52 protein-coding genes (1 of these 52 only partly in view) are annotated in these 57,549 nt (G+C 59.6%); 31 read left to right on the top strand and 21 right to left on the bottom strand.

Annotated elements, in window-relative coordinates; translation table 11 throughout:
• Positions 1–876, bottom strand: partial view of an LTA synthase family protein gene (locus A3714_RS06105; RefSeq protein WP_063508009.1) — the 5' portion only. Its footprint begins 1,167 nt before the window's first position; only the first 876 of its 2,043 coding nucleotides appear in the window; the start codon lies at positions 874–876; the stop codon falls past the left edge of the window.
• 207 nt (positions 877–1,083) lie between these two features.
• Between A3714_RS06105 and A3714_RS06100 the strand changes: the two genes are divergently transcribed.
• Together A3714_RS06100 and A3714_RS06095 are read left to right on the top strand one after the other, a co-directional pair.
• On the top strand, positions 1,084–1,869 hold the full coding sequence (locus A3714_RS06100; protein ID WP_063508008.1) for a thioesterase family protein: 786 nt from the start codon (positions 1,084–1,086) through the stop codon (positions 1,867–1,869).
• Positions 1,866–2,507, top strand: a complete 642-nt coding sequence (locus A3714_RS06095; RefSeq protein ID WP_063508007.1) for a 1-acyl-sn-glycerol-3-phosphate acyltransferase — start codon at positions 1,866–1,868, stop codon at positions 2,505–2,507. The genes A3714_RS06100 and A3714_RS06095 overlap by 4 nt, the downstream gene beginning before the upstream one ends.
• Here A3714_RS06095 and A3714_RS06090 read toward each other — a convergent pair.
• On the bottom strand, positions 2,498–3,724 hold the full coding sequence (locus A3714_RS06090; RefSeq protein WP_063508006.1) for a GAF domain-containing protein: 1,227 nt from the start codon (positions 3,722–3,724) through the stop codon (positions 2,498–2,500). The two genes, A3714_RS06095 and A3714_RS06090, sit on opposite strands and share 10 nt — an antisense overlap.
• A gap of 247 nt (positions 3,725–3,971) precedes the next feature.
• Here A3714_RS06090 and A3714_RS06085 point away from each other — a divergent pair, with 247 nt between their 5' ends.
• Positions 3,972–4,238 carry an acyl-CoA-binding protein gene (locus tag A3714_RS06085; RefSeq protein WP_062817734.1) on the top strand — a complete coding sequence of 89 codons (267 nt, stop codon included), beginning with the start codon at positions 3,972–3,974 and terminating at the stop codon, positions 4,236–4,238.
• Positions 4,239–4,242: 4 nt separating this feature from the next.
• On the opposite strand, the gene A3714_RS06080 is transcribed toward A3714_RS06085, so the two are convergent.
• The 3 genes from A3714_RS06080 to A3714_RS06070 form a co-directional block, all read right to left on the bottom strand.
• Positions 4,243–5,406, bottom strand: a complete 1,164-nt coding sequence (locus A3714_RS06080; RefSeq protein ID WP_197463375.1) for an OmpH family outer membrane protein — start codon at positions 5,404–5,406, stop codon at positions 4,243–4,245.
• A gap of 235 nt (positions 5,407–5,641) precedes the next feature.
• Positions 5,642–6,268 carry a hypothetical protein gene (locus tag A3714_RS06075; RefSeq protein WP_063508004.1) on the bottom strand — a complete coding sequence of 209 codons (627 nt, stop codon included), beginning with the start codon at positions 6,266–6,268 and terminating at the stop codon, positions 5,642–5,644.
• Between the two features lie 33 nt (positions 6,269–6,301).
• Entirely contained in the window at positions 6,302–7,261 is a 960-nt protein-coding gene (locus A3714_RS06070) for a DMT family transporter (RefSeq protein WP_063508003.1), read from the bottom strand.
• A 276-nt stretch (positions 7,262–7,537) separates the two neighbouring features.
• Here A3714_RS06070 and A3714_RS06065 point away from each other — a divergent pair, with 276 nt between their 5' ends.
• Together A3714_RS06065 and A3714_RS06060 are read left to right on the top strand one after the other, a co-directional pair.
• On the top strand, positions 7,538–8,290 hold the full coding sequence (locus A3714_RS06065; RefSeq protein WP_063508002.1) for a zinc-dependent peptidase: 753 nt from the start codon (positions 7,538–7,540) through the stop codon (positions 8,288–8,290).
• Positions 8,287–8,595: an antibiotic biosynthesis monooxygenase gene (locus tag A3714_RS06060; protein ID WP_062817739.1), complete on the top strand. Its 309-nt coding sequence runs from the start codon at positions 8,287–8,289 to the stop codon at positions 8,593–8,595. Before A3714_RS06065 ends, A3714_RS06060 begins: the two co-directional genes overlap by 4 nt.
• A 280-nt stretch (positions 8,596–8,875) precedes the next feature.
• Here the strand turns inward: A3714_RS06060 and minE are convergent, their stop codons facing one another.
• The 4 genes from minE to A3714_RS06040 form a co-directional block, all read right to left on the bottom strand.
• On the bottom strand, positions 8,876–9,142 hold the full coding sequence (minE, locus tag A3714_RS06055; protein ID WP_062817740.1) for a cell division topological specificity factor MinE: 267 nt from the start codon (positions 9,140–9,142) through the stop codon (positions 8,876–8,878).
• 3 nt (positions 9,143–9,145) lie between these two features.
• Complete coding sequence (gene minD / locus A3714_RS06050; RefSeq protein WP_062817741.1) at positions 9,146–9,961, bottom strand: septum site-determining protein MinD; 816 nt, start codon at positions 9,959–9,961, stop codon at positions 9,146–9,148.
• Between the two features lie 41 nt (positions 9,962–10,002).
• Positions 10,003–10,728: a septum site-determining protein MinC gene (gene minC, locus A3714_RS06045; RefSeq protein ID WP_062817742.1), complete on the bottom strand. Its 726-nt coding sequence runs from the start codon at positions 10,726–10,728 to the stop codon at positions 10,003–10,005.
• A 532-nt stretch (positions 10,729–11,260) separates the two neighbouring features.
• On the bottom strand, positions 11,261–13,717 hold the full coding sequence (locus tag A3714_RS06040; RefSeq protein WP_197463374.1) for an acyl-CoA dehydrogenase: 2,457 nt from the start codon (positions 13,715–13,717) through the stop codon (positions 11,261–11,263).
• A 219-nt stretch (positions 13,718–13,936) separates the two neighbouring features.
• On the opposite strand from A3714_RS06040, the gene A3714_RS06035 reads away from it, so the two are divergent.
• The 4 genes from A3714_RS06035 to A3714_RS06020 all read left to right on the top strand — a co-directional run bounded on the left by A3714_RS06035 (position 13,937) and on the right by A3714_RS06020 (position 17,376).
• Positions 13,937–14,806 carry a tetratricopeptide repeat protein gene (locus tag A3714_RS06035; protein ID WP_063508001.1) on the top strand — a complete coding sequence of 290 codons (870 nt, stop codon included), beginning with the start codon at positions 13,937–13,939 and terminating at the stop codon, positions 14,804–14,806.
• Positions 14,807–15,159: 353 nt separating this feature from the next.
• A complete protein-coding gene (locus A3714_RS06030; protein WP_063508012.1) occupies positions 15,160–15,498 on the top strand; it encodes a P-II family nitrogen regulator in 339 nt (112 codons plus the stop codon).
• A gap of 10 nt (positions 15,499–15,508) precedes the next feature.
• Positions 15,509–16,795 (top strand): ammonium transporter, encoded by a 1,287-nt coding sequence (locus tag A3714_RS06025; RefSeq protein WP_063508000.1) that lies wholly within the window; start codon positions 15,509–15,511, stop codon positions 16,793–16,795.
• A gap of 194 nt (positions 16,796–16,989) precedes the next feature.
• Positions 16,990–17,376, top strand: coding sequence for an SCP2 sterol-binding domain-containing protein (locus A3714_RS06020; RefSeq protein ID WP_063507999.1), 387 nt, complete (start codon positions 16,990–16,992; stop codon positions 17,374–17,376).
• A 184-nt stretch (positions 17,377–17,560) separates the two neighbouring features.
• On the opposite strand, the gene A3714_RS06015 is transcribed toward A3714_RS06020, so the two are convergent.
• Positions 17,561–18,103, bottom strand: coding sequence for a molybdenum cofactor guanylyltransferase (locus A3714_RS06015; RefSeq protein ID WP_063507998.1), 543 nt, complete (start codon positions 18,101–18,103; stop codon positions 17,561–17,563).
• Between the two features lie 78 nt (positions 18,104–18,181).
• On the opposite strand from A3714_RS06015, the gene A3714_RS06010 reads away from it, so the two are divergent.
• The 5 genes from A3714_RS06010 to A3714_RS05990 all read left to right on the top strand — a co-directional run bounded on the left by A3714_RS06010 (position 18,182) and on the right by A3714_RS05990 (position 22,886).
• The gene (locus A3714_RS06010; RefSeq protein WP_062817747.1) at positions 18,182–20,137 is read left to right on the top strand and encodes an ATP-dependent DNA helicase; all 1,956 of its coding nucleotides are present in this window, start codon (positions 18,182–18,184) and stop codon (positions 20,135–20,137) included.
• On the top strand, positions 20,134–20,808 hold the full coding sequence (gene tsaB, locus A3714_RS06005) for a tRNA (adenosine(37)-N6)-threonylcarbamoyltransferase complex dimerization subunit type 1 TsaB (RefSeq protein WP_063525654.1): 675 nt from the start codon (positions 20,134–20,136) through the stop codon (positions 20,806–20,808). Before A3714_RS06010 ends, tsaB begins: the two co-directional genes overlap by 4 nt.
• The gene (locus A3714_RS06000; RefSeq protein WP_062817749.1) at positions 20,805–21,239 is read left to right on the top strand and encodes a thioesterase family protein; all 435 of its coding nucleotides are present in this window, start codon (positions 20,805–20,807) and stop codon (positions 21,237–21,239) included. Before tsaB ends, A3714_RS06000 begins: the two co-directional genes overlap by 4 nt.
• 123 nt (positions 21,240–21,362) lie before the next feature.
• A complete protein-coding gene (locus A3714_RS05995; protein ID WP_063509739.1) occupies positions 21,363–22,160 on the top strand; it encodes an undecaprenyl-diphosphate phosphatase in 798 nt (265 codons plus the stop codon).
• A 3-nt stretch (positions 22,161–22,163) separates the two neighbouring features.
• Positions 22,164–22,886 carry a class I SAM-dependent methyltransferase gene (locus tag A3714_RS05990; protein ID WP_063509738.1) on the top strand — a complete coding sequence of 241 codons (723 nt, stop codon included), beginning with the start codon at positions 22,164–22,166 and terminating at the stop codon, positions 22,884–22,886.
• A 209-nt stretch (positions 22,887–23,095) separates the two neighbouring features.
• On the opposite strand, the gene plsB is transcribed toward A3714_RS05990, so the two are convergent.
• Entirely contained in the window at positions 23,096–25,597 is a 2,502-nt protein-coding gene (plsB, locus tag A3714_RS05985) for a glycerol-3-phosphate 1-O-acyltransferase PlsB (protein ID WP_063525655.1), read from the bottom strand.
• 189 nt (positions 25,598–25,786) lie between these two features.
• Here plsB and A3714_RS05980 point away from each other — a divergent pair, with 189 nt between their 5' ends.
• Entirely contained in the window at positions 25,787–26,656 is an 870-nt protein-coding gene (locus tag A3714_RS05980; protein ID WP_062817753.1) for a Dyp-type peroxidase, read from the top strand.
• A 155-nt stretch (positions 26,657–26,811) separates the two neighbouring features.
• Here A3714_RS05980 and A3714_RS05975 read toward each other — a convergent pair whose 3' ends face one another.
• The 10 genes from A3714_RS05975 to map all read right to left on the bottom strand — a co-directional run bounded on the left by A3714_RS05975 (position 26,812) and on the right by map (position 39,651).
• A complete protein-coding gene (locus tag A3714_RS05975) occupies positions 26,812–28,410 on the bottom strand; it encodes an aldehyde dehydrogenase family protein (RefSeq protein ID WP_063508979.1) in 1,599 nt (532 codons plus the stop codon).
• Positions 28,411–28,544: 134 nt separating this feature from the next.
• Positions 28,545–30,641: an FUSC family protein gene (locus tag A3714_RS05970; protein WP_063508980.1), complete on the bottom strand. Its 2,097-nt coding sequence runs from the start codon at positions 30,639–30,641 to the stop codon at positions 28,545–28,547.
• Positions 30,638–31,516, bottom strand: coding sequence for an HlyD family secretion protein (locus A3714_RS05965; RefSeq protein WP_062817756.1), 879 nt, complete (start codon positions 31,514–31,516; stop codon positions 30,638–30,640). The genes A3714_RS05970 and A3714_RS05965 overlap by 4 nt, the downstream gene beginning before the upstream one ends.
• A 9-nt stretch (positions 31,517–31,525) precedes the next feature.
• Positions 31,526–31,726, bottom strand: coding sequence for a DUF1656 domain-containing protein (locus A3714_RS05960; RefSeq protein WP_062817757.1), 201 nt, complete (start codon positions 31,724–31,726; stop codon positions 31,526–31,528).
• 265 nt (positions 31,727–31,991) lie between these two features.
• Positions 31,992–33,119, bottom strand: coding sequence for a succinyl-diaminopimelate desuccinylase (gene dapE, locus A3714_RS05955; RefSeq protein ID WP_063508981.1), 1,128 nt, complete (start codon positions 33,117–33,119; stop codon positions 31,992–31,994).
• Positions 33,120–33,320: 201 nt separating this feature from the next.
• Entirely contained in the window at positions 33,321–34,355 is a 1,035-nt protein-coding gene (gene dapD / locus A3714_RS05950; protein ID WP_063508982.1) for a 2,3,4,5-tetrahydropyridine-2,6-dicarboxylate N-succinyltransferase, read from the bottom strand.
• Positions 34,356–34,397: 42 nt separating this feature from the next.
• Positions 34,398–34,745 (bottom strand): ArsC family reductase, encoded by a 348-nt coding sequence (locus A3714_RS05945; protein ID WP_063508983.1) that lies wholly within the window; start codon positions 34,743–34,745, stop codon positions 34,398–34,400.
• A 178-nt stretch (positions 34,746–34,923) separates the two neighbouring features.
• Positions 34,924–36,105, bottom strand: coding sequence for a succinyldiaminopimelate transaminase (gene dapC, locus A3714_RS05940; protein ID WP_063509880.1), 1,182 nt, complete (start codon positions 36,103–36,105; stop codon positions 34,924–34,926).
• A 4-nt stretch (positions 36,106–36,109) separates the two neighbouring features.
• Entirely contained in the window at positions 36,110–38,782 is a 2,673-nt protein-coding gene (locus tag A3714_RS05935) for a [protein-PII] uridylyltransferase (RefSeq protein ID WP_062817761.1), read from the bottom strand.
• Positions 38,783–38,856: 74 nt separating this feature from the next.
• Positions 38,857–39,651, bottom strand: a complete 795-nt coding sequence (gene map, locus A3714_RS05930; RefSeq protein WP_062817762.1) for a type I methionyl aminopeptidase — start codon at positions 39,649–39,651, stop codon at positions 38,857–38,859.
• Positions 39,652–39,947: 296 nt separating this feature from the next.
• Here map and rpsB point away from each other — a divergent pair, with 296 nt between their 5' ends.
• The 16 genes from rpsB to dnaE all read left to right on the top strand — a co-directional run.
• The gene (gene rpsB, locus A3714_RS05925) at positions 39,948–40,706 is read left to right on the top strand and encodes a 30S ribosomal protein S2 (protein WP_062817763.1); all 759 of its coding nucleotides are present in this window, start codon (positions 39,948–39,950) and stop codon (positions 40,704–40,706) included.
• 64 nt (positions 40,707–40,770) lie between these two features.
• Positions 40,771–41,649, top strand: coding sequence for a translation elongation factor Ts (gene tsf / locus A3714_RS05920; RefSeq protein ID WP_062817764.1), 879 nt, complete (start codon positions 40,771–40,773; stop codon positions 41,647–41,649).
• A 256-nt stretch (positions 41,650–41,905) separates the two neighbouring features.
• Positions 41,906–42,640, top strand: a complete 735-nt coding sequence (pyrH, locus tag A3714_RS05915; RefSeq protein WP_062817765.1) for a UMP kinase — start codon at positions 41,906–41,908, stop codon at positions 42,638–42,640.
• 118 nt (positions 42,641–42,758) lie between these two features.
• Positions 42,759–43,316, top strand: coding sequence for a ribosome recycling factor (gene frr / locus A3714_RS05910; protein ID WP_062817766.1), 558 nt, complete (start codon positions 42,759–42,761; stop codon positions 43,314–43,316).
• Positions 43,317–43,383: 67 nt separating this feature from the next.
• Complete coding sequence (gene uppS / locus A3714_RS05905) at positions 43,384–44,163, top strand: polyprenyl diphosphate synthase (protein ID WP_062817767.1); 780 nt, start codon at positions 43,384–43,386, stop codon at positions 44,161–44,163.
• 2 nt (positions 44,164–44,165) lie between these two features.
• Complete coding sequence (locus A3714_RS05900) at positions 44,166–44,990, top strand: phosphatidate cytidylyltransferase (protein WP_063509583.1); 825 nt, start codon at positions 44,166–44,168, stop codon at positions 44,988–44,990.
• Positions 44,987–46,171, top strand: a complete 1,185-nt coding sequence (ispC, locus tag A3714_RS05895) for a 1-deoxy-D-xylulose-5-phosphate reductoisomerase (protein WP_197463373.1) — start codon at positions 44,987–44,989, stop codon at positions 46,169–46,171. The genes A3714_RS05900 and ispC overlap by 4 nt, the downstream gene beginning before the upstream one ends.
• Positions 46,165–47,472 carry an RIP metalloprotease RseP gene (gene rseP / locus A3714_RS05890; RefSeq protein ID WP_063509581.1) on the top strand — a complete coding sequence of 436 codons (1,308 nt, stop codon included), beginning with the start codon at positions 46,165–46,167 and terminating at the stop codon, positions 47,470–47,472. Before ispC ends, rseP begins: the two co-directional genes overlap by 7 nt.
• Complete coding sequence (gene bamA, locus A3714_RS05885; protein ID WP_062817771.1) at positions 47,469–49,832, top strand: outer membrane protein assembly factor BamA; 2,364 nt, start codon at positions 47,469–47,471, stop codon at positions 49,830–49,832. Before rseP ends, bamA begins: the two co-directional genes overlap by 4 nt.
• Positions 49,833–49,842: 10 nt before the next feature.
• Positions 49,843–50,340: an OmpH family outer membrane protein gene (locus tag A3714_RS05880; protein WP_062817772.1), complete on the top strand. Its 498-nt coding sequence runs from the start codon at positions 49,843–49,845 to the stop codon at positions 50,338–50,340.
• Positions 50,340–51,350, top strand: coding sequence for a UDP-3-O-(3-hydroxymyristoyl)glucosamine N-acyltransferase (gene lpxD, locus A3714_RS05875; RefSeq protein ID WP_063509580.1), 1,011 nt, complete (start codon positions 50,340–50,342; stop codon positions 51,348–51,350). Before A3714_RS05880 ends, lpxD begins: the two co-directional genes overlap by 1 nt.
• A 36-nt stretch (positions 51,351–51,386) precedes the next feature.
• Entirely contained in the window at positions 51,387–51,827 is a 441-nt protein-coding gene (gene fabZ, locus A3714_RS05870) for a 3-hydroxyacyl-ACP dehydratase FabZ (protein ID WP_062817774.1), read from the top strand.
• Between the two features lie 72 nt (positions 51,828–51,899).
• Positions 51,900–52,667, top strand: coding sequence for an acyl-ACP--UDP-N-acetylglucosamine O-acyltransferase (gene lpxA / locus A3714_RS05865; protein ID WP_063509579.1), 768 nt, complete (start codon positions 51,900–51,902; stop codon positions 52,665–52,667).
• Positions 52,668–53,822, top strand: a complete 1,155-nt coding sequence (gene lpxB / locus A3714_RS05860) for a lipid-A-disaccharide synthase (protein WP_063509578.1) — start codon at positions 52,668–52,670, stop codon at positions 53,820–53,822.
• Positions 53,822–54,460 carry a ribonuclease HII gene (gene rnhB, locus A3714_RS05855; protein ID WP_082810932.1) on the top strand — a complete coding sequence of 213 codons (639 nt, stop codon included), beginning with the start codon at positions 53,822–53,824 and terminating at the stop codon, positions 54,458–54,460. The genes lpxB and rnhB overlap by 1 nt, the downstream gene beginning before the upstream one ends.
• A 59-nt stretch (positions 54,461–54,519) precedes the next feature.
• A partial coding sequence (dnaE, locus tag A3714_RS05850) for a DNA polymerase III subunit alpha (RefSeq protein ID WP_063527156.1) occupies positions 54,520–57,549 on the top strand: 3,030 nt, incomplete at its 3' end.

Below are 57,549 nucleotides of genomic sequence, written 5' to 3'. Positions count from 1 at the left end.
GGGCGGACGCTCATAGTCGATCTTGTGGCTTTGCACCTCCACCATGCGCTCGAAATTCAGGTCCTTGCGCTGATCTTCGGGGATGCCGAGGTGCTCCGCCATGAGGGGGTAATACTCGGCGACCTTTTCCTTGTCGAACGGGGAAACCGGAATCAGCAGGGTATCGCGAAAATAGAGGACCGGATTCAGGCCCAGGGCGCCAATGGCACGGTCACCGGAGACAAAGGCTTCGCTCCAGCGCAATGGAATCGGGTTAAGAATATTGATATTGCTGACCCGGCCAAGAATGGCAAAGAAGAACAGGGCAAAGCAGATCAGAAAACCGGCTGTGGCCTGGAGCCCGGAGATACCGGCGGCTGACCGCTGCAGCAATTTGCGCTCGGCAATCCGGGCCAGCCAGTAACTGCCTGCCACGCCGCCAATCAGGCCCAGGGTAATCCAGATTACCGGATAGCTTTCCCAGACCATCAGGGTGGAATCCCGGGTGTCCTGGAGGAAGCGCAGGGCGGTAACGTTCAGGCGTTCACCCAGATAGGCATAATGCCCAAAGTCGAGAATATAGGTGAGGCCGAGCAGGGTCAGTGCAACGATCAGGTAGGCATGCGCAAGGACCCGCATCACTGCGCTGGTGAGCAGGTTGAAGCGGGGCAGATAGGCCAGCGCGGCAAGCGGCAACATCATCAACAGGGCCAGACGCAGGTCGAAGCGCAACCCGATCCCCAGGGCGCTGAGCACGGCGCCTGAATCCGCATCCGGGGTGGAGGGAATTTCTGAAAAGCCGAAATAGAAAACCGCCCGCAGAATGACCATCAGGCTGAAAAACAATGCCGTCATGGCCAGCAGGTAGTGCAGGCGTCGTGATTTCAACCAGGTCATGCTGATGTCTCCGTACCGGGGAAACTGAAAAATTGGCGCCTATGCTACCGGGAAGGGGCCAGTGACGCATGGTCAAATCGCCGCTTTTGGCGGTTATTTGAACAAATTTCAGCGGGATGTCGCGGCTGGCTTGGGCGATGACGGGATAATGCCTTTAACCGGCCGGGACGCAATGGTATTAAAGGCATTCGCTGACGGGAGACGGACATGAATTTTGACGAGATCCTGGCCACGGTGGACGGCCAGGGCAACGGCATGATGCCAGAAGGGTGGGGGCAGGGGCGTGCCCTGTTCGGCGGTCTGGTGGGAGCTGTGTTGTTTGATCATCTGGAAAAAACCGTGGCCGGGAGCAGAACCTTGCGCAGTTTTTCCCTGTCCTTTGTTGCCCCGATGGCGCCGGGCCCGATCAGCCTGCACAGCCAGGTGTTCCGGGAAGGAAAATCCGTGATGCAGGCCATGGTGTCGGCGCGCCAGGAGGGTGAGGTCGTGGCCGCCATGCTGGTCAGCCTGGGGGCTGCCAGGGAATCCGGGGTGATTGTGCCCCCGGCCGCCGCGCCGGCCATGCCGCCACCGGAACGCTGTATAGAGCTCCCTTTCATGCCGGGTCTGACACCGGATTTTCTGCAGCACTTCCAGATGCGCTATGCGGACGGCATGCCTCCCTTCAGCGGCAGTGCGGTGCCGGATTTCAGTGGTTACATGGGCTTTCGAACGCCGCCGCAGGCCATGAGCACGGCGGCCCTGATCGCGCTGGTTGATACCTGGCCGCCCTCGGTATTGCCCATGTTGAAGAAACCGGCGCCGGCCAGTTCTCTGACCTGGACCATGGAGTTGCTGGATGATCCCGGGTCGCGCCCCGCGGATACCCTGTGGCAGTATCGGGTTAAGACGGATCAGAGCAGCGATGGCTACGGCCAGAGCCAGGCAACGATCTGGGACGGGGAAGGCAAGGCGGTGGCATTGAGCCGTCAGACATTTACGGTATTCGCATGAAAAAAGAACTGCCGCCGATCAAGGCGAAAACCCTGGGAGATAAGGTGCCACGCCGTGGGCATTGGCTGTTGGCCGGTCTGGGCCGGGTGATCCTTGCTGCCATGGGATGGCGGGTCGTCGGCACGCTGCCTAATGTGGAGCGCGCGGTCCTGGCGGTGGCGCCGCATACCTCCAACATGGATGGCGTGATCGGTATCAGTGCGATACAGAGCCTGCGTGTCCATGTGAAGTTCATGGCCAAACACACCCTTTTCGAGGGGCGGCTGGGCCGCTTGATGGTTTGGCTGGGTGGCATACCGGTGAATCGTGACAGTGCGGACGATGTGGTGGACCAAACGACGGCCGTGATGCGCGAGAAACCTTTCTGGCTGGGTCTTGCGCCAGAGGGAACGCGGGAGGGCGCCGAGCGCTGGAAAACCGGGTTTTACCGGATTGCCGAGCAGATGCAGATCCCCATCGTCGTGATTGGTTTCTGTTATCAGCGGCGTCAGGTCCGTATTGTCGGCAGCTTTATGCCCACCGGTGACCTGGAGCAAGATATGGCCCGGATTTTTCAGGCGTTGGCCGATATCGTGCCGCGTCGCCCGGATCGGCTTTCCGGGCCGTTACGCAACCATGGGCAGGGCCCTCAAGCCTGAGCAGTGCGGTCCCGCTCCCCCATGCGGTCGAGAAAATGCTGGCGGCGTTGGGCGGATTGCAGTGCAAAGGCCAGAGGCCGGTGTAGCTCGTTGAGCAGCGCTTCCTCGGGGGCAGAGAAGGGCCGGGCCCCGGCTACCTCTACAATACCCAGAGCGACGTCGCCCTGGTGAATCGGCCACATCAGCAGAGTGGCAGGTTGACGCTTGCCTTCTCCCACTTCCAGATCCAGATATCCTTCCGGCACGCTGTGTTGCTGTATCAGCAGCTTCTGATTGAGGGCCGCCCCCAGCAGTGTTTCATCCCGGGGAAGTCGGCGGCGCGCTTCTGCATCGGCATTAAGGCCCCAGGCCGCCAGGCGAACCAGCTCCTGATTTTCCAGCGTGTACGCGGCGCCGGCTTTTGCGTCGATTTGTTCAATGAGGTAGCTGAGCACCCGTTCCAGCAGTTGCGCGGGGGTCAGGTTGCCGGCGATACGTTCGAGAAAGAGGTTGAGCTGCTGTTGGCGCAAGGTGTCCCTTTCGGCCTGTTCGCGCCAGCGGGCCAGCTGGGCGGACTCACTTTCCAGTAGCAGGTTGTTGGCGAAATTGCGGCGGGCACTGATATCCAGAATGTAGCCATTGAGCGTGCAGATCAGCAACGGAATGGCGAAATAAAGCAGCATGGAAAGAAGCGGCAGGGGCAGTTGTCGTAACAGGGCGACAAGTAGCGCCGCGGCGAGTGCGCACAGGCAACTGGTCAGCGTCTGTCTTGGCGGCAGGCGCAGGATGGAGAAACCGATAATCAGGATATAGATGGTCTCAAAGGCGGAAATCTGTCCCGGGAAGAGTCCGTCGAAACGGATGGCGCCCAGCAGGGTGCCGGTGAGGGCAAGGCCGAGTGCCAGATAAAGGACTAGGACGGTATGCGGCTTGAGCCAGGACAGGCGGGTGCTGCACCACAGAGCCACCAGCGCCACTGCAATGGGGTATACGCCGTAATTGCGCCAGGCGACCATCTCGGCCGTATCCACCAGCAGCATCACGGGCACGACCACCACCAGATACAATAAACCCAGCAGATAGACGGAATGGCTGATCAGATCCCTGGCGCGGCTGTGAGCATGTTGCCGATACCGGGCTTCCAGATCCCCATCGAATGTCACCAGGAGGCTGTCCAGCGCGTTGCGCAGAACGGCCTCCTGACTTTTGCTGATCGCTGCTTCCGATGCTGCGGGCATGGCGTTACCTGATTATTATTCCGTTACGGTGTCTCTGAATAATGCCTTGCATATCCCGTGTGGCCTGAAGGGAGTGGTTGTTGTGCTTTGTCGCCACGCGCAGCATGGCGCTTCTTCCCTAAAGACTGCGGTGGTATCCAGAGTCTCCTTGATTCGCGAGCTGTGACAGCGCAGTATTTTGTCAGCCTGATCGCGAACAAATGGCGCTCGCGATATTCAATAATGATCACAATCAACAGGAAGCATCATGACCGATACCGCACGTTTTGAACAAGCCCAAAAAGATGTGAAAACCCTGGACCGCAAACCCGGCAATGATGATCTGCTGTTCCTCTATGCCCACTTCAAACAGGGCAGTGCCGGTGATGTCAGTGGCAAGCGCCCGGGGATGATGGACATGGTGGGCCGTGCCAAGTACGACGCCTGGGCCAAGCTCAAGGGCATGTCCGCGGATGACGCCAAGCAAAAGTACATTGATAAGGTCGACAGCCTGTTGAAAAGCCACAAAAGCTAATCGATCAACCTCTGGCTTGCAGCAGTTGGGCCTTGCCCAGCTGCGCTTCCCCGGCCAGGTTACGGTAAAACCGTTGTAGTTCGGGGAGCTGAGCCTGCAGGGCCTGGCGAACCTGTCGCCGGGCCGCCTCCATCTCTTGTTCAACGCGCTGCTGGTTTTCCTGCATCTCCCGCTTTCGTTTTTCCAGTTCCGCAGGCAGGGCGGTGCTTCCCAGTTTGTCCAATCGTGCATTGATACGCTGCAGACGATCGCGGGCATCGTTCAAACGGGCCTGGAGATCCTGCGCATCCGGGGCGTTGTGCAGAACCCGTTCCAGGTCGGCAATTTCCTGGCGGGTGGCGCGCTTTTCCATCTTGGCTGAGGTGCGAAAGGCGCTGTTGGAAAGGTCCCGGGCGGTGGCATGGTGAATGGCGTTATGCAGGGATTTCTCCTGTTGCCGAAGACACTTGCGCACGTTGTTGGCGTTGATCAATTTACGGGTGGCATCCAGTACCCCGCTGTCATGGTCGCGGACCATGGCCAGTACCAGCTGGTCCATGACCGTGGTGCTGTTACCGGCAACACTGTTGGTGAGCGACCGATAGAGACGGTCCGGGTCATCGGCCAGGGTTTGCAGGGCTTTCATGTTTTCCGCCACCTTGTTCAGAGCCAGGTTGTAGACCGGCAGGGCCTGCTCCATGGCCCCCTGATTGCGCCAATCATCGCCGGCCAGAACCAGACCGGAAATTGCCCGTGGATTGCCCGGAAAGCGCGCGGCAATCCGCACAAACCAGTCCCTGGCCCGTTGCCGGTCCCCGTCCAGTCGATAGCTCTCGGCCAGTAGCAGGGCGGCATCCACCGCTGCCGGACTGCGCTGTTCTACCTGACTGAGTTGTTGACGGGCAAACTCGGTATCGCCATCGCGCAGGGCCATGGCTGCCAGGCGCAGACGGGCGTAGTTGCCAAGAATGGGTTTGTTGATACTGTCGGTCCGCTCGTTATAGCGGATCAGCTCGGGGGTGTCCCCGTTGTTGGCGCCTGCGCCCAGTATGGTCAGCAATTGCTGGTCCAGGGAGGAAAGATGCACAGTGAACGACCCTTCTGCCTGGCAGTCCGCGGGGGCTGCCTGCAGGGCAGGGGTCAGCAATGCGCCTAGAAGGCAGCAAATGGCCAGGGTGATTGCTCTCATTGTCCCATCGTTTTGTTATTGGTTATGCGGGCTTCAGGCAATGCCGCTGGGGCGTATTGCACTGGCAGGAGCTCAGCGAGAACCTGCCTGGCAAATGGTGCGCCAACTGTGGGCGGAGAGAAGGAACTGGGTCACAGGGCGGTACACAAATTTATGCATTCCGGTGTGGCATTCCCCACGGGGACCCTGTTGCCGTAGCGGCGGGGCAGGAAGGGCAAAGCCCCGCCTGTGGCACTCAGAAAGCCCTGATATTGGCGATAACAAGGCCGATTACCACGGTGGCTACCAGCAAGCCCACGCCCATAAGAACGGTGGCAATGATGCCCAGCACCTTGCCGGCGCGAGTCATGCCTTCCCCGGCCGGATCCATGTCACCTCTGGCCATGATGTTCAGGTCCTTGCTGCCCAGTATCCAGGCGACGATCCCCAGCGGCGCGAACAACAGGATACCCAGCAGACCGAAGGTCAGTACCAGCCCGCCTCGATGGGCTGGAAAATACCCTTCGGGACGAAATTCGACCTGAGGGGGCGCGGAGGCGGGAGCCTTGGGTGACTGGCGACCCGCAAAGGCCGCAAACAGCAGCAGGGCGCTGATGGCCAGATAGAACAGGTTGTAGGCGGCGGTAGCGATGATGGAGTAGGTGTCCGCACTGATCACGTCATCAAACATCCACTCCATCAAGACGATCTGGTTGAAGATGATCCAGCCGTTCTGCAGCAATGTGAGGAGACCGGCGATCAGGACCAGTATGGCGGCCGTGCGGGCACGCTCCATGAATATGCCGGCGAGCACAAAGGCAGTGATTGCTACCAGGGTGCCGGGAGCAAGGGCGGGAATCAGGGTGAGAAGATCCGGTCCCATAAGACATCCTTTTCGTTGGGGGTGAGGAAAGTATCAATCCTGTGTGGAAACACGTGACAGAACCTGTTTCAACAGGCTTCTTACCGCTCGCCAGCGATTGACCAGCAGTGACAGGAAAATCAGCGCGCAGCCAGCCACCTGCCACAATGTCATCTGCTCGGTAAACCAGGCGGCAGCCATAAGGGCCGTCCACATGGGTTCGAGTACCATGATCACAACGCCGTGGCTTTGCAGTGACAGGCTCTGTGCATAGGTTTGAACGAGAAAGCGCAGGGCGGTGCCGACGGTGGCGCTGAGGATGACCCAGATCGCCAGTTCGAGGGTGGCGTCCGCCGCAGCCTCGCCCCAGGGCTCGAAAATGGCGGACAGCATACCCGTCAGCACACCGACCACCGCCAGTACCACCGTGGTCAGCGCCAGGGCGGGAATGCGAGGATGTTCGATGGGGTTGCCACTCCGGTCAAGGGTGGAAATGGTGTTGGCGGCCCGGGTGTTGAGGTTGAAATAGAGGGCGAAAATGGTCGCCGCCGCCACAAAGAATAACTGCCCGGCTTCAAGATGAAGGCCCTGTTCCAGTGACAACAGGGCCAGTCCGGCGGCGGCTACCGGCAGCGCCAGCCAGGTGCTGCCTGGCACCGGCTCGGCAAACACCAGCCGCGCGATCACCGGTACCAGCACCACACCAAGACTGGTTAGAAAGGCCCCTTCGCCCACATGTTCGGCCATGGCCAGCCCCATGACCCAGCAGCTCATGGCAACGCCAAAAACCACACCTACCCGGGCACAGCGAAACAATTGCCGCCCGTTGAGACGGCGCAATTGCGGATAGGCGATCATGGCCAGCAGACTTGCCGCCAGCAGGAAACGCAGCGACATGAACAGCAGTGGCGGCATGGCCAGTACCGCTTCTCGCGAGAACATCCAGCTGATGGCGGCGAGCAGGGTGACCAGCAGCAGTAGCAGATCGGCTTTGTGGGCTTGGCTAACAGGCACTGAACAGGATTCGCATGGAAAAAGAGCTGGCGATGGTAGCACAGGCCCGGACTCCGGTAACGACTGTTCAGGCGACATGGATCAGGTCAAAGTGGACACGGATTAGCGAGTTACGAGTCAGGGGTTGAAAGGAGCGAAAGGCATATAACAATGCGGGCTCTGATCTTTTCGCTCCTTTCGACTCGTGACTTGCGACTTGAAGATTGCCAAGTCCGGGAACGGTGGTGATATATCGTAGCACCCGGACAGGGTGTGGCTTTATGGGTTGAGGTAACAATGTTTGCAGCCTGGCGAAACTGGCGCGACAAGCGCCGGGTCAAGAAGATGGGATACACCGAGGCGGAATGGGAAGCGGCGGTGGCCGACTGGCCGGTGTTGCAGCGCTACCAGGGAGAGGTGCGGGCCCGGCTGCGGGATCTGAGCTTTCGCTTTCTGGTGCGCAAGAGTATCGCTCCAGGTTCCGGTTTCGTGATTACCGACGCCATGTGTCTGCGCATTGCTACCATGGCTTGCGTACCGATTCTGGAATTGGGCCTGGACTGGTACGACGGCTGGTACACGGTCATTCTTTATGAAGGGGACTTTATCCCCAACCGGCCCTGGCAGAGTGAGGACGGTGTGGTGCACGCCAGTGGCCCGGTGCTGGCTGGTGAGGCCTGGCACCAGGGCCCGGTGATCCTGTCCTGGCAATCGGTGCTGGAAGCCGGGCAGGGCAGTAATGTGGTGATTCACGAGATGAGTCACAAACTGGATATGCGTCGCAACGGGGCCAATGGTGCACCGCCGCTGCATCCGGGGATGAATCCGCGGCAGTGGCACGAGACCTTCACGGCAGCCTGGGATCGCCTGTTTGATGATTATGAGCAGCACCGGCCCCTGTCCATCGATCCCTATGCATTGACCGGGCCGGGGGAGTTTTTTGCCGTTTGCAGCGAAGCCTTTTTCGAGTCACCGGCGTCGTTGCTTCGGGACTGGCCGGATCTCTACCGGCTGTTGGCGCAGTTTTACCGACAGGGAGAACAGCCATGAAATTTGTTTTCGAAGTGCGCGTGAAACCGGGCTTTACCGTGGAGGAATATGCCCAGGGTTGGGTGGAAGCCAGTGAAATCATTCAGCAAACCCCCGGGGCCCGTGGTACCTACCTGCATCGCAAGATCGGTCACCCCGATACGGTACTGGCCATCGCCCATTGGGACAGCAAGGCCCATCGGGATGCCAAGGACGACAGCCGCAGTGAAAAGGTGAAAGCGATCCTGGCGAAGCACGCCAAGGTCTGTGAGGTCACGGTAATCGGGGAATTCGACGAACCGGAATGGCAGGTGCTGCCGGAATAGGCGGCCTGCCGTAGCTCGTGGCCGCACCTTTATCACGAAGCCGCTGTAGGAGTTCCGCTTGGGGGACGAACCACGCGTCAGCGTGGAAATCAGGCGCAGAGTCTACCCGGGCTTCGCTCCGCAGCAGCAGAGCAGCCGGCTCTCTAGAGTGATCAGGTGACGCCCGCATCGCATGTTTCTTCGCCAAGGCGCGGATTCGTCCCTCAAGAGGAACTCCTACAACGGGGCGTTCGGAGATTTGAAAGAAAAGAGCCGCCTTGCGGCGGCTCCTGAAGCCGACTCAGGATTGCTGGGCGGCTTCTTCAGGCAGGGTGATGTTCAACTCGAGAATTTCGCAGCCGGACTCCCGGTCGAGCTGAATATTGACCGCATCCTGATCCACAGGAACATACTTGCGAACCACCTGCAGCAATTCTTCCTGCAGTTGCGGCAAGTAATCCGGTCCACCGCGGGTGGAACGTTCCCGGGCCACAATAATCTGCAGGCGTTCCTTGGCCACCGATGCGGAGCTCTGCTTCTTGGGAAGCAGGTAACTGAAGATACTCATCCCTTAGCCTCCAAACAGACGGCCGAACAGACCTTTCTTGTTCACATTGACGAACCGATGGGGCAGTTGGTCGCCGAGGAAGCGGGCAACCGCATCGCTGTAAGCCTGGCCGGCATCGGAATCGATATCCAGAATCACCGGGCTACCGGCGTTACTGGCGTTCAGCACCGCCTGGGATTCAGGAATCACGCCGAGCAGTTCAATGGCGAGAATTTCCTGCACATCCTCCACGGACAGCATCTGGCCGTTCTCCACCCGTTCCGGTGAGTAGCGGGTCAGCAGCAGGCGAGCCGGGATATCCCCTTCACCCTGTTCGGCACGGCGCGTCTTGCTGGCCAGAATACCGATGATGCGATCGGAGTCCCGCACACTGGAGACTTCCGGGTTGGTCACGACGACCGCCTCGTCCGCGAAATACGCGGCCATCAGGGCACCTTTCTCGATACCGGCCGGGCTGTCGCAGATGATGTAGTCCATCTTCATGTCATCGCGCAGGGCGTTGAGTACGCCTTCCACACCTTCGGTGGTCAGGGCGTCCTTGTCGCGGGTCTGGGATGCGGGAAGGATGAACAGATTGTCCACCTTCTTGTCCTTGATCAGCGCTTGCTTGATGTTGGCATCGCCACTGATCACATTGACCAGGTCATAGACCACTCGGCGCTCACAGCCCATGATCAGGTCCAGATTGCGCAGGCCCACATCAAAATCAATCACGGTGGTTTTGAAACCGCGCAGGGCAAGGCCTGTGGCCAGCGCTGCACTGGTGGTGGTTTTGCCGACGCCACCCTTGCCGGATGTCACGACCACAATCTTCGTCACGCTCTTCTCCTTACCTTCGTCTTTCCGTGGCGCCAGCTACTTTAGCTCAGCGCGGTAAATTGCATGGCGTCACCGTCCAGGGACAGATACACCGCCCGGTTGCGGTGCGCCTCGGGCAGATCTTCGGCTACCCGGTAATGGCCGGCAATGGACACCAGCTCGGCATTCAGTTGCTGGCAGAAAATACGGGCACTGCCGTCGCCGCGGACGCCCGCCAGGGCGCGGCCACGCAGTTTGCTGTAGACATGGATATTGCCTTCCGCCATCAACTCGGCACCGGTACTCACGGGCGCCAGCACGATCAGATCGCCACGGCTGTAGACCTGCTGACCGGAACGGACCGGCTGATCCACCACCAGTGTCTCGATGCGCTGGGTGGCGGTGGGGACTTTCTCTTCTTCCACCTGCGGGGCTGGCTCACTGCGGCGCGGCACATCACGGCCGCCAGACAGGCTCAGGGTACCCAGGCCCAACATGGCGGCGGTATCGCTATCGATGCCGGTGGTGCGGGCCAGGGCCACCAGATTCACGCCCAGGCTGCGCAGGGTGTCCACTGCGGCCATCAGGGCCACCGGCTCCACCTCCAGGTCCTTGCTGACGTCAATGACAACCGGGGCTTCCTGCAGCCACTGGGCGGCATCTTCCAGCCGTTGGCTGACTTCCTGGTGCAACAGGTTGGCATCCAGATTTTTCAGTTGCAGGACCGTCATCATCAGCATGCGGCCCTTGAATTCGAGAACGGTATTTTCTTCGACGACTGCTGTCATTCCTGACCTGTTGTCCGAGGGGCAAAGGACGCGGGACAGTCTCCAGGCGGAGGCTCTCCGGAGCACGTCTGGCCCGGTGGGGCGTAATTTTGGCAAAGCCTAGACGAAAGCGGCGAGCCGTAAAAGCGCCAAAAGGGTGATATGAATGTTAAATCTGCGTGATATCCCGGTGACAGCGTAATAACTGGTGGAAAAAGCAGCACTTTCCCTGTCGACGTGGCCTTGTGGCTTTTTGTGAAACTGTGGACCGGTTGGCGACCTTGCCAAAAATCTCCAGTAGGAGGCTGCTGCGACGAAGCCGCTGTAGGAGCTATGCTTGCATGGCGAACCGCGCTTGCGCGGAAATCGCCCCGAGGGCGATCAGGAATCTCAGAGCTCGACAGGTGTCTCCAGAAACGATGGCGGATAAATGTTGACTCCTGCCGCCTCGCTACGCTCGGTTCGCCACGCAAGCATAGCTCCTACGGGGGGCTTCGGAGTATAGGGGAAAGGAAAAAGCGGAGGGGCCTTGCGGCCACCTCCGCCTGGTGGGTCACATCATCGGCCGCTCTGCGTGCACGTTGACGTCCTTCAGCTCCATATCGAAGGCGTCGGTGAGCAGGCAGTCGTAGCGCATGGCATCGTACTCGTTCACCGCCTCTACCTGATCGGCGTCGATGATGCCCTTGCTGGCGGCATCCTGCAGTTTCTCCAGCATGGTCTTGCCTTCCAGTTGTCCCTTGCCATCGGCTTTCAGGAACGCCAGATAGGCCGGCTCGACTTCCAGCAGTTTGTTGAAGGTTGCCTCCACGCGACCGATGGAATCCTCCGGGTCCTGGGAGATATAGGCCGGCTCCGCCAGGGCATCGCGTACCGAGCTGGGCGCCATGATCATGTCACCCAGGGTGCGGATCTGGTCGTCGCTGGGGGCCTGGGCCTTGCAGGGGCGACCGAACGGGAAGAACAACCCTTTCAGCAGGTAGCCGACACCAAAGAAGCCGAAGTTGCGGTAGAAGGCTTCCAGAGCGTCGTGGGCCTTGCTGAATGACCGGCGCAGCGCATAGCTGGCATGGGCGTCATTGGCCTCGTCCCGTGGCAGGGTAGCGTGGTACTTGAGAATGGAGCAGGCAATCAGCAGCTGGCTGTGCACATCCCCCAGTCGAGCCGAGAGCAGCTCGCGGCGCTTGAGGTCGCCACCCAGCAGGGCCAGTGCCATGTCGGCCGTGCTGGAGAGCACCGCGCTGTAGCGGTTCACCAGTCGATACCAGGGTGCGCTGAAGGCGTCCGCGTTGCCCGGCGCATCGGACAGATAGGGCCCGGCCAATGCCTGGATAATGCCGCTGCTGATATTGCCCAGGGTATGCCCGGCGTGGGAGAAGAACAGGGCATCGAAATCCTGCAGCCCCTGTTTCTTGTCTTCCGCCTGGATGGCCTGCAATTCATCGTACAGGTACGGGTGGCAGCGCATGGCGCCCTGACCAAAGATCATCAGGGAGCGGGTGAGGATGTTGGCCCCTTCCACGGTAATGGCGATCGGTGTGGACTGGTAGGGCAGGGCCAGGAAGTTACGCGGCCCCAACTGGATACCGCGACCGCCGGCGATGTCCATGCCGTGGTTGATCAGCTCACGCATCATTTCCGTGGCATGGTATTTGGCCATGGCGGTGACCACCGATGGTGCACCGTCTTCCAGCGAACGGGTGACCAGGTGGCGGTAGGCTTCCAGGGTGTAGCCGATGGCGGCCACTTCCGCGGACGCTTCCTGTACCCCTTCAAATTGCCCCACAGCGGTATTGAACTGGCGACGAATCCGGCCGAAGGCACCGGTCATCCGGTAGCCGATTTCGCCGCTGGCGGTGGCCAGGGCAGGCAGGGAGACACCGCGACCGGCGCCCAGACATTCGATCAGCATGCGCCAACCGCGGCCGGCCATCTCCGGCCCGCCAATGATCACATCCAGCGGAACGAACACGTCCTTGCCGTTAATGGGGCCGTTCATGAACGGGGAGCCCGGGTAATGGCGGCGGCCGATTTCCACTCCGGGAGTGTCGGCAGGAATCAGCGCACAGGTAATACCCAGCTCTTCCCTGTCGCCGAGCAGTTTTTCCGGGTCGTAGAGCTTGAAGGCCAGACCCACCACGGTGGCCACCGGGGCCAGAGTGATCCAGCGCTTGGCAAAATTCAGGCGCATGCCCAGCACTTCCTTGCCGTCAATCTCGCCTTTACAGATCACCCCGGTGTCCGGAATGGCGCCGGCGTCAGAGCCCGCTTCCGGACCTGTCAGGCCGAAGCAGGGGATCTCGTCACCCTTGGCCAGGCCCGGCAGCCAGCGGTCCTTCTGTTCCTGGGTGCCGTATTCGGCCAGCAATTCACCGGGTCCCAGGGAATTGGGGACCATGGCGGTGACCGCAGCGGTCAGGGAGCGGGTGGCGATCTTGCTCATGATGCGGCTTTGCGCATAGGGAGAGAACGCTTTGCCACCGTATTCCTTGGGGATGATCAGACTGAAAAAGCCTTTGTGTTTGAGGAAATCCCAGACTTCTTCGGGCAGATCCTTCAACTCGTGGAAAATTTTCCACTCATCCAGCATGTCGCACAATTCCTGGACCTCGTTGTCCAGAAACGCCTGCTCTTCGTCAGTGAGGGTAGAAAACTGGATATGGGCAAATTTTTCCCAATCCGGTCGGCCGGAAAACAGGTCGGTCTCGAACCAGGTGGTGCCCGCTTCAATGGCTTCACGCTCGGTGTCGCCAATAGCCGGCATGACTTTTCCCAGCGCGTTGTACACCGGCTTGGTGATAAATTTTTGCCGCAGATCCACATGATTGAGCAGAGCGACACCGGCCGCCAGCAGAATCAGGGAAATCGGGTGAACCAGCCAGGGGGCCAGGAAAGCGCTCAACAGCCAGACTACTACAAAGACAGTGCTGCCTATGCCGCGACTGATTCGCTGGTAGAACAGGGTCATCAGCGTGGCAATTAACACTACAATAGCCAACAGGCTAAGCATGGTGATCTCCTTTGCCGTGAACCCGGGCAAACAGGGACCCAGGTTGTTTTGAATACAATCCAGCGTACTCAAAGGTCATGTACATGGCGTGAAGCCTTACAGACCTTACTGTCTTGAGTCTAACCCGTGAAAGTGATCAGTTGCACAGGATTTAACCGGATTTAATGGCAGCCATCCCTTACAATCACGTGCAGATTCAAAGCTTTCAGGAGCAAGGCGTTGCAAGCGAACAACTACATCATTGAAGCAACTGAACAGAACATTCAGCAAATTCTTGAGCAGTCCCGGCAGGTGCCGGTGATTGTGGATTTCTGGGCCAGCTGGTGCCAACCCTGTCAGCAGATGGCGCCGATACTGGAGCGCCTTGTCAATGAGTACCAGGGCAAGGTGATCCTGGCCAAGGTCAACGCGGATGAGCAACAGATGCTGGCCAGCCAGTTCGGCGTGCGCAGTCTGCCCAGCTTGAAGCTGGTCTATCAAGGGCAATTGGTCAGTGAGCTGGATGGTGCCCAGACGGAGGGGGCGCTGCGGCAGTGGCTGGCACCGGTGGTCGATCCCGAGGCTGCTGAACAGCAGCAGGAAGAGGGCTTTATCGAGCAGATCCGCATGGCCATCGACGCCGGCCATGGTGAGCAAGCGGAAGCAGCCCTGCGACAGACCCTGCAGCAGAGCCCGGACAAGCACGCCATCCGCGCCATGCTGGTGGAATACCTGCTCGGCGAGGGGCGGCTGGACGATGCGCAGTCGGTATTGGCGGAAGTGACGGAAGATGCGGAGCCGCTTCGCCCGTTCCGGGCCCGCTTTGCGTTGCTGGAAAAGCTGGAAGGGGAGAGTGTGTCCCTGGCCGAACTGCGCCAGCGAATCAATGATCAGGCCACACCGGAGGATCTCCATGCCTTCGGCCTGCAGGCCGCCGCCGCAGGCCAGTTCCAGCCAGGGCTGGAGGCCTTGCTACAGTTGTTGCGGGATCACCGGGATTTCCGTGACGGCATTGCCCGCAGCGCGCTGCTGGAAGTGTTCGAGTGCCTGCCCAAGGGCGATCCCCTGGCCAGCGAATACCGTCGCAAGATGTTCAACTACCTTTACTGATCCTCGCTTCGCGCCCCTTTGCCGTGGCTGGCAGAGGGGCGAATCCCCTTGCCGCTTGTCTTCTTCTCTCCCATCGCGCCTTACTGGTGCGCCCTGTGGGCTTTCTCTCTCCTGAATCTCCCTTTCTGCTTCATTTCGGAATGCCGTATTGCATTAAATGGGTGCGTAACCGTGGTGCATGAGTTCTATTATGGTGCACTTTTGGGGCATTTTGCGTCCAAGTTACTGAAAATAAAACATAATAATGCTGGCCTGATTCTTGTATGCGCTATGCCGGTGCAAACTTTTCGGCACGTATTGTGTTGGTGCATTGCTGGCAGCCTGCCGGGGTGCACGAGGATCAGGAGACAATCATGAAAATGCTGACTGCGGTGATCAAGCCGTTCAAAGCGGATGAAGTCCGCGATGCACTGGCCCGGGTTGGGGTCCAGGGCATGACCATTACGGAAGTCAAAGGTTTCGGTCGCCAGAAGGGCCATACGGAGCTGTACCGGGGAGCGGAGTACGTGGTCGATTTCGTGCCCAAGGTAAAGCTGGAGCTGGCGGTCCGCGAAGAGGATGTGGACCAGGCCATTGAAGCGATCATGAAGGCAGCGGGAACCGGCAAGATCGGTGACGGCAAGATCTTCGTTTCCGACCTGGAACAGGTTATCCGCATTCGTACCGGTGAAACCGGCAACGAAGCTATTTAAGGGGGCCACGATGAAATCATTACTTGCTGTCCTGTTGATGCTGCCCTCACTGGCCCTGGCCGATGGCCTGGATACCGGTGACACCGCCTGGATTCTGACTGCCACCGCCCTGGTGCTGTTCATGACCATTCCGGGTCTGAGCCTGTTCTATGGCGGTCTGGTGCGTAGCAAAAACGTGCTGTCCGTCCTGATGCAATGTTTTGCCATTACCTGTGCGGTATCGCTGGTGTGGCTGATCTGCGGTTACTCGCTGGCGTTTTCCGATGGCGGCAGCATGAATGCCTGGATTGGCGGTCTGGACCACGCTTTCTTTGCCGGCATTGGCAAGGACACGCTGGAAGGTACGCTGCCGAAAAGCCTGCACGGCTTGTTCCAGATGACCTTCGCCATTATTACCCCGGCGTTGATTGTGGGTGCCTTTGCCGAGCGTATGCGTTTCGGCCCCATGCTGGCGTTCTCCGTACTCTGGCTGCTGGGTGTCTACGTGCCTGTCTGCCACTGGGTGTGGGGCGGCGGCTGGTTGGCTGATCTGGGCCTGTATGACTTCGCCGGCGGCACTGTGGTGCATATCACGGCCGGTGTGGCAGCCCTGGTGGCGGCGCTGGTCCTGGGGGGGCGCAAGGGCTTCCCGGGGCAGGGTATGCTGCCGCACAACATGACGATGACCGTGACCGGTGCCGGCATGCTGTGGGTAGGCTGGTTCGGCTTCAACGGTGGCTCGGCACTGGCTGCTGGCGGCGATGCGGCCATGGCCATGCTGGTGACGCATATTTCTGCGGCAGCAGGCTCGCTGGCCTGGATCACCATGGAGTGGAAGAAATTCGGCAAGCCCTCGGCGCTGGGTATTGCCACCGGTATGGTGGCTGGCCTGGGTACCATTACCCCGGCATCCGGTTTTGTCGGTCCGGCGGCGGCGCTGGTGATCGGTCTTTCCGCGGGCGTGATCTGCTTCTACGCGGTGATTTTCATCAAGCACAAGCTGAAGATCGACGACTCCCTGGATGTCTTCCCGGTGCACGGGGTGGGTGGCATTCTCGGTACCCTGTTTGCCGGTATCTTTGCCTCCACCGAGCTGGGTCTGTTCTCCGGTTACGGGTTTGCCAAGCCGGAGTTCACCATGCTGGATCAGTTCGGTGTTCAGGCACTGGGTGTGGTCGCCACGTTTGTCTACACCGCCGTGGTGACCTGGGTGTTGCTGAAGCTGGTTGGTCTGTTCGCGGAACTGCGGGTGGAAAGCGACGAAGAAACCCAGGGGCTGGATATTGCTCTTCATGAAGAGCGCGGTTACGACCTTTGATTACCGTGTTATGACCGTCATCGAAAAGCCCGGCCCAGTGCCGGGTTTTTTGTCCCGGATAGACGTGGATTGTGCTATTGCCACCCCCTGGGGCTTTCTATAAGGTACGGGTAAGTTTCGAACGCTCGTTTGAATGGCGATGCCGGTTTATGCGGGGTGTCGAAGCCACAACGATAGGTCAAGGAGATATAAGAATGAGCCTGGAATTTTTGTCTGACGAGTGGTTTGCGAAGGTAAAAGAGATCCGTGACGGTGCCGGCGATGTGGAAACTCCGGCTGCCCTGGCAGACCTGGTAATCAACATCACCGTATCCGGTGATAACGGTGACAAGGAAATGGCGCTGGTAGGCGGCATGATTGAAGAAGGTCACCACGCGGATGCGCCGACCACCATGATTCTGCCCGCCGACCTGGCCAAGCGCATCTTCATCGAAGGTGACCAGTCCGCCGGCATGCAAGGCTTCATGAGCGGCCAGATCCGCATCGAAGGGGACATGAGCAAGCTGATGGCGCTGCAAACTGCACAGCCTTCTGCTGACCAGGTTGCCCTGATGAAGCAGATCCAGGAAGTGACTGCCTGATATAACGACGCTGTCGTTTATCCGGAGTCTTTCCCCAATGCCCGCCTAGTGCGGGCATTGTTGTTTCTTGGGGAATCAGTTTCCAGGAGCGAGTCACGAGTGACGAAAAGCAGAGCCGCGACGGGTTGTTTGGGTTAGTCTTTTCGCTCCTCGCTCCTCGCTCCTCGCTCCTCGTAACTCGTTCTTATATCTCTTTGTGATTCAGATTCTGTAGCGGCGTGGCCACGGCCACCGGGTGCACAGGGACCTGCTCCAGCCAGCCGTAGGCGCTACGACCACCGTTATCCAGATAGCCATGCAGGGACGCACGCCAGGGTTCCGCGTACAGCGCCAGGCACAGTGGCTGGCGGCGTATCGGGTCCTGGGCCACACAGACGTGATCCGGCCCGGCCTTTTTCAGCAGGTCGCCGGGCATGGGGCCGGGGGGTTGTACCAGGTCGCAGGGCAGGCACAGACAGAGTCCCTGGCTGGCATCCAGTGCCGCTTCCAGCCCGGCCATGGGCCCCTGGAATCCGTCCCGTTCATCGCTGACCACCTGATCCGCCCAGTGCCGGTAGGTGGTCTGGTTGCGATTGGCGCTGATCACGATGCGGGCGGGGGAGGGTGTCAGGTGATCCAGCAGGTGGGCAATCAGCGGTTTGCCGTCCAGTTCCAGTAATCCCTTGTCGGCGCCGCCCATTCGTTTTCCCTGGCCGCCCGCCAGGATGATCAGGGTATAGTTTTCCACGCCCAACTCCTTTGGGGTTCCGCAGGTGAATGGTATGCTCTGTCGCTTGCTTCCCTTCCGACATCCTCAGGACATCGTGTGACCAGCGCCCGTAACCATCTTACCGATCTGACGCGCTTTGCGCCGCTTTTGCCGGGCTATCAGCCCCGTGAGGCGCAGCTGGCCATGGCGGACGCCGTGGATGCGGTCATCGGTACCGGTGGAACCCTGATGGTCGAGGCGGAAACCGGCACCGGTAAAACCCTGGCCTACCTGGTGCCGGCCCTGTTGTCGGAGGGGCCAACGCTGGTTTCCACCGGCACCAAGAGTCTCCAGGATCAGCTTTTCTTCAAGGATGTGCCGCTGGTCAAGAAAGCCCTGGGCCTGCCGCGCAAGGTGGCGCTGTTGAAAGGGCGCGCCAATTATCTGTGCCCCTATCGGATGACCCTGCATCAGGAGGAGGCGCGCTTTCTGACCCGGGAAACCGCCGAGCAATTGCAAATCGTGGCCCATTGGGCCGGGCGCACCCAAACCGGTGACATTGCCGAGTTGCAACAGATTCCTGAAGACGCCCCGGTATGGCCCTGGGTCACCAGTACCGCCGATAACTGTCTGGGGACGGACTGCCCCAATTATCAGGAATGCCCGTTGATGAAGGCCCGCAAGGAAGCCCAGGAGGCGGACCTGGTGGTGGTTAATCATCACCTGTTCTTTGCAGATGCGGCCCTGCGCGGGAATGGTTCGGCCTCGGAACTGTTACCCAGCGCCAATACGGTGATCTTTGACGAAGCCCATCAACTGCCGGAAATCGCGGCCGCCTTTTTCGGTGACACACTGAGTACCCGTCAGGTTCAGGAACTGGGCCGTGACAGCCTGTCCGAAGCCGGACACACCGCCGCCGACCTGGCGCGCCTCAACCAGTTGATCGCGGCGGTGGAGAAGGGCTGCCTGGATCTGCGTCTCAGTCTGGGGGACGGCGAGCGTCGTGAGCCCTGGTCGGAAGTGGCGGAAAAGGACGCGGTCATTGAAGGGGGCGAAACCCTGCTGGCGGCCCTGCGGGATCTGGAAATGTTTCTGGGGCCCCTGGCCAAGGCCAGCCGTGGCATGGAAGCCTGTGCCCGCCGGGCCAGTGAGCAGGTGGACTGCCTGGCGGCGTACCTGAAAGGGGAACAGCCCAACCGGGTGTACTGGTTTGAAACCTTCAAACGCACGGTGGTGTTGCACAGTACGCCCCTGTCTGTGGCCGCTCAGCTGCGGGCCCAGCGTGAGCGCCAGCCATGCAGCTGGGTTTTGACCTCGGCAACGCTCTCCGTGGGCGGTCGTTTTGAACACATCCAGAAACGCCTTGGCATGGACGCGGCGACCACCCTGCGGCTGGAAAGCCCGTTTGATTTCAAGCGTCAGGCGGTCTTTTACGCCCCGGAGGGGCTGCCGGCACCGAATGATCCCGGTTATACCGCGGCACTCTGTGACGCCATGGTACCGGTGATCAATGCGGCAAAGGGGCGCACTTTTTTCCTTTTCACCAGTCACCGGGCGCTGCGCGAGGCTGCCCAGTTACTGCGTCCGCGCCTGGACTACCCGTTGCTGGTGCAGGGGGAGTCCGGGCGGCGGGAGTTGCTGGACAGCTTCCGGGAAAAAGGCAACGCGGTGCTGCTGGGCACCAGTAGTTTCTGGGAAGGCATTGATGTCCGCGGCGAGGCCCTCAGCTGCGTGATTATTGATAAACTGCCTTTCGGTTCCCCGGGGGATCCGGTGGCGGCGGCGCGTATCGAACATATCAATCGCAACGGTGGAAATGCCTTCCGCGATTATCAGCTGCCCCAGGCGGTACTGGCCTTGCGCCAGGGCGCCGGGCGCCTGATCCGTGATCCAAAAGATACCGGTCTGCTGGTCGTTGCGGATCCCCGACTGCTGACGCGCAGCTACGGAAAATTATTTGTTAACAGCCTGCCAAACATGACCCGCACCCGGAAGCTGGACGTGGTACAACGGTTTTTTGATTACCTGGCCCGGCAACAGCAAGGGCAGGCAACGGAACAGATGGAATCATGACACGAATTCTGGCTCTGGAAACCGCCGGCGAGACCTGCTCGGTGGCCATCATGGACGGTGACGAGGTGCTCGAGCATTTTGAGCAGGCACCCCGTCGTCAGACCGAAAAAGTGCTGCCCATGGTGGAGGCGCTACTGGCGGAATCGCAACTGACACTGCGCCAACTGGACGGCATTGCCTTTGGCCATGGTCCCGGTGCCTTCACCGGCGTGCGGGTGGCGGCGGCGGTGACCCAGGGGCTGGCTTTTGCGGCAGACTTGCCGGTGATCGGCATTTCAACCCTGGCCGCCTGTGCCCTCAGTGCTCAGGACATTGCCCCCCATCGGGATGTGATTGCAGTATTTGACGCGCGTATGGGAGAAATTTATCTGGGTGCCTATGCCTGTGAGGAAGCGGGTGCCCGTGCCTTGGCCGATGACGGCCTGTTTCACCCGGATACCTTGCCGGCCTTGCCGGAAAAGGACTGGATGATCGTTGGTTCCGGTCTGGTCTATGGTGAGGCGCTGCGCAAGGCCTATGGCGCAAGTCGCTGTGAGGCTGACGTGCATCCCCATGCGAAAGCGGTAGCACAGCTGGCATTATCGGGTTTCCAGCGCGGGGAAGGGGTGAGTGCGGAACAGGCACAACCGGTTTATCTTCGCGATCAGGTAATTCAGGGAGCAGTACGATGATCAATTGGGACCTTCCCAATGTGCATGAACTGGCGGTAACCGTGCCAGCCGAAGCCATTGACGTGATGGGGCATGTGAACAACACCGAATACCTGCGTTTCATGGAAAAAATTGCCTGGGACCATACCGCGTCCCTGGGGCTGGGCTGGGACCTGTATCAGAAGCTCAACCGGGGCATGGTGGCCCGGCACACGGAAGTGGATTATCTGGCCCCGGCTTTCGAAGGTGAGCACCTGAAAATCGGCACCTGGATCGTGGAAAACGACCAGCGTATCAGCATCACCCGTCGTTACCAGATCGTTCGCGAATCAGATGGCCGAACCTTGCTGCGCGGTCGTACTCGTTGGGTGTGCGTGGCACTGGATTCCGGCAAGCCCCGTCGCATGCCCCCGGAATTCCTGCAGGGCTACCAGATTACCGCCAGCGAATAGAAAAACGTTACGAGTCACGAGGAGCGAGGTACCAGTCGCGACAAGCAAACCGGTTTTGATTTTCGCAACTTGCAACTTGCAACTCGCAACTCGTCACTGAAGTTTTATTAACAAGGACATTCCATGGATTGGTTCCAGGCCCTGGTGCTGGCCCTGATACAAGGCCTTACCGAATTTCTTCCCATTTCCAGTTCTGCCCATCTGATTCTGCCATCTCAGGTTTTGGGGTGGCCCGATCAGGGGCTGGCATTCGATGTGGCAGTCCACCTGGGCACCTTGATGGCGGTGATGGCCTACTATCGCCGGGATCTGTTTGCCATGATCGGCGGTGCCGGCGTGGCTGTGACACAGCGCACCATGAATGAGGATCTGAAGCTGGGTCTACTGGTGGTGCTGGCTACCATCCCGGCAGTGGTATTCGGTTTTCTTGGTGGTGACTGGATCGAACAGGAGTTGCGTTCCGCGCTGGTAATCGCCATCACCACCCTGGTATTCGGTGCCTTGCTGTGGGCCGCGGATGCGTTTGGCAAGCGCCAGTTCAGCCTGGTGCGCCTGGGCGTCTTGGGGGCGATCTTTATCGGTCTGGCCCAGGCCCTGGCGCTGATTCCCGGCACCTCGCGCAGCGGCATTACCATTACCGCGGCGCTGGCACTGGGTTACCGGCGCGAGGATGCCGCCCGATTCTCCTTCCTGCTGTCCATTCCGGTGATTCTTGGCGCTGGCCTATTGAAGACAAAGGATCTGATCGAACAGCAGTTGGCGGTGGACTGGGGAATGATGTCTCTGGGCGTGGTAGTCAGTGCGGTGACCGCCTACCTGACCATCGTGTTTTTCATTCGCCTGCTTGAGCGTATCGGTATGCTGCCGTTTGTGGTGTATCGCCTGATCCTTGGCGTTGCGCTGCTGGCGTGGCTGGCCTGATCCATGTCCGGATCAATGCTGGGCCTGTTACCCGGGTGCCCCGAAGGGCTTCCCGGCACCCCGGTCGAGGAGGCTGGCAGGGCTGAGGAACTGGGTTTGTCGCTGGTGCTGGGCTGGCACGAAGAGCGTCTCAGCCTGTGGCGGCCGGACGGGCGGGAAACGCCTTTGAGTGTCAGCTTCAGTGATGGCAAGCAGGGTTACCGGCTGACTCCGGAGCGGGTCCGGCACGAACGATTGATCAAGGCATTGGGGAAACCCCGGCAAGAGACTCTCACCGTGCTGGATGCCACTGCCGGTCTGGGTCGGGATGCAGCCCTGATTGCCATGGCGGGTTTTCCCGTGCTGTTGGCTGAGCGCTCGCCGATACTCCATGCCATGCTGGCGGACGGTTTGCAGCGGGCGCCCGGGGAGCTGGCTGAAGCCATGCAATTGTTGCCCTGCGCAGATGCTGACACGCACAGCTTGCCGCCACTCCATGCGGTCTATCTGGATCCCATGTTCCCGTCCCGGGACAAAAGTGCCGCCGTTAAAAAAGACCTGCAATGGCTGCAGCAGTTGGCAGCGTACCCGGATCAGCAGGAAGAAACGGCTTTATTGGAGTGGGCGCTAGGGCTTGACCCGCAACGGGTCGTGGTCAAACGACCCGGCAAGGCAGAGCCGCTGGCAAAACGCCGCCCTCACCACCAGATTGCCGGTAAGGCTATTCGTTTTGATGTTTATGAGTAAAATCTCGCCTGACAACACAGGTGCGCAAGGTGCGATAGTCAGACGAGTGCTCTTGATTGAGCGGTTAGCGGGTGCAGCTCGCTACGCTCAGTGCACCCTACGAGCAGAGCGCTGGTCAAAAGGGGAGAGGTAGGAGCTTGCCTGCAAGCGAAACGGCGTTGATCGAAAGATTGTCGCCAGCAGGCTGGCTCCTACGGTAGCCAACCCCGTCAGGCGCTTGCCGGTTTTTCCTCCACCAGGTGCTCAATGTCGGTAACCCGCGTCACCCGTTGAATGGCATCGCTGATATCCGGGCTGAGGATACGGCGGGCTTCATCGTCGAGGGATTCCAGCTTGTCATCAAAGACCAGCGCACCGGCACCGTCCGTGGTGACCAGTCCGGTGCCGTACAACTGGCTGATGAAGTTTTTCAGCACCACCTTGTCGAAGAATTCCGGAGAGTTGAATTCGTAGAGCAGCGACAGTCTTTGCGCGGTCTGGTGCGCCAGTTCCCCCAGCTGCTCGGCAGTGAGCATGCCTGACCCGTATTGGACCAGCAGGCGAATGGTCAGGTAGTAGCGCTCCAGTGATGGTATTACCGTCTGGCCGAGATGATCCAGCATGTCGGATTCGTGGGTGTGGATAGGGGCACCGTGCAGACAGTTATCCTCACGGCTGATCAATTGCTCGGCTTCCAGCACATCCACGGTCTTGCTGACTGCCTGGGACAGGTCATCGCCATCCTGCCAATGGAGATAGTATTCATTGCGCAGGAAGGGGTAGAGCAGGTGGACCATGCTTTGCAGGGTGTCCATGCTGATGGAGCGGGCGTTCATCACCAGGGAACAAATCAGACCGGGAAGAATGAACAGGTGCAGGCTGTTGTTGCGCACATAGGCCATCTGCAGGGCCGTTTTTTCATCGGTGGTGACCACGTCTCCCAGCTTGTGCTCGATGCGCTCCAGGAATTCGTTGTCGAGACCATACTGGATGATGGCAGAGGCATCGTCCGTGGCGATGGAGGCGCTATCGCTGTAGGGCGCCTGCTTCAGCAGGGCGATGTACAGATTCAGCTGCTGGCGTAACTGGGCCACATCCATGGTGTGCTTGGGGGACGCCAGCAGGGCCAGGCTGAGCAGGTTGATCGGGTTGGCCACTGCCGCCGCATTGATGGATTCCACCACTTCCTGCCCCAGCTCATTGACCACATGCTTGAACCAGGCGGGGTTTTCACTGGCGGCCAGATCCTCGCTACGCCAGGCGCCATGGTGTTGATCCAGAAAATCCACCAGCTTGATGGGTTCGCCGAAATTCACATGCACCTGGCCGAAGTGACTGCGCAGCACCGACAGGGACTTCATCAGCCCGCCAACGGATTCCTTCTGCTTTTTCTTGCCATGCAGCTCGCCGATATAGGAGCCGGACTCGATGACTTTTTCGTAGCCCACATAGACGGGAACAAAGGCAATGGGTTTGCGTGCATCGCGCAGAAAGCTGCGCAGGGTCATGGCCAGCATGCCGGTACGGGGTTTGAGCATCCGGCCGCTGCGACTGCGACCGCCCTCCACGAAGTACTCAATGGAGTAGCCGCGCACGGTGATGGTATGCAGGTATTCGCTGAACACCGTGGCGTAAAGGGGGTTGTCCCGGAAGCTGCGGCGCATGAAAAAGGCGCCGCCACGGCGGAGAATGGTGCCAACAATGGGCATGTTCAGATTGATGCCAGCGGCAATGTGTGGCGGCACCAGGCCGTTCCGGAACACCACGAAGGACAGCAGCAGGTAGTCAATGTGGCTGCGGTGGCAGGGCACATAGATCACTTCATGATCCCCGGCGACCTTGGTCAGGTTGTCCATATTGTACAGCCTGACCCCGCCATACAGCCGGTTCCAGACCCAGTTCAGGAACAGCTCAAGGAAGCGGATGACGGTATGGGAGTAATCCGCCGCGATTTCCATGGCATAGCGCCGGGCTTTGGCTTCCACCTTCTCGACGCTGGTTTCCTGACGCTCAGCCTCGGCACGGATAGCTTCCTGTACCGGAATGGATTCCACCACGGTATTGGTGAGAGTGCGCCGGTGTGACAGGTCCGGCCCAATGGCGGCCTCCTGCTGTCGGCGGAAATGCACGCGCAGGATACGGGAAGCCTTGCGGACGGTCTGTTCATCCGTGGGGCACTGGTCTACCAGGGTGCGCAGGGACATGGGCTTGCTGAAATGGACGTACAGCTGTCGGCCCTGGGTGACGATAATAAAGAACTTCTTGATAAAACCCGCCGGCGACCAGTTGTCGGAAAACAGGATGCGCCACATGGAGCTTTCCTTTTCCGGACGACGACCCCAGAACACGGAGACCGGGACCAGCTGCACATCGGCTTCCGGGTTGGCGCGCAGTGCGCTGACCAGTTTTTCCAGCCGGGGCGGTGAGACCGGGGTGCGCTGCCGGCCATTGCTGAATTTGCGACGGTAAAGCTGGAAGTAACTGTGGCTCAGGTGGCTCTTGCCCAGCGTCAGGCCATGCAGGGCGGAAGCCAGGCCCAGCTGTCGAGCGGATTGATCGGCTGCGGCGGCGTCGGCGGCAGAGCGATCGCGCAGCACATAGACCACCGGAGTATTCGGGGCAAGCTGCAGTTCGTCGGGGTTGGAAGGCAATGCGTTAGCACGTGTGCACAAACGCAGAAAAATGCGGATCAGGAAAAAGCCCAGGCGATCCAGGCCAAGCCAAGGTGTCATAGTCGGATTCAGTTAACCAATGTGGACCAAGTGTAGCGAAAGGCCCGGGCAGGGAACACCAGCGCATATTTCAATTTGTTTCAGAATTGCGTCCGAAATCTTGTACGTATGTTCCTGATATTCACAGGAACCCGCCTTTGAGCCCTGCTACACTGGGTGTGAGAGATGACCAGGACTAAGGAGTGACAGGTGTCGACACCGCAAACGGGGATTTTTGATCGTAGTTATCAGCATCATCTGTTCTTCGAATTTTGCCTCAGCAGTGGCCAGGACATACAGGCGGTGAAAGCCGCACTGGGCCAGCTCAATGCGCTCAAAAGCGAGAAGACGCCGGTGTTGATGGCGTTTGGCCCGGCCCTCTGGGAGCAGCTGGATAGCCGGTTCACCTTCCCGCCGTTTTCCCTGGAGGGGCATGTGCCGGCCACCCAGGGCGATCTGTGGATCTGGGTTCAGGCGAAAGAGCGGGGAGACCTGTTCGACACCGGCATGCAGGTCCGGGATGCGGTGGGGGAGTTGTTCTCCACGCAACTGGAATTAAACAGTTTTGTCTATCACGACATGCGTGATCTGACCGGGTTTGTGGATGGCATTGGCAATCCCACCGGAGACAAGGCAGAAAAGGCCGCCTTCATTGCCGAGCCCCATCCTGGCGCAGGCGGCAGCTGGGTGCTGAGCCAGAAATGGGTCCATGATCTGAAGTCATTCAATCAGCTGCCGGTGAACGAGCAGGAAAACGTGTTTGGCCGTACCAAGGAAGATGCGGTGGAGTTCGATGAAGAGCGTATGCCGCCGGATTCCCATGTGGGCCGCACTGACGTGGATCGGGATGGTGTTCCCCAGAAAATGTGGCGCCGTTCTGTCCCCTACGGTGACAGCACCGAACACGGCCTGTATTTCCTGGCGTTCTGCTGCGAACTGGACCGCTATGATTATCTGTTACGCCGTATGTATGGCATTGCCGACGACACCGTCAAAGACCGCCTGCTGAACTATACCCGCCCGGTAATGGGCTCATGGTGGTACGCGCCGGATCAGGAGTGGCTCGACAGGATCAATTAATAGTTAATAATTAATAGTTTCGCGGACAGGACTGTTCTGTTTTTGAAACGCAAGAGGCCGCGCCCAGATGTATGGGCGCGGCCTCTTTGTTTTCAGCTGACTACGCGCTCTCGCGCGTAGTTATTCACTATTAATTATTCATTATTAATTGCTTCTTAGTCCGTTTTCCATTTGGTAAACATCTTCTTTACCAGGAACGGTGTGAGTTTCAGTGAGGCACTGAGCATCTGGCCGATGCCCCTGGGGAAGACGAAGTGCAGAGCATTCTTGATGCCGTTGTAGGTGGCTTCGTCGAAGGGGTACCAGAAGATGTTGCGCTTGGAGGGCAGGATGTCCCAGTTGACCACTTTGGCCTGGGTCATTTCTTCCAGACCTTCCGGGCCATGGGTGCGGCCAATGCCGGACTCCTTCCAGCCACCCCAGGGGGTTTCGGACAGGCCGTGGCTGTAGAGGTGGTCGTTGATGGTGGTGACCCCGGACTGCAGGCGGGCGGCAATGGCGCGGCCGCGCTTGTTGTCTTTGGTCCATACCGAGGAGGTCAGCGCCAGTTTGGATTCGTTGGCCTTGCGAATGGCTTCTTCTTCGTTGGCCACACGCTGCACGGCTATCAAGGGCCCGAAGGTCTCGTCGCACATGGTGAGCATGTCGTCGGTGACATTGGTGAGCAGCGTGGCCGGGTGGAAGAAGCCGTTTTCCACATCGCCCACCGGGCGTGACTGGGCTTCGATCCGGGCGCCTTTGGCCAGGGCATCTTCCAGATGCTGCTGCACGGTGCGCAGCTGGCCGGCGGTGGTCAGACTGCCGATATCCACATCGAAATCCTTGCAGCCGACTCCATGACGCAGCTGGCGGGTCTTTTTGGCAAGCAGATCCACAAACTGGTCGTAGACCGCATCTACCACATACACCCGTTCCACGCCGCCACAGCTTTGCCCGGCATTCTGGTAGCCGGCCCAGGCGGCGCCGTTGGTGGCACGTTCCAGATCCGCGTCTTCCAGCACCAGCATGGGATCATTGCCGCCCAGCTCCAGGGACACCGGGGTGAGGGTTTCGGCGGCCTGGGCCATCAGGGTCTTGCCGGCGGGGACGCTGCCGGTGAAGAACAGTTTGTCCACGCCATTCTCGAAAAAGCCGGTGGCCACTTTGGAACCGGAGCCGACGATATGATGGAACAGGCCTTCGGGTAACTCACCGGCAGCGATGATCTGCTCGATGGCGCGGCCCACGGCCGGCGTGGCGGCAGCCACTTTCAGCAGCACGGCGTTGCCGGCCATCAGGCCCATGACAATTTCGCCGAAGGGAATGGATAGCGGGTAGTTCCAGGGGCTGATGATACCCACCACACCCAGGGGAACACGGAGCATGTGGGTCTTCTTGTTGAAGAACAGGATGCTGCCGCCGGGGCGGTTCTTTTCTTTCAGCGTTTTTTCAGCGTTGTTCGCATACCACTTGCAGGCCAGGGCGCAGGGCAGGACTTCCGTGGCCAGGGCGTCGGTCAGGGTCTTGCCGTTGCTCTCGCTGACAGTGCGAGCCAGGTCGTCAGCCCGATCCACGATGTAGCTGCGCATCATGGTGATGTGGCGAGCCCGTTCCTTGAACGATTTGGCCGCCCAGATCGCCTGGGCTTCTCGGGCTTTGCTCATGATCTCCGGCAGTTTGGCCAGATCGGTTTCATTCAGCTCCGACACGGCGGTGCCGGTGGCCGGGTTGGTATCCAGTACGGTCTTGCTGTCGAGTTTTTCTTGCGCGGTCATGTGAGGACGTCTCCATCACGACAGGTCGCCAGGGCGGCCTGTGGGCAGTTCAGAGGGGGCCAGTGTCTGGCGCCGGGAAAGGCGCATAGGTAAACACAGAGTAGACATCCTGGCTAGTGCTGTTCGGGCCGATTTCAGGCGGTGACGCCCCGGTTTTGTTGCGTTTGTGCCAGACGATACGCCATGCGCTCGAATGTCAGGGCAATTCGCTCAAGGGCACCGGCAATCAGCTCCCGGTCGCGCTGGGCCAGGTTGCCAGCGTCTTCCATGTCCAGTTTGAGCTTTTCCGACTGTTGGCGAAAGCCCTCGTCGACTTTGCCCTGGGAGCAGGCCTGATAGGCGGCCGACAGTGCCAGTTGCCACCGGTTGGCGCTGTCTACCAGGGAAGCAGGGGCATTACTGCGCAGCCGGCTTTGAATCCACAGGGAGACCTGGCCCAGGTTCAGCCCGGTGAGCCCCAGGTCGGTGAAGTGGCGGTGTGCCTCTGGCAGCGCCTTGTCACAGATGGTCAGCCAGCGCAGGCGGTCGGCCATGCGCGCATTGAACCATTCCTCGTTAACGTTGGCATTGCCGCCGGAAGCCTGGGACGGAACTCCCAGTAGCGTCAGATCCGCAGCGGTCTGGCGGATCAAACGTCGGCGCAGGTTGGGGCCATTGGGTGGGGTAATCAGCCGGAACATGAGGAAGGCGATGGCAATTCCCGTACTGATCGCCAGCCCGTTACTGGCCACTCTGGCCACGTCAAAATCCATGGCGTTACCCGGCTGCACCAGAATGATATAGGGCGTGCAGAATCCCAGTCCCAACGGCAGGGTCAGTCGTTTGCTGATCGCCAGCAGGCCGATAAACAGGGGCGCGCCGAGAATCAGGATGAGCAGGGGAAAGTTGCCGTTATTGATCGCCAGCAGGGGCAGGGTGAAGAACAGTGCCACCGGTGTGGCCAGCACGGAACTGAACGTGGCCCGCTTCAGTACCTGATCCGGTTCGGGCAGTCGTGCAAAGAGGATCGTGAACATGACCGGCATGATCATCAGCATGATCGCCATGGGGCTGGCCGTACCGACCCAGAGGCCCGCTGCAAGGGCAAATACCAGCGCACTGCGCAGGCCCACGGCGGCGGCGATTTGCAGATCCCGATAGGGTTTCAGGCCCTGGGGCCGCAGCTGTACCTCGTGGCTCATATGCAGGGCCCGGTTGGCTTCCAGCGCCAGGATCAGATCAGCGGTCAGGTTCTGGGCGACCTGGAAGAAGCGACGCTGCAATGGCGGCGCATCATCGGCCTGGTCTCCCCGGGCCTCTCGCAATTGCTGGCGCAGGGCTTGGGCCTCTTTCATGGCCTGTTCGGCGGAAGGGGTTTCGCGCATGCGCTGGAAGGCGGTCCGCAAGGCATCCAGCAGGTCGCGCAGGGCCGGGGTCAGCAGATCGTCGTGGTTGCGCATCAGGCGCCCGATCACGCGAATGCGAGCGACCAGCGACAGGGTCTTGTGGCAGATTACCGTGGCTGCGCGGGCTCGCCCCGGCCCATGGCTTCCTTCGTAGTGAACCGCGCTGCTGTCATCACTGAGGGCAAAAATACCCTGCAGCAGGGTATCCACCTGATGGTGCCGTTTGGCGTGGGTGCCCGCCGGGTCCAGTTCCAGTTCCAGATAGGCCAGTGTCTGGTTGAGGGCGGTACGGGCATGCTCCTTGAGCAGGCTGCTGACCCGCACCGGCCACAGCAGGCTGCTGACCAGGGTGGCGCAGAGGGCGCCAAGAATGATTTCGCTGACCCGGGCGTTGGCAATGTGGAAGATGCCCAGACTGGAGGTGTTGGCCGGGTCGACAATCGCCAGCACCACAATGAGGGTGGCGGTGATCCCCGCCATGGCAAATCCGTAGATAAAATTGGCCTGGCGTACCCAGGCGGAGGCGCCAGCGTTAAGCCCGATCCACAGGGTCAGTGCGCCAATGGCGAGGGCCGGGTAGGGCAGCAACCAGGCCAGAATCAGCAGCCCCACGGCGCCGCCCACCAGGGTCCCGCCGATCTGGCAGAAGCCTTTTTCAATGACCAGCCCGGTCTCCGGACGCACTTGCAGGAAGACGGCGGAAATCAGCGCCCAATAGGGGCGGTCCAGCTGTAACAGCATGGACAGATAGAGTGCCAGCGCCATGGCGATGACACCCTTGGTGGCGAACAGGACAGACTGGCGGTCTGGAGTGAGCAGGACGGCCAGTCGCGGATCCAGTGTCATTGGTCGCTCTGGTTTTCCCGCTCGTGGAGCCGCACGGTGGCGGTCATGCCGGCGGCCAGCAGAATGTCGTCGGGGATGTGGTCCAGTTCGATATGGACGGGAATGCGCTGGGCCAGCCGCACCCAATTGAAGGTCTGCTGGACCTGGGGCAGTAACTGGCCGTCGGTCTGGGTGTTGGCGTTGGCAATGGCCTGCCCCACGCTGGTGACCTTGCCGCGCAGTTTGCGGGCGCCGTTCATGAGCACCACCGTGGCCCGCTGGCCCACTTCCACCATGGGTAGCTTGGTTTCTTCGAAGTAGCCGGTGACATAGAAGCTGCCGGCTTTGACCATGGAAACCACCGGGGTGCCCTGTTTGACGAAGTTACCCTGTTGCAGGGTCAGGTTGACGATGGTGCCGTCTGCGGGAGCTTCCACCTGTGTCCGCTCCAGGTTGATTCGGGCGCTGGCCACTTCGGCCTGGGCCAGCGCCACATTGGCGGCGGCTAACTGGGCCTCAATACGCGCACTATCCAGCTCTTCAGGGCTGATGCTGTTGCTGGCGTGCAGCTGCTTGCGCCGTTCGTACTGGTGCTCGGCCAGGCGCAGGGATTCCTGCTCGTGTAGCAGCTGGGCTTCCGCCCGCGCCAGGGTGGCCCGGTAGCGGATGTCATCGATACGGAACAGGGGGTCTCCCTGTTGTACGGTCTGGTCGTCTCGAATATGCAGTTCCCGTACCCAGCCGGACACATCCGGAGAGAGTGTAATGATCTCGGCGCGCACCTTGCCGTCGCGGGTCCAGGGGGCATAGAGGTAATAATTCCACACCCAGTTGCCGGCCAGCAGGGCCAGAATCACCAGCACTACGGTGAGCAGAATGCGTAGCGGTTGTTGCATGAATTGTCCCTAGCTCAGCGCTCTCAGGAAAAGGGCTACAAAGCAGATAAACAGTGACAGATAGACCCAGGCACTCTTCCAGAGTTGCTGATGCCAGCCCAGTTTGCGCAGCAGCAGGAAGGTCAACAGGGTAAGCACCATGCCCAGCAGCACGAACAGCACCATGGGGCTGATCAGCAGTCCGCCAACCGGAATTTCATGCAGCCACATCGTTGTTTCCCGGCAGTGTCATGTTAGCGAGCATGGTAACGGATAATTCGGGGCCGCTGTAGGAGCACCGTTCGAGGTGCGAACCGCGCATCAGCAAGGACCGAAAAGGAGCTTCCTGGCTCGACAGGTTCAGAAAGACACTCGAAATGGTTTCCCTCGCCAGGGCTCGGGTTCGCACCTCGAGAGGTGCTCCTACAGGTGCCATAAGTAGAGGCCGGATTAGCCTGTTTCCGCGCTACGGACACCCTCGGCAACGAGTGCCGATTCACTGCATCAGCTTTTCGAGCAGGCGGGTGTAGATTTCGGTCAGCGTATTCAGCTCACTGATGCTGGTGTGCTCGTCCACCTTGTGGATGGTGGCATTGATGGGGCCCAGTTCCACCACCTGGCTGCCGGTGGGCGCAATAAAGCGGCCGTCACTGGTGCCACCGGCGGTGGACAGCTCGGTGTCGCGCCCCGTGATATCGCGAATCGCCGCGACGGCAGCATCCACCAGGGCGCCTCGATCGGTGAGGAACGGCTGGCCGGACAGGGTCCATTGCAGGTCGTAATCCAGGCCATGCTTGTCCAGGATCGCCTCGGTACGTTCGCGCAACAGGGCATCTGTCAGCTCCGTGGAGAAACGGAAATTGAAGATGACCTCACAGGTACCTGGGATCACATTGGTGGCACCGGTGCCGGCGTTGATGTTGGAGATCTGGAAACTGGTGGCGGGAAAGAACGCATTGCCCTGATCCCATTCCGTGGCGGCCAGCTCGGCCAGGGCCGGTGCCACATCGTGGACCGGGTTGCGGGCCAGGTGCGGGTAGGCCACGTGGCCCTGGATGCCTTTGACTGTCAGGCGAGCCCCCAGAGAGCCACGGCGCCCGTTCTTGATCACATCGCCCACGGTGTTGGTGGAGGAGGGTTCGCCCACCAGGCAGTAGTCGATATGTTCGTTGCGGGCCTGCAGATGCTCGACCACCTTGACGGTGCCGTTCACTGACGGTCCTTCTTCATCGGCGGTGATCAGCAGTGCCAGGCTTCCCTTGTGTTCCGGGTTGGCGGCAACGAAATCCTCAATGGCCACCATCATGGCCGCGATGGAACCTTTCATGTCGGCCGCGCCACGGCCATAAAGCAGATCGCCTTCCTCGGTGGGGGTGAAAGGGTCGTACTTCCACGCTGTCACATCCCCGGTAGGGACCACGTCGGTGTGGCCGGCAAAGGCAAATACCGGTCCCTCCGTGCCACGGCGGGCCCACAGGTTGCGGACCTCCTCGAACCAGAGGGTTTCGCACTGGAAACCGAGGGCTTCCAGTTTTTCAATCATCCAGTCCTGGCAGCCTTCATCCTCGGGGGTAACGGAAGCGCGGCGGATGAGTTCCTTGGTGTAATCGAGGGTGCGGGACATGACGATTCCAGTATCGGTGATTCAAAGCCGCTGTAGGAGCACCTCTCGAGGTGCGAAGGGTGGTTGCGAGTCACGAGTTACGAGAAGCGAATGGCAAAACCGGTTTTGATTTTCGCTTCTCGTACCTCGTTACTCGCTTCTGGCCTTGGTTCGCACCTCGAGAGGTGCTCCTACAGGTGGCCCGGTCGGGGGCTTGGAGCCTCAGTTGTGTTTGTGCAGCTCTTCGTTCAGGGCGATGGCGCTCTTGTTGGTCAGGCACTGCACCGCACCATTGGTGGTGTTGCGCCGGAACAGCAGGTCGGACTGGCCAGCTAGATCGCGGGCCTTGACGGTGTCCACAATCTCGCCCTTTTCGTCCAGCAACTGCACCTTGGAACCGGAGGTGATGTACAGGCCGGCTTCGATGGTGCAGCGGTCTCCCAGCGGGATACCGGTACCGGCATTGGCGCCCAGCAGGCAGCCTTCGCCCAGGGAGATGATGATGTTGCCGCCGCCGGACAGGGTGCCCATGGTGGAGGCGCCGCCGCCAATGTCGGAGCCTTTGCCCACGAACACGCCGGCGGAAATACGGCCTTCGATCATGCCCGGGCCTTCAGTGCCGGCGTTAAAGTTGATAAAGCCTTCGTGCATGATGGTGGTGCCTTCGCCCACATAGGCGCCCAGACGCACCCGAGCCGTGTCGGCAATCCGTACGCCCTTGGGCACCACGTAGTCCGTCATCTTGGGGAACTTGTCCACGCTGTTCACTTCCAGCACCTTGCCGTTAAGGCGGGCCAGCAGTTGACGCTCGGGCAGTTCGTCCAGATCCACGGCACCTTCGTTGGTCCAGGCCACGTTGGGCAGCAGCGGGAACATGCCGGACAGATTGACGCCGTGAGGCTTCACAAGGCGGTGGGAGATCAGCTGCAGTTTCAGGTAGGCCTCCGGGGTGGACGCCGGCTCCGCATCGGTTTCCAGCACGGTGAGAACCACCGGACGATCGGATTCCTGGAACGCCACCGCATAGCTGGCTTCATGTTCAAAGCCGGCTTCACGCCATTCGCGGGCAATGTGCTGCACCTGACGGTGGGTCAGTTCGATGGCGGCATTGCCACCTTGATAACCCAGTTCCTCGCGGATCACTTCCACCAGTTTGTTATCCGGGTTGATGGCCGGATCCGGGTAAAACACTTCCAGCCAGTTGTCGTTGCGGTTCTTGGTGCCGCAGCCCAGGGCGATGGCGAAAAAGTTGCTCATGGTGTCCTCTCTTCAATGCGTCGGACGACAGGCGTCTGACGCTTAATTCAATGTGTCTTTCCACTCGTCGGCCTTGAAACCGGCGAGGATGAAATCGTCGTTCTGCAGAATCGGGCGCTTGATGATGGACGGATTCTCCGTCGCTACGGTAATCGCCTTTTCCGTGTTCATGGATTCCTGGACCGCATCATCCAGCTTTTTCCAGGTGGTGCCGCGTTTGTTGATCACGGTTTCCCAGCCCAGTGCTTCCAGCCACTGACGAAGACGTTGCTCAGGCACGCCTTCCTTTTTGTAGTCATGGAAGTGATAGACGATACCGTTGTCGTCCAGCCACTTCATGGCTTTCTTCATGGTATCGCAGTTCTTGATACCGAAGATGGTTAGTTCCATGTGTTTTCCTCTTCGAGCAACAAGCTTCAAGCTACAAGCCTCAACGCGGGATGTGCCGTAGAGCACTTCAGCGTTATCGCCGCGCTTCACTTGTGTATTTGTGCGCGGGCAGGGGGCTTCAGGTTGAGATCACCCTGATCCGTGTTGCAGCTTGAAGCTTGTGGCTTGTAGCTGCCTTTTACAGCGTATCCAGCAACGCCTTGATCCGTTTCGCCCCTTCCACACATTCTTCCAGTGGTGCCACCAGCGCCATGCGAACCCGGTTCTTGCCCGGGTTCTTGCCATTCACCGTGCGTGACAGGTAGCGGCCGGGAAGGACGGTCACATTCTGTTCAGCTTGCAGGCGCTGGGCGAATTCCTCATCGGAAATCGGTGTCTTCGGCCACAGGTAGAAGCCCGCTGCCGGGGCGGATACCTTAAGAGCGCCACCGAGAATGTCCAGTACCGCGTCGAATTTTTCCCGGTACAGGGCCCGGTTCGTTTCCACGTGGGTTTCATCATTCCAGGCTGCGATGCTGGCCAGCTGATGATGCATCGGCATGGCGCAGCCATGGTAGGTGCGGTAGCGCAGGAAACCCTTGAGGATTTCGCTGTCACCGGCCACGAAACCGGAGCGCAGCCCCGGCAGGTTGGAGCGTTTGGACAGGGAATGAAACACCACGCAACGGCGGTAGTCATCCCGGCCCAGTTCCGCACAGGCCTGAAGCAGGCCGGCGGGGGGCTTGTCCCGGTAGATTTCCGAATAGCACTCGTCCGAGGCGATCACGAAATCGTACTTGTCGGCCAGCTGAATCAGGGCCTTGAGCTGGGCCTTGGTCAGGGTGGCACCGGTGGGGTTACCGGGGGTGCAGATAAACAGCAGCTGGGTGCGAATCCAGGTGTCTTCGCTGACGGCATCGAAATCCGGCTGCAGGCCGGTGTCATCGGTGCAGGGCAGATACACGGGTTCGCCACCGGCCAACAGGGTGGCACCTTCATAGATCTGGTAGAAGGGATTGGGCATCAGCACCAGCGGCTGACGCTGGCGATCGATGACCGCCTGGGTGAAGGCAAACAGCGCCTCCCGGGTGCCATTCACCGGGAGTACCTGGCTGCTGGCATCCACGCTATTGAGATGGAAGCGGCGCTTCAGCCAGCTCGCAATGGCGTCGCTCAGCTCCGGAATGCCGGCGGTGGTCGGGTAACGCGACAGCAGGGCAGTGTTGTCGCGCAATACCTGTTGCACGAAGTCCGGTGAAGGATGTTTCGGTTCGCCAATGGACAGGGCAATGGGGGACTTGTCCGAGCCCGGCAAGTCCTTGAACAGGAGCTTCAGTTTTTCAAACGGGTAAGGGTGCAACCGTTCCAGATCTGGGTTCATAGGGTCAGGAGTTTCCGTTGTTCTTGTCGTCGAGCTCTTTGATGAGGGTTTCCTGCAGTTGCTGACACAGGGCCGGGTCGGAAACCGGCTCACCATCAAGATCGGTAATGAAAAAGACGTCTTCTGCACGCTCGCCCAGGGTGGCAATGCGGGCATTTTGCACCAGCAGTTCGAAGCGCATGAAGATGCGGCCGATATGCGCCAGCAGGCCGGGGCGATCCAGGGTCTGGATGTCTACGGCGGTGCGATCGTTGACGATGTCGTTGCTGATCACCACCTGGGTGGGCACATCGAAATGTTTGTGTCGACGCGGCATGCGCCGGCTCACCGTGGAGGAGAAACGTTCCGGGTGTTTCAGGGTTTCGGTGAGCGTTTTACGAATCTGTTCGATGCGAGGCCAGTCTTCGCCAATGGGGGTGCCATGCTCGTCCAGAACGATGTAGGTATCCAGACTGAAGCCGTCGGCACTGGTGATGATCCGTGCGTCCATGATGGTCAGGCCCAGGGTGTCCAGGGCGTTCACCGTGGCGCTGAACAGGTTGCGGGTGTCCGGGGTGTAGATAAAGATCTGCGACCCTCCCGCCAGCACGCTCTGACTGGACTCCCGAATCAGCACCAATGGGTCGTCCGGATCTTCCCGGTCCAGCAGGGCTTCGGTATGCCAGGCGATGTCCCGGGGTGTCTCGCGCAGGAAGTATTCGTCACCAATGTTCGCCCACAGGGATTCGATGGCTCTGGGATCGTGATCCCGCTCGGTGAGCATCTTCATGGCGGCATCGCGGGTTTCGTCGATCCAGTCCTGTTTCTCCACCGGATTGTTGAGACCCCGGCGCAGGGCGCGCTTGGTTTCCGTGTAGAGCTGACGCAGCAGGGAGGCCCGCCAGGAATTCCACAGGGTGGGGTTGGTGGCGTTGATATCCGCCACGGTCAGCACATAGAGATAATCCAGGTGGACCAGGTCGCCCACCTTGCGGGCAAATTCGTAGACCACATCCGGGTCGGAGATGTCCTTGCGCTGGGCGGTCACGCTCATGGTCAGGTGGTTTCTTACCAGCCAGGCCACCAGCTTGCCGTCCCAGGCGGTCAGTCCGTGGCGCTGGCAGAAGGCAATGGCGTCTTCCGCGCCCAGTTCGGAATGGTCGCCGCCACGGCCCTTGGCGATATCGTGGTAAAGCCCGGCGGTGTAGAGCAGTTCCGGCTTGGGCAGGCGGTAGAACACCTCGCTGGCCAGGGGGAATTCCTCGCGCAGGTCCTCATAGCGCAACCGGCGCATATTCTTGATCACCAGCAGGGTATGGGCATCCACGGTGTAAATGTGGAACAGGTCGTACTGCATCATGCCGATGATGCCGCCGAACTCCGGCAGGTATTTGCCGAGGATGCCGTAGCGTTTCATGCGCCGCAGCTGCGAGAACAGGGCATGGGGGCTGCGCAGCAACTGCATGAACAGGCCGGTGTTTTCCGGGTTGCTGCGGAAGGCATCATTGATCTGCCGGCGATGATAAATCAGTGCCCGCACCGTGGCGGCCCGAATCCCTTTCAATTCCGGGTTCTGGGCCATCAGCACAAAGGCTTCCAGCAGGGCGCTGGGGTGTTTCTCGAAGACGTCCGGGCTGGTCACTTCCAGGTAATCGTTGCGCACCTGGAAGCGCCGGTTCAGTGGTCGCACCTGGTCCGGCTTTTCGTTGTGCAGGATTACCTCATCGAACAGCTGCAGCAGCATTTCGTTGAGTACTGACAGGGCCAGTGCCACCCGGTAGAAGCCTTTCATGAAATGTTCCACCGCCAGGTTGGCGTTGGAATCCTCATGGCCCAGACGGGTGGCGAGCTGGCGCTGGTGATCGAACAGCAGCCGGTTTTCGTTGCGCTCGGTGTGGACATGCAACTGCCAGCGTACTTCCCAGAGATAATCCAGGCACTTGCGCAGCACGCCATACTCTTCGGCAGTGAGAAAGCCCACATCCACCAGGGCTTCCAGGCTGTCGGCATTGAAGTGTCGTTTGGCCACCCAGGCGATCATCTGCACATCACGCAGGCCGCCCGGCGCATTCTTCAGATCCGGTTCCAGGTTGTATTCGGTGTCATTGAAGCGCTTGTGGCGGGCCACCTGTTCCTGCCATTTGGCCGCAAAGAACGCCGCGGAGTCCCACATATGTTCCGGACCGGTGCGTTCTTCCAGCTGTTCGCGAAGGCTGTCGTTACCGCCCAGGGTGCGCGCTTCCATGATGTTGGTGGCAACGGTGATGTCTTCCCGGGCCAGCTCCACGCACTCATCCAGGGTGCGCACTGCATGGCCGATTTCCAGGCCCATGTCCCAGAGAAACGCGACAAAGCGTTCCAGGCTGTCCCGGAGGCTCTGATCCGGAGCTTCGGCCATCAACACCAGGACATCCACATCGGAGCAGGGGTGCAGCTCGGCCCGGCCATAGCCGCCCACCGCGACCAGAGACAGGTCATCACGGTCGGCCAGCCCGAACAGGGACCAGGCGGCGACCATCACCTGGTCCACCAGTTCTGCCCGGGCGCGGACCAGCTCGGTAATGTCTGTGTCTTCAAAGGCCTGATTCAGGCGCTCCTGGCCCTGTTCCAGGTACTGGCGGGCATACTGGCCCGGCTGGGCGCTTTCCTGGAGGGCCTCAAACAGATGTTCCTGGGGCAGGGCGGGGGAGAGAGTCATACAGATCCTGTAATGGCGTTGCGGGCATGCCAGCTCCACGATAAGGCTGGCATGTCTCCGGTGGCTGAACCGTGTCAGTAGAGATCGGTTTCCTCGCTACGGGCCGTCAGTACCTCGTAACCGTCGGCGGTGACGGCAATGGTGTGCTCCCACTGGGCAGACAGCTTGCGGTCCTTGGTGACCACGGTCCAGTTGTCCGGCAGCAGCTTGTTGGCCGCCTTGCCGGCATTGATCATGGGTTCGATGGTGAACACCATGCCTTCCTGCAATTCAAGACCCGTGCCAGGCTTGCCGTAATGGACCACCTGGGGCTCTTCATGGAAGCCTTCACCGATACCGTGGCCACAGTACTCGCGCACCACTGAGAAGCGCTCGCCTTCAGCCATTTTCTGGATGCGATGGCCGATATCCCCCAGGCGTGCCCCGGGTTTGACCATTTTGATGCCGGCCAGCATGCACTCGCGGGTGGTTTCCACCAGGCGGCGGGCCAGTACGGAGGGCTCACCCACATAGAACATCTTGGAGGTATCGCCGTGCCAGCCATCCTTGATGACCGTCACGTCGATGTTGATGATGTCGCCGTTCTTGAGGGCCTTGCGGTCATTGGGAATGCCGTGACAGACCACGTGGTTCACGGAGGTGCAGACGGATTTCGGGAACGGAATCCGGCCCGGCGCGCCGCCATAGCCCAGACAGGCGGGGATAGCATGCTGCTTGTTGACGATATGGTCGTGACAGATGCGGTCCAGTTCCTCGGTGGTGACCCCCGCCTTGACGTGCTCGCCGATCATTTCCAGGACTTCGGCGGCCAGTTTGCCCGCTTCGCGCATTTTGGCGATCTGTTCGGGGGTTTTGATGACTACATTCATGATACTTGAGGAAACTCCAGCTATTTCAGTGGGTTGAGCGGGTGTGTGCTAGCGCTCTCTGCGCCGGTAATGCGCCTTTGGCGTTGCCCGGGAAGGGTGTCTGTGGTATAAAGCGCGCGCTTTCCCGCTCACTGACGGCCCTGTGGCGACAAGTGCCGCATTGTAACCGCCGTTGGGTGGGGAAGGAAATCACACATGCCCCGTCACATAGCCCCGGGTGCCGGCTTTCCTGTTTAAGGTTGCTGGTTGGGTTTATGCGGGGGCGTGGAGGCCTAACCCAAAGTGGAGTATTAACAATGTCCAGCGTAACTATGCGCGATATGCTGAAGGCCGGTGTGCACTTCGGCCACCAGACCCGTTACTGGAACCCGAAGATGAATGCATACATCTTTGGCGCCCGTAACAAGATTCACATCATCAACCTGGAAAAGACCCTGCCTCTGTTCAACGACGCCATGGCGTTCCTGAACAAGCTGGCTGCCAGCAACAACAAGATCCTGTTTGTTGGTACCAAGCGTGCAGCGCAGAAAGCGGTGAGCGAAGAAGCTCAGCGCTGCGGTATGCCCTATGTGGATCACCGTTGGTTGGGCGGCATGCTCACCAACTGGAAAACCATCCGTCAGTCCATCAAGCGGTATCGCGAACTGGAAGCCCAGTTCCAGGATGGCACCTTCGACAAGCTGACCAAGAAAGAAGCCCTGATGCGCAAGCGTGAGATGGACAAGCTTGAGCGTTCCATCGGTGGTATCAAGGACATGGGCGGTCTGCCCGATGCCCTGTTCGTGATCGACGTGGATCACGAAGACATCGCCCTGCAGGAAGCCCGCAAGCTGGGTATTCCGGTTGTCGCGGTGGTGGACACCAACTCCAACCCGGATGGCGTGGATTACGTGATCCCGGGTAACGACGACGCGATCCGTGCGATTCAGCTGTACGTGAAAGCGGCGGCCGACACCATTCTGGAAGGCAAGCAGTACGCCCAGAACCAGACCGGTGGCGAAAGCGAATTCGTCGAGGTAGCCGACGAGGCCGAAGGCGAGAAAGCCGAAGGTTGATCCGTCGAGGCAGGCCTGCGGGCCTGCCTGTATTACCGAAACTTACCAAATTGAGAGGATAATCATGGCTGCTGTAACTGCTGCAATGGTTAAGGAACTTCGCGAGCGTACCGGTCTTGGCATGATGGAATGCAAGAAGGCGCTGGTGGAAGTGGGTGGCGATATCGAAAAAGCCATCGACGAAATGCGTAAGTCTGGACAGGCCAAAGCGGCCAAGAAAGCCGGCCGTACCGCTGCGGAAGGTGCCGCTGTGATTGCCACCAATGACGACAACACCGTTGCTGTCATGGTAGAGATCAATTCAGAAACCGACTTCGTGGCTCGTGACGACAACTTCCTGGGCTTTGCCAACAAGGTGGCTGAAGCCGCTCTTGCCGCTGGTGAAACCGACGCTGCCAAAATCGGCGAATTGAAGCTGGAAGATGGTTCCACCGTTGAAGAAACCCGCCAGGCGCTGGTTCAGAAGATCGGTGAGAACATCCAGATCCGTCGTGCTGCCAAGCTGGAAGCCGAGGGTGCCATCGGTGCCTATGTCCACGGTGGCAAAATTGGTGTTCTGGTTGCCCTGAAGGGTGGCGATGAGGCTCTGGGTCGGGATGTGGCCATGCACGTTGCCGCGGTAAACCCGATGGTGGTCAGTGGCGACCAGGTTCCCACTGAGGTTCTCGAGAAAGAGAAAGAAATCATCCGTGCCCAGCCGGACATGGAAGGCAAGCCCGCTGAAATCGTTGAGAAGATGCTGGGTGGCCGGATCAACAAGTTCCTGAAGGAAGTAAGCCTGCTGGATCAGCCCTTCGTGAAGGATCCCAATACCTCTGTTGGCAACCTGGTGAAGGGTGCTGGCGCCGAAATCGTCGCTTTCGAGCGTCTGGTGGTCGGTGAAGGTATTGAAAAAGAAGAAGTCGATTTCGCTGCTGAGGTAGAAGCCGCAGCCAAAGGCTGAGGGCTGAGCACCGATCGATGAGAAAAGACGCCTTGCTGGCGAGATCAGCAGGGCGTTTTTTTCGCCTGTTGACTGGCTGTTACAGGCGATTCAAGGAAAACCGCTTGCAACCATCGTGCGGGGAGGTACTGTGCTAGCAGGCCATACACCGACGCGGATTGAGTGCAGCGTAAAAGCCGGCTGATGCCGGTAACACAGCAAGATGATGGCGGGTATTCATGGGTGGCGCTTTCTTATGAGTGGTGGAGAACAAGACATGCCGACGAACAAGGAGCGCTCGCCGCGCTATAACCGTATTCTGCTCAAGTTGAGCGGGGAAGCGCTGGCGGGTGACGAAGGCTTCGGGATTGATCCCAAGGTGCTGGATGCGATTTCCCTGGAAATCGGCCAGCTCGTCGGTATCGGGGTCCAGGTGGGCCTGGTGGTAGGTGGTGGTAACCTGTTCCGCGGTGCAGCCTTGCAAAGTGCCGGCCTGGATCGGGTGGCAGGCGACCATATGGGAATGCTGGCTACGGTGATGAACGGGTTGGCCCTGCGGGATGCCCTGGAGCGATCCAATATCCGCACCCGTCTGATGTCGGCCATCCCCATGAGTGGCGTGGTGGAGCATTATGACCACCGGAATGCCAATCGCCATCTCAAGAATGGCGAGGTGGTGATTTTCTGTGCCGGTACAGGCAACCCCTTCTTTACGACGGATTCTGCGGCCTGTTTGCGCGGCATCGAGATCAGCGCCGATGTGGTGCTGAAAGCCACCAAGGTGGATGGCGTCTATAATGATGACCCGCAGAAGAATCCGGCGGCCGTGAAATACGACACCTTGACCTATGACGAGGTGCTGGATAAAAAGCTCGGGGTCATGGATCTGACGGCGATTTGTCTTTGCCGGGATCACTCCATGCCGCTGCGGGTGTTTGATATGAACAAGAAGGGCGCGCTGCTGAACCTGATGCTGGGTGGCAGCGAGGGAACCCTGGTGGAGGCCGGATAATTCCGGGCGGCCCGTTCAGAACGTTTTGTGTTGCCCGCTTGTGGGCGTTGTCTACAAAGGTCTGGTGGCCATTTCGGGGCTTTCCAGACCCAGCTGAAAAGAAAGGCGAGGAATAACGGTGATTGACGATATTCGTAAAGATGCGGAAGCCCGCATGAAGAAAAGTCTGGCTGCGCTGGATACTGCTCTCAAGCGTGTCCGTACCGGCCGTGCCCACCCCAGTCTGCTGGACAATATTACCGTGGACTACTACGGCGCTGAGACGCCGCTGCAGCAGTTGGGCAATATCTCCGTGGAAGAGGGGCGTACCCTGACCATCTCTCCCTTCGACAAGAGCATGATTCCGCAGATTGAGCGGGCCATCATGACCTCTGACCTGGGTCTGAATCCCTCCACGTCCGGCAGCCTGATCCGTCTGCCCCTGCCGCCGCTCACCGAAGAAACCCGTCGGGATCTGGTTAAAGTGGTCCGTGCCGAAGCCGAGCAGGCGCGGGTTTCCCTGCGCAGTGTTCGCCGTGATGCCAACAGCGACCTGAAGGAATTGCTCAAGGAAAAGGAAATCTCCGAGGACGAAGAGCGTCGCGGCGAAGAGCTTATCCAGCAGCTGACCGACAAGATGGTGGTGGAAGTGGACCGCGTGCTGAAAGAGAAAGAAGAGGAGTTGATGACCGTATAACACGGCCGGTCATCATTCACGGACGCGGGCTGCATGTCAGCCCGCTTTTGTTATTGGCGGATGCAGTATGGCCAGCGAAAACCCTCATTCCAGCGCCCCGGATATCGACTCCCATCAGGGCGAACTTCCCCGGCATGTGGCCATTATCATGGACGGCAACAACCGCTGGGCCCGCAAGCAGGGCTTGCCGGGGGAAGAAGGACACCGTGCCGGCGAAGCCACGGTACAGACCATTATCCGTACTGCCGCAGAGCGCGGCATCGAAGCGCTGACCCTGTTTGCCTTCAGCTCGGAGAACTGGCGGCGTCCCCAGGCGGAAGTGGAGCATCTCATGGCGCTCTTTCTCAAGGCTCTGGGAGGCCGCGTGGAAGAGTTGCATGGCCATGGTGTCCGTATCCGTTTTATCGGGGATCGCAGTGCCTTTGCCGAAGACCTGCAAGCCGGTATGGCCGACGCGGAAGCGTTGACTGCCGACAACCCGCGCATGACGGTGGTGATCGCGGTGAATTACGGTGGCCAGTGGGACATAGCCCAGGCTGCCCGTGAGCTGGCGACCCAGGTGGAGCAGGGCGCTATGCGCGCCGATCAGATAACGTCTGAAGCCCTTGGCCAGCATGTGGCCATGGCGGATCTGCCCCTGCCTGACCTGCTGATTCGAACGGGTGGCGATCAGCGAATAAGCAACTTTCTGCTGTGGCAACTGGCTTACAGCGAACTGTTTTTTTCCCCGCTTTTATGGCCTGATTTTGATGCGGACGCCTTTGCTGCCGCCTTACAGGACTATGCCGGCCGCCAGCGGCGTTTTGGACGCTCTGGTGAGGAAGTGGCCGGATTGAAAGGAGAATAAGAATGCTCAAACTGCGCGTGATTACCGCGCTGGTGCTTTTGCCCATCGTGCTGGGGGCCGTGTTTGGCCTCGACCGCTTGCCTTTTGCCCTGGTGGCCGGGGTTTTCTTCCTGATGGCCGGCTGGGAATGGGCGGCGATGATGGGGAAGGTGTCCGCCGCAGTGCGAAGCGGTTGGGTCATTGGTCTGGGCGTGGTGATGGCATTGGCGGAGATCTACCGCCCGGCATGGCTGCTTAACGCCATTCCTGTCTGGTGGTTGCTGGCGCTGGTGCTGGTGATCGGTTACCCCGGTAATGCGCGTGTCTGGTACCGGCCTGTCCTGATGGCTCTTGTGGGTCTGCTCTTGCTGGTACCTTCCTGGGCGGCGATTGTGCAACTTCAGGACGAGGGCGCCCTGGGCCTGGCAGGTCCCTGGGCACTGATGTTCATCTTGCTCTGGGTATGGGCCGCGGACACCGGGGCCTATTTTGCCGGTCGTGCCTTCGGAAAACACAAGTTGGCGCCGCTGGTGAGCCCGGGCAAAACCATTGAGGGGCTGGCCGGCGGTGTGGCCCTGGCCCTGGCTGTGGTGGCCGGTGTCTATGCCGCCGGACTTCTGGAGGCCAACCTGCTGCCGTTGATGATCGTTGCCCTGATGACGGTGCTGGCATCGGCATTGGGAGACCTGTTTGAAAGCATGGTCAAGCGTGAGCGCGGCTTCAAGGACAGCGGCACCATTTTGCCGGGCCATGGCGGCATGCTGGATCGCATTGACAGTGTGACGGCGGCGATGCCCATTGCCCTGGGCGGGTTCAACTGGTTTTCCCTGCCCGGAGGCAGTCTGTGACACCCTCTGGCAGACAACGCCTGACCGTTCTTGGTGCCACCGGCAGCATTGGCCAGCAGACGCTGGACGTGGTGGCCCGGCATCCGGAGCGCTATGAGGTATTCGCCCTTACGGCCAGCTCCCGCTGGCAGCTGATGGCGGAGCTTTGCCTGGCGGTCCGGCCGCGCTTTGCGGCCATGTCGGATCCGGCGGCGGCAGCGTCACTGAGGAACCATCTGGCCGAGGCCGGGTCTCAAGTGGAAGTGTTATCCGGCCCCCAGTCCCTGGCGGATCTTGCCGCGCATCCGGATGCGGATACCGTGGTGGCAGCCATTGTTGGTGCGGCGGGGGTCAGGCCCACGCTGGCGGCGGTGGAAAGTGGCAAGCGAGTATTGTTGGCCAACAAGGAAGCCCTGGTCGTCACCGGTTCATTGTTTATGGACGCGGTGAAGCGTCACGGGGCTACGTTGTTGCCACTGGATTCCGAGCACAATGCGATTTTCCAGTGCCTTCCGGCAGAAGGGGTTAACGCGGGGGTTGAGAGACTGCTGCTGACGGCTTCCGGTGGCCCGTTCCGGGAATTCAGTGCCGCCGAGCTTGCCGCAGTGACACCGGCCCAGGCGGTAAAACACCCTAACTGGGATATGGGACCGAAAATCTCGGTGGATTCTGCCACCTTGATGAACAAGGGGCTGGAATTTATCGAAGCCTGCTGGTTATTCGATGTGTCCCCGGAGATGGTCGATGTGGTGGTGCACCCCCAGAGCGTGGTCCATTCCATGGTGGCCTACCGGGACGGTTCGGTACTGGCACAAATGGGCACGCCGGATATGCGTACCCCCATCGCCTGTGGTTTGTCCTGGCCGGAGCGAGTGGAGTCCGGTGCCCAGCGACTGGATTTTTCCACCCTGGTGGGGCTGAACTTCGAGGCGCCGGATTTGCAGCGTTTTCCCTGCCTGGGGCTGGCCCGGGATGCCATGCGCGCAGGCGGAACCGCCACGGCGGTATTGAATGCGGCCAACGAGGAAGCTGTTGCCGCCTTTCTGGCTGGCAGGCTGGATTTTATGGGGATTCCCGCTGTGGTGGCGCGCACGCTGGAAAGCCAGTCTGCTCCCGCCTGTCAGGATGTGGAATCGGTAATGGACATTGATCGACAGGCACGCAGTGCCGCCTGTCAGTGGATCAAGGAGCGCGGATGCTGACGATTCTGGCCTTTGTCGTCACCATTGTCATTATTGTGGCTTTCCATGAATGGGGCCACTTTCTGGCTATGCGAGCCTTCGGCGTCCGGGTGCTGACTTTTTCCGTGGGCTTTGGCCCCAAGCTGTTTCGGTTCAAGGACAGGAAAGGGACCGAATGGGTGATCAGCGGCATTCCTCTGGGGGGCTATGTTAAGCCCCTGGATGCCCGCGAAGACGAAACCGCAGCTGGGGACCCGGGTGAATTTTCCAGCAAACCTGCGTGGCAGAGAGTCGTTACCTACGCTGCCGGCCCGGTATTCAATTTTATCCTCGCCATGCTGATCTACTGGTTGTTAATGGTCAGTTTCGGGCAAAGTCGTATGCAGGCGGTCGTAGGCCCGGTAACGCCCGGAACGGTGGCTGAGCAGGCTGGGTTTGCGCCGGGAGACCGGATTGTAGAGGCGGGCGGAACGGCGGTAGAAGGCTGGCGTCCCTTTTATAACGAACTGATTCTGCACCTGGGTGAGAAAGAAAAGCTGCCGGTAACGGTGAAGACCGCATCCGGTGATACCGCCGTACGCGAGCTGGATACCTCCCCCTGGTCGGCTGACCTGGAACAGCTCCCCCTGGATGCGCTGGGCATCAGCCAGGCGGTATTGATCGGTGAAGTGGTGGCGGGCAGTGCGGCTGATCAGGCGGGTTTGCGCGCACAGGATCAGGTGGTTGCCCTCAATGGTGAGCCGGTGGCTGGCTGGCAGAGCTGGCAGGAAACCATCATGGCCTCCGCGGGCGAGACACTGGAAATCACCGTGTTGAGAGACGGTGCCCTGCGGCGTTTTGCCGTGACTCCGGAAACAGTCACGGAAGGGGAACAGGCCTTTGGCCGTATCGGTGTGGCCATGGGCGGCATCTATCAACAGCAATTCGGCCCGGCTGGTGCCATCCTGGCGGCTTCCGAACGCTTTGCGGAGCAGTGCGAGGTCGTTTGGGCCAGCCTGGTGAAACTGGTCACCGGCAAACTGTCCCTGGATAATCTGGGTGGTCCCATTACCATTGCCCAGGTGGCCGGGGAGAGCGCCTCCTACGGGATTGCCAGTTTTCTGGCATTGCTGGCTTATCTGAGTATCACTCTCGGCATTATCAATCTGTTACCGGTACCCATGCTGGATGGCGGCTGGATTTTCTTTGGAATCATTGAAATGATCCGCGGTCGCAGTTTACCGGAGCGGTTTCTTATGGCCGCACAAGGAGTAGGGCTGATGTTTGTTGTCAGCTTTATGCTACTGGCCATTTACAACGACTTGGTGAAGCAGTTTTCATGAGATTTGGGGACAAACTAAACCGCCTGCTGAAAGGCCTTCTGGCGGTAGCCTGCCTGTGTCTGATTCCCTGGGCTAACGCGGAATCCCTGTTGCCGTTCAAGGTGCACGATGTGCGCGTGGAGGGGCTGCAACGCCTGCCGGTGGAACGGGTCTATGCGGAATTGCCCATTCAGGCGGGGGATACCGTGGACCGCGACCAGATTGTGGATGCGGTACAACGCCTGTTTGCCACCGGCAATTTCGAGGATGTTCAGTTGGGGCGGGATGGCGATGATCTGGTCGTGGTCGTGGCGGAAAGGCCCAGCATTGCCCGTATTGATCTGTCCGGTAACAAATCCATCGATGAGGAAAACCTTCGCAAGGGGCTGACCGAGGCGGGACTGGTCGAAGGTGAGGTGTTCCAGCGCTCTACCTTGCAGGCCATTGCCGGTGAGCTGGAACGCCAGTATGTGAGCCAGGGGCGTTACGGGGCCGACATCAAGACCGAATCCGTGCCCTTGCCGCGTAACCGTGTGGCCCTCAAGATCGAGATTTATGAAGGGAAGGCCGCCCGCATCCGCGATATCAATATCGTTGGTAACGACCTGTTCGATGATGAGGAACTGCTCAAGGATTTCGAACTGAACTCCACGGGCTTCTGGTCGTTCATCAAGGGGGATGACAAATATTCCCGGCAGAAACTGAGCGGCGACCTGGAGCGGTTGCGTTCCTATTACCTTGATCGCGGTTATATCAACTTTTCCATCGAGTCCACGCAGGTGTCGGTGACACCGGATCGCCGCAGTGTCTTTATCACCGTCAATGTGGCGGAGGGTGAACAGTACACGGTGAATGAAGTGAAACTGGCCGGGGATCTGGTGGTGGCCGAGGAGCAACTCGAGCCGCTACTGATCGTCAAAAAAGGGCAGGTGTTCAGTCAGCAGCTGGTCACCTATACCAATGACCTGCTCAAACGTCGTCTTGGTAACGAGGGTTATACCTTTGCCGAGGTCAACGGCCGCGATCACAACGCCAATGATGAAGACAATACCGTCGACGTGACCTTTTATGTGGAGCCGGGTCGCAAGGTTTACGTGCGCCGCATCAATTTCAGTGGCAATGCAAAAACCGATGATGAAGTGCTTCGCCGGGAGTTGCGTCAGTTTGAACAAGCGCCGGCCAACACCTCCCTGGTGGATCTGTCCCGCCAGCGTCTGCAGCGTCTGGGGTACTTCAGTGTGGTGGAAGCCGACACGCCCCGGGTACCGAATTCCGAAGACCTGGTGGATGTGGAGTACAAGGTGGAAGAGCAGCCCTCCGGTTCCATCGGGGCCAATGTGGGCTTTTCGGATGCATCCGGCTTTATCTTTGGTGCCAACGTGACCCAGAACAACTGGCGTGGCTCCGGCAACCGGGTGTCATTTGCGCTCAGCCGCTCTGATATCCGTGATTCCTACAGCTTTTCCCACTACAACCCTTACTACACGCTGGACGGGGTGAGTCGCGGCTTCAGTTTGTTCTATTCGGAAATTGATTTCGATGAGACCACGGTGGCGTCCTATGCGGCGGACCGTCTGGGTGGGTCAGTGACATTCGGTTATCCGATTTCCGAATATTCACGGCTGAGTTTCGGGGGTACCTACGAGAGGACCGATATCACCACCGGGGATTTTGTCGCCGTTGATATCTTCAACTTCCTGGAGAAGGAAGGTACCGAGTTCAACGAATACAAGTTCAATGCTTCCTTGCAGACCAGCACGCTAAACCGGGGTGTGTTGCCGGACCGGGGCTGGTCCAGCAGCGTGGGGCTAGAAGTTGCGGTCCCGGGTTCCGACTACGGGTTCTACAAGCTGAACTGGAACGGTCAGAAATACTTCCCGATTACCCAGCGATGGACTTTGCGGACCCGGGCGGATGTGGCCTATGGGGACGGCTATGGCGATGATGCCGTATTGCCCTTCTTCGAGAACTATTACTCCGGCGGTATTGGTTCGGTAAGGGGTTATGAATCCCGCTCTCTGGGGCCTCGCTCAGAAGGTCTGGCGTTCTTCCTCAATGGTACCCGTGATCCGGATCCGGACCCGATCGGTGGCAACCTGCTCACCGAGGCCAGCCTGGAGCTGATTTTCCCGACGCCGTTTGCGCCGGAATCCCGAAGCGTGCGAACCTTCCTGTTTGCCGATGCGGGCAACGTGTTTGAAACCGAACGTAGTGATATTGTGGCCGATTTCGATGTCACTGACTTGCGTACTTCCGTGGGGGTGGGCCTGACCTGGCTGACAGCAATCGGCCCGCTCAGTTTCAACCTCGCCAAGGCATTGAATGACCAGACTGGCGATGACACGGAAGTTTTCCAATTTTCTCTGGGACAGACTTTTTAGGAGTTTAATAATGATGAAAAAATGGATTGTTGCTTTTGTTGTGATGCTGCCCGCGCTTGCCATGGCTGAAAGCCGTGTGGGTGTGATTGATCCCATCGGTGCGCTGCAAGCTGCCGATAATGTGAAAGCACGCATGAGCGCACTGGAAAAAGAGCTGGGCGCCGATGAACAGCGTCTTAACAGCCTGCGCCAGGAAGTGGGCAAGATGCAGGAAAAAATCCAGAAAGAAGGCATGACCATGTCTTCCGAGCAGCAGGAGCAGATGCAGACCGAAGGTCAGCAGAAAATGATCGAAATCCAGAGCCTGCAGCGCAAACTGCAAAAGCGTGCCAACGATGCCCAGCGTGAACTGCTGCAGGAAATGGAACCCAAATTGCAAAGCGCCGTGGCCGAGGTCGCCAAGAAAGAGAATCTGGACCTGGTTGTCAGTGCCCAGGCTGTGATCTACACCAAACCGGACCTGGACATCACCGAAGCGGTGACCAAGCAACTGAACAAGATGAAGTGATGCTGACTCTGCGCGAATTGGCCAGCCAGCTGGATGCGGAGCTGGTCGGGGACCCCGACCAGCAGGTTGATGGCCTGGGAACAATACAATCTGCCACGGGCAGCCAGCTGACGTTTCTGGCCAATCCCCGTTATCGCAGTTTTCTGGAGCAGACCCGGGCTGCCGCAGTGCTGATTCCTGAATCCCAGCGGGAATTCTGCCCGGTGGCTGCGCTGATCGTGAAAGATCCCTACTTGTCATTTGCCCGGGCCAGTGCCTTTTTTGAAACCGCACCCGTGGCAACGCCGGGGATTCATCCCTCTGCCGTGGTCGACGATCAGGCAACGATTGCCGCTTCCGCCTCGATTGGCCCGAATGCAGTGATTGATGCCGGCGTGACGGTGGGCGAGGGGGCCGTGATTATGGCCAATTCCGTGATAGGCGCCGGTTCTCAGATCGGTGACCAGTGCAGAATCTGGCCAAATGTTACAATTTACCATGGTGTCACACTGGGACCGCGCACTATCATACACGCCAATTGTGTAATTGGTGGCGATGGGTTCGGTTTCGCCTTCAATGGCGGTGGCTGGACCAAGCTGCACCAGGTCGGCGGAGTCGTCATCGGTGCCGATGTGGAAATCGGCGCCGGGACAACCGTGGATCGGGGTGCAATTGAAGATACCGTGATCGGCGATGGGGTGATTCTGGATAATCAGATCCAGGTCGCTCACAACGTGGTAATCGGCAATCATACCGCTATCGCCGGCAAAGCCGGCATTGCCGGTTCAGCGAAAATCGGTGCTTACTGCCTGATAGGCGGAGCCGCCGGCATTGCCGGACATATCGAGGTATGTGACAAGGTGCAGATTCTCGCCATGTCACTGGTTTCCAGCTCCATCACCGAACCGGGTACCTACGGTTCTGCGTTGCCTGTGGATACCCAGAGCCGCTATCGTCGGAACGTGGCTCGCTTCCGGAACCTTGATGATCTGGCCCGCCGTGTGCGCAAACTGGAACGTTCAAGCGATTAACGGCCGCGTATTGCGGCACTTGCCTGTGTGGAACACATGATGATGGATATTCAGGCGGTCAGGGAATACCTGCCGCATCGTTACCCTTTTTTGTTGGTTGACCGGGTTCTCGACGTGGAGCCAGGCAAGCGCATTGAAGCGATCAAGAACGTGACCATTAACGAGCCTTTCTTTAATGGCCACTTCCCCCACGAACCCATCATGCCGGGTGTGCTGATCATTGAAGCCATGGCCCAGGCTGCCGGTATTCTGGGGTTCGTTACCGAAAACAAGAAGCCCGGTGATGGCTACATCTATTTGTTGGTGGGCACGGACCGTGCACGCTTCAAGCGCCGGGTGGTGCCGGGTGATACTCTGCACCTCAGTGCCGAGTTCATCATGACCAAACGCAATATCCTCAAGTTTGCCTGCGAGGCCAAGGTCGACGGCAAGATTGTCGCCAGCGCCGAGATGCTGGTAGCTGAACAGAAGGTCTGAGTCGGGCGGCATATTCCCGCACGGGTTTGACGTATACTTCCCGTATTCACAGCAGAATAAAGCGAAACTTTCATGATACATCCGACCGCCCTTATCGATCCGGCCGCGGAGCTTGCAGAGGACGTGCAGGTCGGCCCCTTCACGGTCATCGGCCCCGATGTGAAAATTGGTGCTGGTACCGTCATTGAGTCTCATGTGGTCATCAAGGGACCGACCACCATCGGCAAGAACAATCGCATCTTCCAGTTCGCGTCCGTGGGCGAGGAGTGCCAGGACAAGAAGTACAAGGGTGAGCCGACCCGGCTGGAAATCGGCGATGACAATGTGATCCGTGAATCCGTGACCATCCATCGCGGCACGATCCAGGACAATTCCCTGACCAAAATCGGCAGCCGTAATCTGCTGATGGCCTATGTGCACGTGGCCCATGACTGCATCGTGGGGGACGACTGCATCTTTGCCAATAACGCCTCGATCGCTGGCCATGCCCAGGTTGGTAACGGGGTGATTCTGGGAGGCATGACCGGGGTCCATCAGTTCTGCAAGATTGGCTCCTATGCGATGACGTCCGGCTGCTCCTTTGTGATCAAGGATATTCCGGCCTACGTCATGGTCTCCGGGAACCCGGCCCATGCCCGGAGCATGAATTTCGAGGGAATGAAGCGTCGTGGCTGGTCAAAGGAGACCATCGCCTCCCTGCGCACGGCGTACAAGGTACTGTATCGGCAGGGTCTGACCCAGGAGCAAGCGATCGCGGAAATGGAGGCCATGGACGCTTCCCCCGAACTGCAGATCCTGATCGACTCCCTCAAGGCGTCCGAGCGCGGTATTACCCGCTAGATGAGCTCGCGTAAGGACGCTCCAAGGATTGCCCTGATCGCCGGAGAAGCCTCCGGCGATATTCTTGGTGCCGGCTTGATGCAGTCGCTGCAGGCGCGTTACCCGGATGCCCGTTTTATCGGGGTGGGCGGCGAGGAAATGACCGCTGCGGGCCTGTCCAGTCTGTTCCCCATGGAAAAACTCTCCGTGATGGGTATCACCGAGGTGATATCCCATTTGCCGGAGCTGCTGCGTCTTCGCAAGCAGCTGGTTGGCTTTCTGCTTGAACAGCAGCCGGATGTGGTGATCGGGATCGATTCCCCGGATTTTACCCTGCCCATTGCCCGTCGCCTTCATGACCAGGGTCTGAAAACGGTCCACTATGTGAGCCCCTCGGTATGGGCCTGGCGCCAGGGTCGGATCAAGGGAATCAAGCGCAGCATCGACCTGATGCTGTGTCTGCTGCCTTTCGAAGCTCGCTTTTATGAGCAGCACCAGGTGCCCGTGGCCTTTGTGGGTCACCCGCTGGCCGATCGGGTACCGCTGGAAACCGATACCCCTGCAGCCCGGGCCGAACTGGGGCTGACGGACAAGGGGGATATCCTGGCGGTTCTGCCTGGCAGTCGGGGCGGGGAAGTGGGGCAGCTGATGCCGGCGTTCCTGGATGCCATGGTGGCCCTGCACGCTCAGCGTCCGCAGTTGCACTTCGTGATCCCCGCTGCCAACGCGGCCCGCCGCGAACAGATTCAGACGTTGCTCGCGTCGACAGCGGATTTGCCGGTTACCGTGGTGGACGGACAAAGCCGCACGGTAATGGCGGCGGCAGACGTGATTCTGATGGCGTCCGGCACGGCCACCCTGGAAGGCTTGCTGGTTGGCAAGCCCATGGTGGTGGGTTATCGGGTGGGGAAGGTGACCTATGCCATTGCCCGCCGTCTGGTGAAAAGTGAATTTGTCTCGCTACCGAACCTGCTCTGCCGGGAACAGCTGGTCCCGGAGCTGATTCAGGATGGCCTCACCACCGATGCCATCGTGGAATCGGTCAATCACTGGTTTGATCACCCGGATCAGGCCGCGGCCCTCAAGTCCCGTTTCAGGGCGGTCCATGAACAGTTGCGTGGTGGCGCCAGTGAAAAGGCCGCGGACGCCGTGAGTCAGCTGCTGGAGCGGCGCTGATGGATCCGTTTTCCGAGTACGCCCTGGCTGAGCCCTTTATCCCGTCAGTGTTCCGCTGGCAGCCGGGGATGCGGGTCGCCGGGGTAGATGAAGTCGGCCGTGGCCCGCTGGTGGGTGCGGTGGTCACCGCCGCGGTGGTGCTGGACCCGCAGCGCCCGATCCCCGGTCTTGCAGACTCCAAAAAAATCAGTGAAAAGAAACGGTTGCAGCTGGAAGTTGAGATAAAGTCTCATGCTTTGGCCTGGTCCCTCGGGCGGGCCGAGCCGGAAGAAATCGATGAGCTCAATATTTTTCATGCTACCTTGCTGGCCATGCAGCGCGCGGTAGCCGCCTTGCCTCTTGACGTGCACGGCGTGCTGGTGGACGGTAATCGCGTCCCCGACTTTGCCTGCCCGGCAGAGGCGGTGGTGAAGGGGGATGGCCGGGTGCCGGCCATTTCTGCGGCATCCATTCTGGCCAAGGTGGCCCGGGACCGGGAAATGCAGCAGCTTCATGCCTTGCACCCCCAATATGGCTTTGACCGCCACAAGGGCTACCCGACCAAGGTTCACCTTGCGGCACTGTCGCAGCATGGCGCCCTGGATCAGCATCGCCGCTCTTTCGGCCCCGTAGCAAGAATTCTCGGGACCGATGCCTGACGCAAGCTGCGGGCATACCGGCGCATAACACGAATACAGAAAGACTGAGGAACACCCCATTGAGTGACCCCCGTTTTGTCCACCTGCGCCTGCACACCGATTATTCCCTGGTGGACGGGGTGGTGCGGGTCAAGGAACTGATCAAGACCTGTGCCAGCCAGTCCATCCCGGCGGTGGCAGTGACAGACGACTCCAACCTGTTTGCCATGATCAAGTTCTACTCCGCCGCCATGAAGGCGGGCGTCAAGCCGCTGATGGGGGCGGATCTGTGGGTGGAAAGCACGCATATCGACGAGCCGGCCAAGCTGTCTTTTCTGGTTCAGAATGAGCAGGGCTACCAGAATCTCACCTTGCTGATCAGCCGCGCCTGGCAGACCAACCAGGACCGGGGCAGGGCGCTGGTCAAAGCCGAGTGGCTGGAAGAGCTTCATGACGGCCTGATTGTGCTGTCTGCCGCCAGCCAGGGCGAAGTGGGGCAGCTGTTGCTGGCTGAAAAAACCGATCTTGCCCGTCAGCGGGCGAGCTGGCTGCAGTCCATTTACGGTGATCGTGTCTACCTGGAAGTCCAGCGCACCTCCCGTCCGGGGGACGAGGATTGTCTGCATGCCACCGTCGCCCTGGCGTCGGAACTGGGGATGCCGGTGGTGGCCAGCAACGATGTGCGGTTTATTCGCCGTGAGGATTTCGAGGCCCACGAGGCAAGGGTCTGTATCCACGATGGCAATACCCTGGATGATCCCCGTCGTCCCAAGAAATACTCCGAAGAGCAGTACCTGAAATCCGAAGATGAAATGGTGGCGCTGTTTTCCGATCTGCCGGAGGCGTTGGAGAACACCGTCGAGATCGCCCGCCGCTGCACCCTGGATATTCGCCTGGGCGAGAACTTCCTGCCGGATTTTCCGATTCCGGACGGCATGACCATCGAACAGTATTTCGAGAAGCTGTCCCGGGACGGGCTGGAAGAACGGCTCCAGGTATTACTGGACAAGAATGACCCGGAGTATGCGGAAAAGCGCAAAGAGTATGATGACCGGCTCAAATTCGAGCTGGATATCATCAACCAGATGGGATTTCCCGGCTACTTTCTGATCGTTGCCGACTTCATTCAGTGGGGCAAGGATAACGAAGTGCCGGTGGGGCCGGGGCGGGGCTCCGGTGCCGGTTCCCTGGTGGCCTATGCCCTCAAGATTACCGATCTGGATCCCATTGGCTACGACCTGCTGTTCGAACGTTTCCTGAACCCGGAACGGGTATCCATGCCTGACTTCGATGTGGATTTCTGCATGGAGAAGCGTGACCGGGTGATCAACTACGTGGCCGACAAGTACGGTCGCGATGCGGTCAGCCAGATCATTACTTTCGGCACCATGGCTGCCAAGGCGGTGGTACGCGACGTGGCCCGGGTGCAGGGCAAACCCTATGGTCTGGCGGACCGGCTTTCCAAGATGATCCCGCCTACCCCGGGGATGACCCTGGAAAAGGCCTATGAACAGGAAGAAACCCTGCGCGAGTTCCTGGAGAGTGACGAGAACTCTGACCGGGAGTCCGCCAACGAAATCTGGGAGATGGCCCTCAAGCTGGAAGGCCTGACCCGGAACGTGGGCAAGCATGCCGGGGGGGTGGTGATCGCGCCGGGCAAGCTGACGGATTTCGCGCCGCTGTATTGCGAAGAAGACGGCACCAACCTGGTGACCCAGTACGACAAGGACGATGTGGAATCCGCCGGGCTGGTGAAGTTCGATTTTCTCGGCCTGAAGACCCTCACCATCATCGACTGGGCAGTGAAAGCCGCCAATGTGAAGCGTCACCGGGAAGGCCTGGACGATCTCGATATCGACCATATCCCGCTGGATGATGTGCCCAGCTTCGACCTGCTCAAGAAAGGGGATACCACCGCGGTATTCCAGCTGGAAAGTCAGGGCATGAAGGAGCTGATCAAGAAGCTCAAGCCCGACGTCTTTGAAGACATTATCGCCCTGGTGGCCCTGTATCGTCCGGGGCCACTGGAATCCGGCATGGTGGACAACTTCGTCAACCGTAAACACGGTCGCGAACCGCTGGCCTACCCGGATCCGCAATACCAGCATGAATGGCTGGAGCCGATTCTCAAACCCTCCTACGGGGTCATCCTGTATCAGGAACAGGTGATGCAGATTGCCCAGGAGCTGGCCGGCTACACCCTGGGTGGGGCGGACATGCTGCGCCGGGCCATGGGCAAGAAGAAACCGGAAGAAATGGCCAAACAGCGCGCCATCTTCGAAGAGGGAGCCAAGGGCAAGGGGGTCGACCCGGACCTGGCCATGAAAATCTTCGACCTGGTGGAAAAATTCGCCGGCTACGGTTTCAACAAGTCCCACTCGGCGGCCTATGCGCTGGTGGCGTACCAGACCGCCTGGCTGAAGGCCCATTATCCGGCGGAATTCATGGCCGCCACCATCTCGGCGGATATGCAGAACACCGACAAGGTGGTGACCTTCATCGACGAGTGCAAGACCATGGGCTTGCAGGTGTTGCCGCCGGATGTGAACTCCTGCGGTTACCGCTTCACGGTGAATCCGGAAGGCGACATCGTTTATGGGCTGGGTGCCATCAAGGGCCTGGGCGAGGGCCCGATTGAGGCCATCGTGTCCGCCCGTGCTGACGGTGGCGGCTTCAAGGATCTGTTCGACTTCTGCCGTCGCATCGACCTGAAAAAGATCAACCGCCGCTCCCTGGAAGCCATGGTACGGGCCGGGGTGCTGGACAAGCTGGGCCCGAACGCAAGCTTCCACGACCGGGCCACCTTGCTGGCCACGTTGCCGGATGCCATTGCCGCCGCCGACCAGGATGCCCGCAACGAAGCGGCCGGCATCATGGATATGTTCGGTGCTGTGGATGAGAGTCCGGCTACCGCCGTGGAGTGGAAGCCGGCCCGGGCCTGGAACGATGACACCCGCCTCAATGGCGAGCGGGACACCCTGGGCCTGTTCCTTACCGGTCACCCCATTGATCAATACGAGAGTGAAGTCCGCCAGTTCGTCTCCGCCCGGTTGAACTCGCTGCAACCCACGGCCAAGGGTGAGGCCGCTACGGTGGCGGGGTTGGTGGTG

Origin of the sequence: Alcanivorax sp. HI0007, from assembly GCF_001635525.1 — a bacterium.
Lineage (GTDB): Bacteria > Pseudomonadota > Gammaproteobacteria > Pseudomonadales > Alcanivoracaceae > Alcanivorax.
This window is presented reverse-complemented; position numbering and strand designations above follow the sequence as displayed.

What these genes read in the sequence shown, in the direction of transcription:
- A3714_RS06100 (WP_063508008.1), top strand. Translation starts at nt 1,084, where the DNA reads ATGAATTTTGACGAGATCCTGGCCACGGTGGACGGCCAGGGCAACGGC.
- A3714_RS06095 (WP_063508007.1), top strand. Translation starts at nt 1,866, where the DNA reads ATGAAAAAAGAACTGCCGCCGATCAAGGCGAAAACCCTGGGAGATAAG.
- A3714_RS06090 (WP_063508006.1), bottom strand. Translation starts at nt 3,724, where the DNA reads ATGCCCGCAGCATCGGAAGCAGCGATCAGCAAAAGTCAGGAGGCCGTT.
- A3714_RS06085 (WP_062817734.1), top strand. Translation starts at nt 3,972, where the DNA reads ATGACCGATACCGCACGTTTTGAACAAGCCCAAAAAGATGTGAAAACC.
- A3714_RS06080 (WP_197463375.1), bottom strand. Translation starts at nt 5,406, where the DNA reads ATGAGAGCAATCACCCTGGCCATTTGCTGCCTTCTAGGCGCATTGCTG.
- A3714_RS06075 (WP_063508004.1), bottom strand. Translation starts at nt 6,268, where the DNA reads ATGGGACCGGATCTTCTCACCCTGATTCCCGCCCTTGCTCCCGGCACC.
- A3714_RS06065 (WP_063508002.1), top strand. Translation starts at nt 7,538, where the DNA reads ATGTTTGCAGCCTGGCGAAACTGGCGCGACAAGCGCCGGGTCAAGAAG.
- A3714_RS06060 (WP_062817739.1), top strand. Translation starts at nt 8,287, where the DNA reads ATGAAATTTGTTTTCGAAGTGCGCGTGAAACCGGGCTTTACCGTGGAG.
- minE (WP_062817740.1), bottom strand. Translation starts at nt 9,142, where the DNA reads ATGAGTATCTTCAGTTACCTGCTTCCCAAGAAGCAGAGCTCCGCATCG.
- minC (WP_062817742.1), bottom strand. Translation starts at nt 10,728, where the DNA reads ATGACAGCAGTCGTCGAAGAAAATACCGTTCTCGAATTCAAGGGCCGC.
- A3714_RS06040 (WP_197463374.1), bottom strand. Translation starts at nt 13,717, where the DNA reads ATGCTTAGCCTGTTGGCTATTGTAGTGTTAATTGCCACGCTGATGACC.
- A3714_RS06030 (WP_063508012.1), top strand. Translation starts at nt 15,160, where the DNA reads ATGAAAATGCTGACTGCGGTGATCAAGCCGTTCAAAGCGGATGAAGTC.
- A3714_RS06025 (WP_063508000.1), top strand. Translation starts at nt 15,509, where the DNA reads ATGAAATCATTACTTGCTGTCCTGTTGATGCTGCCCTCACTGGCCCTG.
- A3714_RS06020 (WP_063507999.1), top strand. Translation starts at nt 16,990, where the DNA reads ATGAGCCTGGAATTTTTGTCTGACGAGTGGTTTGCGAAGGTAAAAGAG.
- tsaB (WP_063525654.1), top strand. Translation starts at nt 20,134, where the DNA reads ATGACACGAATTCTGGCTCTGGAAACCGCCGGCGAGACCTGCTCGGTG.
- A3714_RS06000 (WP_062817749.1), top strand. Translation starts at nt 20,805, where the DNA reads ATGATCAATTGGGACCTTCCCAATGTGCATGAACTGGCGGTAACCGTG.
- A3714_RS05995 (WP_063509739.1), top strand. Translation starts at nt 21,363, where the DNA reads ATGGATTGGTTCCAGGCCCTGGTGCTGGCCCTGATACAAGGCCTTACC.
- A3714_RS05990 (WP_063509738.1), top strand. Translation starts at nt 22,164, where the DNA reads ATGTCCGGATCAATGCTGGGCCTGTTACCCGGGTGCCCCGAAGGGCTT.
- plsB (WP_063525655.1), bottom strand. Translation starts at nt 25,597, where the DNA reads ATGACACCTTGGCTTGGCCTGGATCGCCTGGGCTTTTTCCTGATCCGC.
- A3714_RS05975 (WP_063508979.1), bottom strand. Translation starts at nt 28,410, where the DNA reads ATGACCGCGCAAGAAAAACTCGACAGCAAGACCGTACTGGATACCAAC.
- A3714_RS05970 (WP_063508980.1), bottom strand. Translation starts at nt 30,641, where the DNA reads ATGACACTGGATCCGCGACTGGCCGTCCTGCTCACTCCAGACCGCCAG.
- A3714_RS05965 (WP_062817756.1), bottom strand. Translation starts at nt 31,516, where the DNA reads ATGCAACAACCGCTACGCATTCTGCTCACCGTAGTGCTGGTGATTCTG.
- A3714_RS05960 (WP_062817757.1), bottom strand. Translation starts at nt 31,726, where the DNA reads ATGTGGCTGCATGAAATTCCGGTTGGCGGACTGCTGATCAGCCCCATG.
- dapE (WP_063508981.1), bottom strand. Translation starts at nt 33,119, where the DNA reads ATGTCCCGCACCCTCGATTACACCAAGGAACTCATCCGCCGCGCTTCC.
- dapD (WP_063508982.1), bottom strand. Translation starts at nt 34,355, where the DNA reads ATGAGCAACTTTTTCGCCATCGCCCTGGGCTGCGGCACCAAGAACCGC.
- A3714_RS05945 (WP_063508983.1), bottom strand. Translation starts at nt 34,745, where the DNA reads ATGGAACTAACCATCTTCGGTATCAAGAACTGCGATACCATGAAGAAA.
- dapC (WP_063509880.1), bottom strand. Translation starts at nt 36,105, where the DNA reads ATGAACCCAGATCTGGAACGGTTGCACCCTTACCCGTTTGAAAAACTG.
- A3714_RS05935 (WP_062817761.1), bottom strand. Translation starts at nt 38,782, where the DNA reads ATGACTCTCTCCCCCGCCCTGCCCCAGGAACATCTGTTTGAGGCCCTC.
- map (WP_062817762.1), bottom strand. Translation starts at nt 39,651, where the DNA reads ATGAATGTAGTCATCAAAACCCCCGAACAGATCGCCAAAATGCGCGAA.
- rpsB (WP_062817763.1), top strand. Translation starts at nt 39,948, where the DNA reads ATGTCCAGCGTAACTATGCGCGATATGCTGAAGGCCGGTGTGCACTTC.
- tsf (WP_062817764.1), top strand. Translation starts at nt 40,771, where the DNA reads ATGGCTGCTGTAACTGCTGCAATGGTTAAGGAACTTCGCGAGCGTACC.
- pyrH (WP_062817765.1), top strand. Translation starts at nt 41,906, where the DNA reads ATGCCGACGAACAAGGAGCGCTCGCCGCGCTATAACCGTATTCTGCTC.
- uppS (WP_062817767.1), top strand. Translation starts at nt 43,384, where the DNA reads ATGGCCAGCGAAAACCCTCATTCCAGCGCCCCGGATATCGACTCCCAT.
- A3714_RS05900 (WP_063509583.1), top strand. Translation starts at nt 44,166, where the DNA reads ATGCTCAAACTGCGCGTGATTACCGCGCTGGTGCTTTTGCCCATCGTG.
- rseP (WP_063509581.1), top strand. Translation starts at nt 46,165, where the DNA reads ATGCTGACGATTCTGGCCTTTGTCGTCACCATTGTCATTATTGTGGCT.
- bamA (WP_062817771.1), top strand. Translation starts at nt 47,469, where the DNA reads ATGAGATTTGGGGACAAACTAAACCGCCTGCTGAAAGGCCTTCTGGCG.
- A3714_RS05880 (WP_062817772.1), top strand. Translation starts at nt 49,843, where the DNA reads ATGATGAAAAAATGGATTGTTGCTTTTGTTGTGATGCTGCCCGCGCTT.
- lpxD (WP_063509580.1), top strand. Translation starts at nt 50,340, where the DNA reads ATGCTGACTCTGCGCGAATTGGCCAGCCAGCTGGATGCGGAGCTGGTC.
- fabZ (WP_062817774.1), top strand. Translation starts at nt 51,387, where the DNA reads ATGATGATGGATATTCAGGCGGTCAGGGAATACCTGCCGCATCGTTAC.
- lpxA (WP_063509579.1), top strand. Translation starts at nt 51,900, where the DNA reads ATGATACATCCGACCGCCCTTATCGATCCGGCCGCGGAGCTTGCAGAG.
- lpxB (WP_063509578.1), top strand. Translation starts at nt 52,668, where the DNA reads ATGAGCTCGCGTAAGGACGCTCCAAGGATTGCCCTGATCGCCGGAGAA.
- rnhB (WP_082810932.1), top strand. Translation starts at nt 53,822, where the DNA reads ATGGATCCGTTTTCCGAGTACGCCCTGGCTGAGCCCTTTATCCCGTCA.